We start from the raw sequence: 44,283 nt of genomic DNA on the forward strand, positions 1-44,283 counted from the left end.
AGCCATGGCTGACATCTTAAGCGGCGTTAAACAGCGGGTTAATTTAAGCGACACTGCTGAAATCACTATGGAAGCCAATCCAGGTACCGTTGAGGCAGGTAAGTTTGCGGGCTTTTATCAGGCAGGCGTAAACCGAATATCGGTGGGCATTCAGAGTTTCCAGCCTAAGCATTTAAAAGTGCTAGGCCGTATCCACGATGAGAGCCAAGCTGAAAATGCGGTAAAACAAGCACACAGCGCAGGGCTACCTACGTTTAATTTAGATCTCATGCATGGTCTACCTGAACAAAGCGTAGAGAATGCTATGGCAGATTTGAAGCAAGGCATTGAGCTCACGCCTTACCACTTGTCGTGGTACCAGCTTACCATCGAGCCAAACACGCCTTTCTATTCAAAGCCGCCAGAACTGCCAGACGACGACATCCTGTGGGAAATACAGGAAAAAGGCCACAGCCTCTTAGAGCGTGCAGGCTATCACCAGTACGAAATTTCAGGCTACGCCAAAGCTGGGCACCAATGCCGCCATAACCTGAATTACTGGCGTTTTGGCGATTACTTAGGTATTGGATGCGGTGCGCACGGGAAGATTACCGATGCCGCTAACGGCACAATTCATCGTACCGTTAAAGTGAAGCATCCAAGAGGCTATATGGAAATGAGCCGCCCGTATTTAGATACGCAAACGCTGGTTAGTGCAGACGACCTACCGTTTGAGTTTTTTATGAATAGGTTTCGTTTAGTTGAGCCTTGCCCGATGAGTGATTTTAGTGACTTCACAGGTACTGAGTTAACGGATGACGTTAAACGCGCACTGTCTGATGCTCATCACCAAGGGCTGCTTTCTATTTCAGGTAGTCACTGGCAGGTAACTGCTAAAGGACGTAGATATCTCAATTCTCTACTGTCGTGTTTCGTGTAATCTTGCCCTTTTGAGTCAACCAAAAAGTTAGATCAAAAAAGCCTGCTCACGCAGGCTTTTCTGTCTTAATCTGTCTTTAACCAAAATTAGTACACGTATTACTTATTTCAACTAGTTCTCACTCTTATCATGTCGCGTAATGATATTGTAAGGCTTGAAAGCAGGCACACTTGCTCGAAGGTTTTCTTCCGCTATATCTAAGCGTTTGAGCTTTTCACAAAACCACTCTGCCTTTTTACGCAATGTCGTAGCTTTATCACCTACATCAAGGTGCTCACCCACATTATTAAGCTGACGAGTAATTTCCGCTACTTTCTCTTGATTTACTTCGCCACTTCCAGTGTTGATACCACTGATCGCCGATAATATACCGCCTACTGAGGTAGAAATTGCTTCCTCAAGCTGTGCTTCAATTTCACTATCCACGAATTCATCAACGCTTTCCAGTGATCCAGGGCCGATAAAATAATGATTACTGGCATGCCTGAATTTATCTTTCACGCGGTTTTGAACACGCTTCATAGCAGCATTCAAACGCTCATAGCTGTCGTGATCACTGCCTACTAAGCCTAGGTAAACATGCTCAATGGTATCAATAGCTAAATCTACACCTTCGGTGGCCAAAATAATCATTTTTGGTACTACATAGTGTAACCCTGAAGAATACTCTTCTAGCCACTGCCGTTCTTGCTCATTCAAGGTTTGCCAACGTCCACCTACAAAAAGCTGGTTTTGGTCATTAATCTGGACTACGGTGCGGGTTTTATCCATTACGCGAAGCTGTTCGTTATTAACGGCAATACCGTAAGCAAAATCGATATTACAGGTATATTCAGCCTGCGCCGATGTGCTAAGTCCAGCGAATAAACAAATTGTAAAAAGGGCAGCCTTAAGGCTCGATATCATTTTCATACCAACATTGTGGCTAGCTTACTGGGAAATAAAAAGCCATCATGAGTCTAACGTGCTAAAAATCAGGTTGAACATGTCGATATTATCAATCTACTCAAAACGCTGGTTGATACTAGGGCCTGTAGACTTTTGTTATTCACCAAAGGTCAACGATGGAATGGTCTCCCCCCTCAAACGGCATCGCAATGTGCCAAACTTGGAATTGAACAATCAAGTTAACAAGGTGAGGAGACCCAAATGGATATTACAACGATTGGGCTGGATTTAGCAAAAAGTGTGAGTCATGTGGTGTGCTGTAATCAGGCAGGCAAGATTGTGCGAAAAAAAATGTTGAGACGAACTCAGATACTGCATTTTTTTAGTGAGCTACCACCCTGTTTGGTGGGGGTTGAGTCATGTGCCAGTGCGCATTATTGGGCAAGAGAAATAGCGAAGTATGGGCATCAGGTAAAACAAATCGCACCACAGCATGTAAAAGCGTATGTGCGAGGTAATAAGACGGACTTTAATGATGCGCTGGCGATAGCAGAAGCGGTAGTGCGCCCCGAGATGCGGTTTGTGCGAACGAAAACGCAAACCCAACAAGATATTCAGGCATTACACGTGATGCGTAAGAAATGTGAGCGGGATAGAACCGCCAACAGTAATGAAATACGGGGATTGCTCAATGAGTACGGAATAATTCTTCCGGTGGGCATAAGTCATGTCTATAAATCACTGCCTAAATTATTTGACCGGCAGGTGGAAAATGGTTTGAGTGAATTGTTCAAAGAACTGTTAGAGCGACACTATCAAAAGCTTGTAGAGCTGGATGAGCACCTGGACTGGTATACAAAGAAAATTAAACAACTAAGCCAACACGAAGCTTGTAGACGGCTACAAAGTATTCCCGGAGTTGGTCCAATTATAGCCAGTGCGCTTTATCAACATATCGGCAATGGCAGTGAGTTTAAGAATGGTCGGGCAGTTTCAGCATCACTGGGGCTGGTACCCAAACAACATAGCTCAGGGGGCAAGCATAATTTACAAGGGATTAGTAAGCGTGGAGATAGCTATCTAAGAACCTTACTCATTCATGGTGCCAGGGCTGTCATGCGAGTGAGTAAACATAAAGAGACGCCATTGTCTCAATGGATAAAGCGAATAGAGCAAACGCGGGGGAGAAACAAAGCCGCGGTTGCACTGGCTAACAAGTTGGCCCGAATAGCTTGGGCACTATTAGCACAAGGTGGCGATTATCAGCCTGAGTTGACAACCGCTTAAGTTGATAATGAACCAGTTCACTCCCAAGGATTGCTGAATAAACATAACGTGATGACAATACGGTTAAACCGACATATCGAAAACCTGATAGGGCCTGTGGATTTTAATCCGTGTCAACGATAAGGACGATATGGGCGAAGTTCATCGAGGCTCGAAGTGAAAATACTTCAACGAGAAGCCGGATATACGGACGCAAACCATTTTAGTCAAAACAGCATGTTTACTCTTGCAATAATGGGGGAGACCATATACAGGCTCTAAGCAAGAGTGTCGATTTTCTTTAAAATTGACGTTCAAACCAAAAAAACAAAGCACGCATTATAGAGCGTGCTTTGTTGATAAAAAGTCTAAGGGTCAGATACTAGACGAAAGACTAATACGAAGCGGTGTAGATCTTTATCTACACCTATTCGTTGGTGTAGGTGCGCACCAGTCGAACGTAAATGAAACGGTCTTTCTCTTTAATCGAATGGCTCGCATTAAAGAACGCAACAACCCAGGCTCTGTCTGGATCATCTGCCGAAGGGGTAGAAGTCCAAAAATCATCCGGAGGCGTAGCTGGGAAAAGGGAGCTATTAATCGCCGGGCGTACGCAGTCGCGTTCCGTTAAGGTGGCCAACTCTTTAACGTTGGGCAAGCGCCATCCTAGCAGGTCTTCGTTACTCGCCTGCTGCGCAAGTTGTAGCGCCTGCTGCCACGTATACTTCACCGCTTCACCACTGCATGTTGAGCCGTCCCAAGTTTGCCCTTCGGAACATCGTCTCCATACTAAATCTGTGGTGGTATCCAACAAAGTACTGGTAGTCACTGCTTCAAAATTATCGTTGGGCGTGGTTTCTAGTCCGTCAGACAGACACTCTTGGGCGAAAGCTGAAAGCGATGCACTAGCAAGCAACGTCGAGGTTGCAACCATTTTGAGTGTAGTTAGCACTGCGCTTTTTAGTACGCGTTGAGCGGATTTATTAACTTTATTGCTCATGACTATCTCCCTGCTCTTACAAGACGAACACGCGCCGCTGATGACTTATTAAGAAAGTTATCGACACCTGAATCAAAATCCAATGCCCATGCATTTTGTGCATCATCACTGTTTACCCCATCAGCACTTGGCACTGAGGTCCAATACCATAGGGGCTCGGTAGAGACTGCACCGGTGTTAGGGAAGTAATCTTCATCAATGGCCACGTCGTCGGCAATGCCTAAATGCATTAACGAAAAGAGTTCATGGTGAGTAGGTAGCCGCCAGTCGTAAAAACCACACAGCCCCTGTGCGTTAACCGCCTGTACATATGCAGAGGTATTACAGCTGGTTAATAAGCACGTTGCATTCGCGCCTGTCTGGTCGCCCTCAAAACCGCCATTTACCTCTTCGCTGTACCAAGAATAGGTGTAGTCTTTATCTTGAAATGCCCCATCGTCAGTTTTAACTTCCCACACCAATCCGGTGACATTGTCACGAACACACGACCACGTATCTGCGCTGGCGTCTTGTTCGTCGCCATTGGCATTTAAACGGGTAAAGTCGAAGCCAGCTTTACCACGCCCAGCTTTTTCAATTAAGCCATTCTGTTCAATAATATCAGCTCCGCGTTGTCCGTCTTGGCCAGGAAAATCATTTTGCTGCGCCTCTGTTAACGCATTATTAGTGGCTTGCTGCAAAAATCCCGTGTCGTTCAATAGCGGCGTCGGCATGGGGCGTATTCTAACGTTAATGGTGTCTTCAACACTGTTGTTGTTAGCGTCTGTTACAGTAAGTGTATAGGCCACCACAGTCGCGGTGGATACGGAAGGGGCAATAGCAAACGTAGATAGTGCATCGTTGTCATCTACTGGGCGAGCTGCCACTCCGGTGTTTGTCCCATTGTTAGATGTAACGTTGTTACTGCGCTCCCAAGAATAAGTAAGCGGTAAAGCACTGGGAATACTGGTGCTTGCTTCACCATCCAAAATAACCACCTCACCACTGAAAACGCCTTGCGAGAAGCCTGCATCAACCACAGGCAGTGTCTCGGTTTCAGACTGCACTGAGATTGTCACTGTGTCTACGTCGGTTGCACCTTCGCTATCAGTTACTTCAAGTTGAAAAGTGAGTTCCTGAGACTCGTTAGCGATAGGCGTAGTAATTGTTAAGGTAGAAAGGTTCGTTTCCACCCCCGTAATAACGTTAGTGCCGCTGGTTTGAGACCAAACATAATCGGCAATTTCGCCATCGGACGTAGATGAGTCAGTATCGCTGCTTCCCGTGCCATCAAAAATAATTTCAACACCGCCTGGGAAAGTATTTGCTGGAAGGCCTTCCCACGCAGGCACATCAATACTTGCTTCCGGCGCTATGTTTACCGGCGCAACAGTAATTACCGTGAAGTCACTAGCCGTATTACCGCTTTGATCGTTTACCGAGACGGTAAGCGTGTATTCAGTGGCGCTATTAACTAACGGCGCGACGAAACTCGCTGCAGAAGCGCTGGTGTCTTCATGTGTAATGGTCAGCGATGGAGAAGCGCTCCAGTTGTACGTGTACGTGCCATCACCACCACTCACTTGTGCACTTAGTGAATAGATCACGCCTTCCGTTACGGTAGCGTTAGCGCCTGCATTAACAACTAAGTTGCCATTGCCAGATCCCCCACCACTAGAGTCACCATCTCCGCCTCCGCCACCACCGCAGGCTGCTAGAATGAAAGCACCACCAATAACTGCAAGCCCGCGTATTACGGTGCGAGGAAGGTAGCTTGAAAATGAAGACGAACTTGATTGCATACGTACTCCCATCGCACTCTGTGCCGCTGTTCTATGCTCAGTGCGAGTAAAAACTTGATGTAGATAGAACCGCAAGATAAACAATATACTCTCACGGGTTACACGTAGCGGTTATAAGAAGGTTTTCTTTGCTCTATCTGATTGTGAGCTTGCTTCTTGCGCTTCAGACACTGTTACTTGTAGCGCTTCTAGCTGCTTTTTACCTACCGCTACATCAGTCATGTCGTAAATCATCATACTGATAAAATCCACCTTACCCGTCGCAGAAGTAAGAGGAGAAAGTGTAATGTTTTGGTACATGAATGACTCACTACCTGTAATCGGCCGGTAGTTTGGAAACTTGAACAAATAAGGGCGTTGTTCCCATGTCATAAAGGCACGGGTTTTTAGGTCGAAAACGGGCTTAGCTTTCTTAATAAACCAGTCTTTTTTGATTGCGGGAAATAACGAAAATAACGTTTTGTCTCTTACTTCACTCGGCAAAAGCCCACTGTGACTTTCCATAAAACCGTTCCACACTTGCACGGTGAAGTTGCGGTCTAGTACGACAATGCCAACGTCTACCGTTTGAAGCATGTCCATCATCCAGTGAAATTCTTGTAACTCATCTAAATGCTGGCTCATTAAAAATCCTCCAACAAGTGGGCGAGTTTAGAATTCATCATTTTCATAGACTCTTCCGTGAACAACAAAATCAAATCACACTGAACATTGTAGCCTTCCAAGCCATAGCTAAGCTCAATCGCCAAGGTTCGCTTCCACTTTATTTGGTTCATGCTGATAATTTCAGTGATGGCACGATGTTGACCAAGTACAATGGGATGACCTTGGCTGAAGTTAATGTCCATTTGATGGGCCAGTCCTGTTAAACAGGTGCCAATCAAAATACTCGCAGCATCCATAAGCAGCTCTAACTGAAGCTGGTCGTCAACTTCGCCTTCTACATTGAGTATTTTAGCCACGTCGTCAAAGCTTGAGTCGCTCAAAATACACAACGCCTCACCACTAACACCTGGCCCTAAGAAGCCTTGGCATACCGCAGTAACTTGCTCATGGCTCTCAATATCAGAAAGCATCATGTGAAGTTCAGACACTTCAATTAAATTAACGTTGGGAATAGGCAGTTCAACAAACACGTTCATGGTGCGGGCTAAATGATCCCCCGCTTGCCCCATGGCTATGTTAGTGATTTCTTGGTAACAATCGCGAATTTCAGGGTCTAGCGGTGAAACTTCTTCCGGCTCTTCCTCTTCAACATGAAGAATGTTGAATTTATCTAGTACCTCGGCCAGCTTCTTAGGATCCACCGGCTTTCGAATAAAGTCCAAAGCGCCAAGCGATGTCACTCTTTCATGAGCTTCAGGCTGAATATCACCAGACACAACAATAACTTTGGTTTTAAGACCTTGTTTCTGAATTGCTTCTAATGTGCCGTACCCATCTAAAACGGGCATATTGAGGTCGAGCAATAGAAGATCGCCCTTTCCTTCAGCGAGAGCCGATAGAGCATCTTGACCATTCTTCGCAAAATGTACGGCCACTTCCCAATCTTGAGGAAGGCATTTAGCCACTTGCTTGCGCGCAACTAACGAGTCGTCACATACGAGTACAGAAAACATTAAGTTCTTTTACCACCTAGCTTTTGAAACCAGCTACCGCCGGTATTTTCTAGCAATTTCAATTGTATCGGCACAACTACTGTGAACTGAAGTAACGATTTGAGTTAACTTACACTTCGCAGTAACCCGGTTACTTTTTGTTTGAATAGATACCATATATATAGTGATACGAAACACCTCACTAAGAAATAGCACTTTTGGGGAATATTGCCAGCACGTTTTTACTCACAAACATCACGGCGCGTTGATTCTTTGCTACGCGTTTTTACAGCAGCTTGTGCACCTTTTAGTCAAGGCGGGTGATTGCAGGCTTGGTCAGACTAAATCACAGCGAATAGATAGAACGCCAAGATACGAGAAAAGCTATCAAATAAAGAAACCAAAAATGACAGGGAGTGCCAACGCAGTAAATATACCATTTACACAAAGACCTAGAGTCGCCATCGCCGCCACGTCTTCCCCCATTTGAATAGCTTTGGCTGTACCAATTGCGTGGGCCACCGTGCCCATAGCAATACCTTGCGCCTGTCGATTTTGTACATTGAGGATCGCAAACACACCAGTAGCCACAATGGCTCCAACTACACCCGTCACAATGACAAAAACGGCAGCCAATGCGGGAATGCCGCCAACCTGTGCACTCGACTCCATAGCAAGGGGCGTGGTGATTGATTTAGCTAACATGGTAATTTGTATTGCACGCGGTGCATCTAGTGCAAACAAAGTAAGCCACGCGGTGAAAGGCGCGAGTATGCCACCAAAAGCAATACTCGCCATTAACCGCCAGCCGTAGTGCTTTAGCTTTTGCCATTGTCTGTAAATGGGTAGTGCTAATGCCACAGTGATAGGCCCTAGCAACCAATGCAACAAAGAAGCCGCCTGTTGATACTCAGTAACCCCTGTTTCAGTTAAATAAAGGCCAGCTGACACAATCAGCGCGGTAACGACAATGGGATGCGCTAGCGGGTGACCTTTGCATTTTTTGTTTACCCAAAGAGCAATAATGTAGCCAATTATTGAAACGCTAAGCCACAATAACCCCGTTAAGCTAAATGCTTGATGTAGAGCCTCCTTCATTCTTGCTTTCCACCCTTGCTTGCCACATCTGAGCCGCTGCCGCTTTTGCTGTTAAACAATTGCTGCGAAAACCAAGCGGTTATCCCTAAACTTATCGAGGTCGTTACAATAATCGCGATAGCAATGGCAAGTGCATTGGACTGAATGTCAGCCCAATAAATAGATACGCCAAGTACGGCTGGAATAAACAGTAAGGACATATGCTTCAAGGGAAAAGTAACAAAGCGCGCCGTGTGAACCTCAAGCTGAGGAAAAAGAAAAAGCATCGCGAGTAAAAGAAACAAGCCCATTAATGGCCCTGGAATAGGAAGGGTACTCACACTAACGACAACTAGCCCAAGATAATAAGCAGCAAATACTAAAACTGCGCCCACTATCATGTTTCTTACATCTCGCACTATCGCTCCTTATTAGGCCTTGCAGGTCCTAGTACTTATTCCCAAAATTCAGTGAGTAAGTGTAACGATAAGCGAGTTAGACCACCAGCAGTACCATGGTCGTATAGTAGAATGTTGCACTGAAATGCGCTTTGACGTTCAGTCTGTCAGCCAAAACTGATAGTAATACTTGTGAGTAATCTTGAACGCTTCGCCACCTTGCATGACAACTCGCTGCTGATTGAGTTTTTGCTCCAGGTGCGCGATATGTTTTGCGTTGACCGCCACAGAGCGGTTACAGCGTTTAAAATTCTGCTCTCCCAAACGCTTAAGTAATTCACACAAGGTTGTGCGGACAACGTAGCTTTCTGATAGCGTTTGAACACACATGTAGTCACCTGCAGCTTCAATCCATTTAATCTCTGCTGGATTTAAACAACACCACCCGTTTTCAGCGCGTATCCCTACAACATTTGGCTGAACACTTTTGTTCAATTGCTGGCGCAATGTAGCTAAAAGCGCAGGTTCAGACACCCCATATTGTTCACAAAGTCCCTTCACCAGCATATTGAATTGAAAGTCCCGTTCATAAAAATGGTACTTGGTTTTGACATGCTCTATAGCGTTTAATACTTGGGGTTCTTCAAGTGGTGATTTAACAAATCCTGACGCGTTATGAGAAAAGGCTAACAGCGCTTCTTCGTCTTTGTTTCCTACTGCAAGCCAATACCGTGATGCAAGGTTTCGACTTGACTGAGAGACTGAATAGAAACCGATGGACTGAGGATATTTCTCTGCTAAGGCAAGACAATGGCCTACCGATTGCGCGCCATAAACGTGACTGAATACGTCTAGCTTTTCTAGCATTTCGCAAAGTGAGTTTTGCATAGAAACAGAGTGTAAAAAAACCAGTGCGATCATCTGCGATCCCTTGCAAGTGCAAGCAGTAATAGCTGTCAGCGTTATTTATCCCAGTCTTAATAAGTGATGGGATGTAGACAGCGAAAAGTAAAAATAAGCGAAAAAGGGGCTAAAAGCTGCATAGCCCAATCGCCAGGGTAGAAAACTCTTCATTAGCGTTTTGCTGTTAGTACACTAGGGCTAGCATTAATGCGACGAGCAATCAGCTGTGCGTTTTTAGATGCATTATGAGTAAGTGCAAAAGTAAGCATGTCTTGCCCGTTGCACACTAATCCTTCATGGATATATCGCATTTTAAAACCCGTCGCTTTCACGGCGCGATGCAATCGCAAACGGCTATCGCTTTTTACCGCTTCACACACTGCAATTAAGTTTTTTTCTACATACTTGGGATACGGGGCGGCATTCGCTACTGTTGCAGTAAGCGACAAGGTTATTCCTAGTAAAGCAAGTTGGGTAACACGGCGTGACATAAACATAACAAGTTCCTCTGATAATATTCGGCAACGCGGTGACTACCTCTTTTGTCCCCGCACCATTAAATTAGTGAAACTTTGTAAAATTCACGCTATAAAAACGTTAAAGCACCGCTATTTGAGACGTTGCGACAAGTACACAAAAGCTAAGGTTTAATAATCGGTCTAAACTGTTATTAGTCGTACTTAACACACACTTTGCAACATTCTTATAAATGCATACATTGCAAAGTGGAAAATCATAAGCAAATACTCTTGCCCGCCTAGCGGTGCAGACAATAATCTAATTTCTTAACACGTATTCAAGGAAGAGCCATGTTAGAGCAGCAACAGTACCACCTTATTAGAGAGCATATGCAGCCTGGTGACATCATCGCATTTGGTGGCAATAGCCTATTTTCTCGTTGGACCAAACTCACTACACGCTCTGCGGTAACGCATGTGGCAATAGTTATGCAAACGAAGATGCGCGATGAAGATTCTAATCGATATTTTAATCAAGTCATGGAAGCTACATCGTATAAAGGAAAGCGAGGGGTAATGACCAATAGACTAAGCGAGCGTGTAGCATCTTATGACGGTGATATTTGGTGGCTGCCCTTGTCTAGCGCGTCAAGAAGTATCTTTGAGCAAAATAAGCGAGACTTCTTTAACTTCATGTTTGAACAAGACGGGAAACCTTACGACGTGCTACAGCTATTCGGCTCAGCAGTGGACGCGATTGATGAACATCCCCTGTTCGGCAGCATAAGCTACAATCAAGAAGACTTTAATAGCTGGTTCTGTTCAGAGTTAATTGCTGAGGGGTTGGAGACTGCAGGTGTTGTAAGTGGCGTAAATGCATCGGAAGTCACGCCAGTGGATATCTGCCGGTTTAACATTTTCAAAAAGCGTTACGTACAGCTTAAAGGAAAAGGAAGGGTAATTGGAGGGTTCAATTCACTTAAGGCAGATAACTGGGGCCAGATTGCCTAACCCCATCAATTAAAAACACATCTCCCCCAATATGGGGTAAAGTGTGTTTTAGAAAATGCTGTCTTGGTGAATCTTAATAAACATGCTCGTCCCAATTTTAGAGTAATCAACTTTATACTCTTTCCCATTTAGGGTTTGTACAAACAATAATATTTTTTCGTCGCCAAACACATCGCTAGTAGTTACATCTACTAGTTCCATGTCCATCATCTTAGCATCGCGCTTGTTTTCAGGCACTTTGCCTTCGTACTGCTTAATACCTTTGTAAGTAACAAGAATTGGCGGATGTTCATCACCATTGATCACCAATAGATCTAATTTTCTTATTTTATGAATGATGGTATTTCGACCACTTGTAATGAAGGGTTTTTCAGTCATTCTCATCTCCGCGACCGCTCACCTGCTTTATAGTTATTAACAAAGAATGTAAGTGATTGAGTTTATCACGATGTTAACAATCAGCACATAAGCATTTGGTTGATATATGTGTGCAAAGTATAAACATAAATTACACAAAATGAGCAATAAATCGCTAATTTTTGCGTGTAGTGTGTGTTTTTACAAATTGCTCGTCGGTTAAACTGCGCAAAAATGCAACCAACGCCGCCTTTTCATCTTCAGAAATCGCAAAGCCTTTTATGAACGGACTGCGGTAAGGGTTAGGGCTTTCAGCCAGATTTCCCCCACGAGCATAAAACTCAATGACTTCATCAAGGGTGGCAATGCTGCCATCATGCATGTAAGGCGCAGTAAGGGCAATATTGCGCAAAGTAGGTGCTCTAAACTTCCCCATGTCTTGTTTATTGTGGGTAACGCTGTAAAGTCCCATGTCCGATTCCGGATAACTGCCCTTACCATCTTCGTTATACAGGCCAGTGTTGTGGAAAGGCTGAGCCGCAAAAGGTTGAAAACTATGCTTCGACGATTGAGTGAAGTTCAGACCTCCGTGGCAGTGAAAGCACTCAGTGCGTTCTGAAAAAAACAGATTCAAACCTTCAAGCTGCTGGGCGGTTAGTGCATCGTCATCTTGAGCGTAAGCATAGTTATCAAAAGCACTATTAAACGACACTAAACTTCTTACGTAGCTAGCAAGCGCCTTTACGATATTATTTAAATTGGGTGTATTATCACCATAAGCCGCTTTAGAAAGCGCTCGATATTCGCTGCCCTCAAAGCGCTTTAATATACGCTTTTCATTTCCCGTAACGCCCATTTCCACAGGATGTTCATTAAAAAGCGGGATCATCAGCTGCTTTTCTATACTTTCTAAATTGTTATGCGCCCAAGTGAAGGATGCATTATAAGCCACGTTTACTAGCGCTAATGCGTTACGGTTTAGCGCGTCTCCGTTCGCGCCTACTGAAACCGCCTTAGGTTCAGAGAAAGCATGCTCTGGTTCATGGCAGCTGCTGCATGAAACCGTGTTGTTAGCACTTAAGCCCTTATCAAAGAAAAGCTTCTCTCCCAAAATTACGCTTTCTTCGGTCACAGGATTGTCTGCGGGAACGGGAGGCGGTGGAATATTGTGAGGCAAATTCCAAGTGTAAGGCGTGGGCGATTTACTGCACGCTCCTAAAATCATTACAACAAGAGCGATAATTGCCGCCTTGAAAGCGAGCAGAGCTCGCCTTCTAGTGCAAATTAAAAGTGCCGCTACTGCCACTTAATCCAAGGCCTGTGCACTAAATTCTGAATAAGCTTTTTACAGGGCTCAGTTTCAGGAGACTCGAACATACAACTTGGCGCTTCGTTTATATCAACTTGCGCGACAATGTTAGACACCGATACTTCCAAATCTAAATCAGTATCAAGCTGGGTCATCGGCAGAATAAACTCCACCCGGTTTGTGAAAGCACACGATTTTTCAGGTGGCCTGACTGCTGATTCAGAATCGCAACCCACGCTACCTAAATGATAAGACCATTTGCGTGTTTCCTCTGAGCCTTTAGACACATCCAGTCGCAAAAACTTATGACCGTTTTGCCAGCTCCAAAACATTGTACTGTCATTCAATGGCGAAGGCTGTGTAAGCGGGTTAGCGTGATTATCGTCGAAGGGAAGACCCATAGTGAAGCGCAAGTTTGTGGACAGCTTTAAAAGCTCTTCCGATACATCTAATACAATTTTGCTATTGGCATCATCAGGGTTGTTGCACTTATTGTGAAACTTTAGCAATGCTATATTCGGCGTCTGCCATTGGGTTTGTTTAAACTTAACCCGCTGCCACTTACCATCAATGCGCACTTCTGGCTTACTAAGGTAAAAACCGAAGTAATCTATATTCCATCGCTGTTGTCCAATACTCATGATCATTGGACATGCCCCCGTATCGACTCCCACCAACTTAAACGGGATTTCACCAGGCTCTCTTCCTTTGAGGTTAATGACATCACAGCCGGTTAACGACACTAGCGCCGCAAAGAGTAACGAAGGCATGACACTCATGCGAAAAGGCATTTTCATTTACGTATGTACTTCCTTTGGATATCTGGTAGTTTTTTTATACAAACTACCTTTTTCTAATTACACACTTGTGCGGACGACAAGATGAATGCATTCCCATTAACACTAATAGTGCTGCTTTTAGCATTTGTGAGTCAAGGTGCACAAGCACACACAGACCATGACAAAGCGCGTTTTGTTGCCGAAGACGGCGTGGACGCGGGCAAGTGTGACAACCGTTTCAGGCCCTGTAAAACGTTGAGCTATGCCGCGCGACAGGCCAATAAAGGCGACAAAATTCTCGTTGCTGAAGGCCAATATTATTTCGACAACGCTCAGCATGCACAAGTTCTAAACGACAGTCTTTTACCAGTATTAGGAGGCTTTTCTCGTGAAGATCATTACCAGGCACAGAAGCCTGCTTTGCACAAAACTACACTAGTTAATGTGCCTATCTATTTATCAGAAGCCCTTTATGAAAAAGGGTTCGACAGTATAACTGACGGAAAAGCCGCGTCTTCCCTTCAAACACAGGCATCATCGCACATGGTTCTTAGTTCCGAAGTCAGTGCAAATGAAGCTTGCACAGATGGAACGGCTGCCGACTTCCCATGCAGCAATATCGAACTACTCTCTAACGTACCTGTTAACGTGTTGTCGTCGGTATCAAATAGTACCAACGATATTTGGGGGCACGTCGATTTAAACAACCGTAGAGAATATGCCATTGTTGGCATGCAGGCCAGCATTGCCGTTGTAGATGTAACCGAGCCAACAGCGCCGGTAGTAGTGGGTGAAATTACCGGTCAAAGTACGACATGGCGCGACATTAAGGTCTATCAGTATTTCGATAGCGCTGCGGGGCGTTTTAAAGCGTACGCCTATGCCAGCGCCGACAGCGTAACAGAAGGTTTTACCATCATTGACCTTAACGACCTCCCTAATGGTATTAGCTTAACGAAGCGGATTAACGACGATAACCGTGCACACAATATCTACATCTCAAACGTAGATTACACGCTAAACACACCGTTAAATGACGCTGCGCCTCAGCTACATTTGGTTGGTCAGGATAGTAACGGCGGAGCCTTTCGTTCATATACGCTAACCTCACCTCAAACACCAACCGCGTCTTACATACCTAGCGGTCTTACACGTGCCGACTATACGCATGATGCGTCATCTATGCGCGTTACCGACGCAAGAGCGCAAACTGACTGTGTGAATGCTACGGCTGATGGATGTACGGTTATGCTTGACTTCAATGAAGATGCAATGCGCCTTTGGGATCACACGAACACAAATAGTACCTCTGAACTAAGTAGTATTAGTTATAACGAGGTTGCCTACACCCATAGCGGTTGGTTTAGTGAAGACAAGCAATATGCCTTTGTTCACGATGAGTTGGACGAGCGAAACTTCAGCTTAAATACCCGGGTTATGATTTTTGATATTTCATCACTCACAACACCTGTGCTTGCCAGCATTTGGACCAGTGACAACGGCACTATCGATCACAACGGCTACGTAAGAGGTAACCGCTACTATATGTCTAACTATGAGCGTGGCTTAACGGTACTAGACATTTCAGATCCTACCGCGCCTGTAGAAGCTGGCTTTTTCGACACCTACCCTGCTTTTAACAGCACCAACTTTAATGGTGCGTGGGGCGTATACCCGTTTCTACCTAGCGGTAATATTTTGGTTAGTGATATTCAGCGCGGTTTGTTTGTATTAAAAGACAATACGTTAAGCGCAACAACAGTTGCGGCCTTCTCTCAGGCTAATTATGAAACGGATGCTGATACAACCTTAAGCCTTCCTGTTAATAAGACAGGTACCGAGGCTATGACAGTTGCGTATGAAGTAATAGCGGGTTCAGCCACCAGCAGCGATGTAATGTTAGCGTCTGGAGAACTCAGTTGGGGTGCGGATGAATCACAAGCTAAAAATATCACGTTAAGCATCGGTGCTAATGAAAATACTGAAAGCAATGAAGTATTTTTCGTCAGATTATTTAACCCACAAGGAGGAGGCATCACCTCTGGTAGCGGCTATGCTCAAGTCACTATTAACGGTACTGCACAGCAAGGAAAAATTGAATTAAGCACTGGCGAACGCACTATTTTAGAGACTGACTCTGAACTTGCGTTAAACATTGTTCGCCAAGGCGGAAGTGAAGGCGAAGTAAGTGTGAACTATTCACTGGAAAGCGGCACAGCAGTGAGCGATGAAGACTTTGTCAGCCAAAGCGGCACGCTAACTTGGAGCGACGGCGATACCAGTTCGAAGACTATAAATATAGCGCTTATTAACGATACTACCGAAGAAGACAACGAACGATTTCGTTTAGTACTTGCTGCACAAGACACAAATCTTCTAGGTGGTGTGGTAGAAACGCTGATTACGATAAAAGACGATGAGAGCAATCAAGCCCCTGTGGTAAACGCAGGAACAGATGTTGAAACCGATGTAAGAGCCAGCGTTGAATTAACGGGAAGCGCCCAAGACCCCGAAGGCGCGTTAACAAGCGTAGAATGGACGCAAACCGCCGGCGACACGGTTACCATCAGAAATGCAGATACATTAACCATGTCTTTTACCGCCCCATCATCTCAAAGCAATTTAACTTTTTCGTTAACTGCAACCGATGAGTTTGGAGTTAGCGCCAGCGACACCGTTACTGTTACCGTAAACGAAAGTGTAGTGAGCTTGCCAACGGATACTAATTCAAATAGCTCTGGTGGAGGCGGTTCTACGACTCTGTTTAGCATATTAGGCTTGGCATTAGCTCTTGGGTGGCGACGTGTAAAATTACCAAACAAGGCACATAAACTACAGCTTAGTGAACAAAAATAAAGCAAACAAATCACAAAGCCACCAGCGAGGCGTGACAAGGCAAATAAAACTGCTTATACTTGCGCTCGCTTGTGGTTGTTATGCATAGCAAATTGCATTGAAAACTGCACAGCACATCTCAAAATGGCCCCATAGCTCAGTTGGTTAGAGCATCCGACTCATAATCGGCAGGTCCCCTGTTCAAGTCAGGGTGGGGCCACCATTTTTTCATTCCAAAATATTCTATTACGTTCACAATCCCTTTAAAAACAAAGCATAACGCACAAATTCCGTTTCGTGCAGTGTCGAGGACATTCGATAAAACTCGGTAGCTAATGTAACATCGTCTGTAACATCACCTATTTTCTTATTTTACGGTGTTACATTGAATGGCTAAAACAACGAAACAACTTACAGACACAGAAGTCAAAACTGCCAAGCCTAAAGCCAAAGAATATAACCTCGCTGATGGGAGGGGATTAGCGCTTCGTGTAAAGCCCACCGGCACTAAAACGTGGATATTTAACTACCAGCACCCTATTACCAAGAAACGTAATAACCTAGGCTTTGGTAGTTATCCAGATGTAACACTGGCAAGAGCAAGAGAAAAGCGCTCTGATGCTAGACGTTTGCTTGATCAGCACATTGACCCCAAAACTCACTTTCAAGAGCAGCTTAAGATTAAGCAGGCTGAATTAGCCTGTACTTTTGAAGTAATTACAAACGAATGGTTTCAATTAAAGCTTTCAAAGGTGAAGAAAGCGACCGCAGACAAGCATATGGAGATGTTGAGAAATCATGTGCTGCCCAAGTTGGGGCCTGTGTCAGTAAAAAACATTAAACCAGTGGAGGTGATAAACATTCTTCGCCCCATTGAAGCAAAGGGCAGCTTAGAAACAGTAAAGCGCTTGTGTAGAGTCATTAACGAAATAATGATACTTGCCCTTAACAGCGGCAAAATTGAAAACAACCCCATCGCGCATATATCGAAAAACTTCATTACACCAACGCCCAAGAAAATGGCAACGATAAGCCCTACTCGCTTGCCAGAGTTAATGCAAAATTTAACCAGCCACAACCTAATGATTGTCACTCGCTTGCTTGTTGAGTGGCAACTACACACCATGACGCGCCCTAGTGAAACCGCAAAAGCTAGATGGGAAGAAATCGATTTTGCAAATAAGGTTTGGATAATTCCAGCAGAACGCATGAAGCGAAACCGTGAGCACATTGTTCCGTTAACACCTCAAACACTGGCGTTATTAGATAGACTCAAAGCTATGCGAGGCAGTAGCGAATATTTGTTTCCAAGTCATAGGGGGCGAAATAAACATGCTAATGTACAAACTGCAAACATGGCATTGAAAAGAATAGGGTTTAAAGGTGAGCTAGTATCACATGGACTTAGAGCGCTAGCTAGCACAGCACTGAATGAGCAGAGGTTTGATTCTGAGTTAATAGAGGTGTGTTTAGCGCATGTTGACAAAGATAGCGTGAGAAACGCTTACAACCGTTCTGATTACCTAGAGCGCAGACGAGTAATTATGGAGTGGTGGTCAACACACATTGAGCAGGCCGCTACCGGAAATATGAGCCTAGCAAATAGAAACAAATCATTGAGAGTAGTGTAAGAACTTTCACTTAGCCTAGGGTAGCTCCCGAACTGTCAGAACCCTACTGGCTTGGCTAGGTGGATTATTTAGGGAATATATCGAGGGATATATGGATATTAGCTTTATTCGTCCAATGCTAACTAATATCACTTTTCCAAAAATGGATTTGTTTGATGGGTTTGATCTTGAGCCCTCTGAGATTAAAAGCTGGCTTGAAAATCCAGAAAATAGATATCGAGTGTTTACTGAAGAATTTTTGGACTCAATATCGGAAATACCAAAGATACATAATGAAGACGATTCCGGGGAAAATTTCGATGCTCATAAAGCATTTGAGACTAATTCGGATGCTCTAAACCTTATTGGGCTGTGCCGCAAATTAGAAAAGCATATTGAGTTAGTTTATAAAAACCAAGTGTTCAATACCTACAGTCACCAACAACAAGAAAACGCGAGATTTCTCCTTGATCTAAATGGTCAACAAGCAATGCAACTGGGGCTTGATTTTGGAAGAGTCGAGGGCTGTCTTCTTGCTTACAAATCTATTTTTGCAAGCCACACGGTTTTAACTCAAAAGTTCTCTGAGAAAGAGTTACTGGCTATGTCATCGTCTGCAGTTGGATCGCGCAAGAATTTGAAGCGCAGAACGAAAGCTATTAAATGGATTGAGCAAAACTTAAATGCGAACCCTGAACTTTCAATTAATGCTCTTGCTAAAGAACTTCATAATAAAAGTACAAAAAAGCTAGATGGTTTTGAACGAACCATTCCGTTAAGTACCGCAAAAGATTGGGTAAGAAAAGTAAAGAACGAGCGACAAACGGGATAGAAGCGCATCCAACCATGTCGAGAGCGCTTTCGACCATTATGCTGAAAGTAAATAGCTGTAATTATTTGTTCGTCAAACACACATAGGCGAACAATGATGAACACAGATGTTAATTCGATAACTCAGCTAAACCAACCAACCGAACACATGAACACCACTGTTTTACGCAGAAAAGAAGTTCGAGACAAAACCGGACTTAGCAACACTAGTCTACATGAACGCATCCATGACAAAACAATGCCGCCACCTTTCAGCCTTGGTGGTCGCTCGGTAGGTTTCTTTGAACATGAAATATCGGCGGTTTTGATGGCACGCGCTGCAGGCCAAGATGATGAACAGGTTAAAGCGCTTGTTTGCTTGCTGGTGGATAAGCGCAAAGAGCTTGCAAGCTCATTCATGCAACGCCTTTCAGCTTAGTGGGGGCTTAAGTATGAAAAACGCCACTCCCGACCAAGAAAGCAGCGTTCTAAATGCTACAGATACAAGTGCTCATACACAGCGCGCCCAAATTATAGCATTGATAAAGCAATATCAAAGCAGGAGCACACCAGAATTTCGAGAGCATGGAATCATGTCACCTGCACCGCGCATATTGGAGCTTCGCGCACAGGGCCACAAGATAGAGAAAGTGCTAGAAACCTTTGTCGACAAAACAGGTAAAAAACACACTGGCGTGGCTCGATACTACTTTGCCAATAACCCACCAGCTAATAATTCGGCTTCGGGAGTTGACGCAGCATGATAAACCGCATCCCTGAGCTTTTAGCAAGGGGGTGTGATATTTCAGTTAACAGAGGTGTTCTTGTTGTGAGTCACCCAACTGATCCGCACTACTCTAGCAAATGGCTAAGAAAATACAGTAACCATCTTATTTACGAGTTATCTGAGATATTGAAAATACCCATCTATCAATACATAGGTTACTCAGCGCGAGACTTTGGTAAGAAAGATGCTAACGGTGGTTTTCCCAACGGCAGGCAGTCTGGAGTCTGTTTGCAATTCGTAGATGTAGTTACAGGCGAAACTTATAATGCAATATTCAATGTCAGTTTAGAACGAACGCGCACGACAAAAAGCGGTAAGGCTGGCGAGAGGTTACCCAAGAACCGATTTATTGTTCAAAAGCGCAGTAGCTTCGTGGCATTTTGGCGTGAAACTGGCCTAGCTTTCTCTTGCTACAGCGAATTTTATAAACGTATGGGGAGGCTATCAAACTTATGTTTTACAGCAGATACACACCCAACAAAGGCAAAATTGGTTAACAAAACAATACGCCCTTTGAACTTGGTTTCTGAGGAGTTACAAGCGCATTTAAGTGGTAAGCAAGAGGTAAGCTTGCGACAAGAAAGTGATAAACTGGTGGTAAGCACCAGCGATAACACTATGCGACAAGCAGAAGCGATAAGCGCTTGCGATAAGGAAAACTCTACAACCCTTTCTAGTAAAGAGATTGAGCGATACTCTAGATGCGTAGAAACATTAGTACGTAGTAACAACTCTACGTGTGAAAAAGCCGCGTTGTCGAAAGACTACGAATTAAGTAATCAAGAAAGAACGTATAAAGATGACTATTCTAGCTCCCTAAATAGGAAGCTACCTCAGGAGCAAACGACTGATGAATGGTTGGCGGATTATGATAGAGCTAGTTGAAAAAGGGGGTTAAATTCTTCGATTATTTTTTTGCCTACTTCCTAGCGCTTTTGTTCATTAAAATATAAGTCGAAGACCCAAAATGGTTGACTGTTTAAAAAAACGGTACTAACTACGGAATTGGGCGGTACAGTTTTATTTGCAGTTCAAGCGAGAGCCGGATTATAAAAGGTGCTGTTGCTTCACGGCAATCGGATGGTAACTATGTGAACAGAAATAAAGGATTTACGCTATGGGGAATGGGCAAGCTGAGCGGTACGTTGCAACTAAAATACTCAAAGCAACGTTTCGAACTGATGGTAAAGGTAGAGCAAGTAAACACTCGTTTATGTATGGCAAGAAAGGTGCTCCAAGCTTGCAGTTTATTTCTGGTACAACGGTTTACTACGATGAAGACACTATGCTGGAGGCGGCATTCTCTGCGAAGGAATTTGGACATAAGTATCTAAAACAGATTCCTATTAGCGCCATCATCAGTATATGCAAAAAGTCGATCTCGGATAACTACAGTATCTGGGCAGACGAAACATTCATGAAAGAATTTGATTCCAGTTACTATGACTTTGTATCTGAAAAAGCATTACTTTTGTTTTCAAAAGCAGTTGCAGACTCAGAGATTTTTAATCCTGAGCAAAAGTTCTTCACGTTTCCCATACAAACAATACGAGCAGAGAACGAATATATTGGCAAAAATTTCAGCCTACTAAAGCCTAATTCTTTAAGTGACGTCAAGAAACCATTCGAGTTAAAAAGCTTTAACGTTAATGGGCAACGCTTCCCTCCCTTGAATGAAACAAATAATCATTATTACCCCTTAAAGACCTGGCTGTGTACAACTTCACCGCATTTGAGGGAGGCTCAGAAGAATAAGGCTGCCATATTAGCGGTATTATCTATCAAATATGACAATTTCATCAGATATCAATTTAACTTATCAAGACATGTAGGCGGTTACTGTTCATTTGGCAACCAGATGTCTTTTTCAATAGGTGCACCGCATACACCTTCTGTTAGTGAAGATTTAATACTCAAAGAAATGGACATACCTGTTCTGGAAACACTCGATTCACTTCTTGATTCTCCAGAACAAGAAGCTTCAAGAAAAGTTAAGGCACTAGAATATTTCTATCGCGCTTGGTTTCTTGATGAGTCTGAGAGATATCCTTTTTTATTCATGTGCTTAGAAAGTCTCTATGGGGATAGCATGAACGCAACCCAATCTATTATTGATGGAGTAAAAAATGTTCTCAATATAGACATATCTGAAAGCCGAATCAGACTTTTGATCCAACTACGGGGTTCAGTTATTCATGGGCGATCGCCGGAGATTTATGATTCAAGGAAGTATGCGAAATATTATAAGCGTTACAGAATATGCCCTTCGAAAGACCTGGCCTTACTTGTTGCCGCCTGTCTAAATTCTACATTGTTTGATAATCGAATAGCGAAACAGAATAGTAAGCATAGAGATATGCTCAAAAACGCTAGAACTGAAGGTAAGATAAACAGTTACATTGATAATAGTATTTTGGTAGCGGGGCAGCCTTAATCAAAAAAATAGAGATAGCAGGTTGAGTTGCCGTTTTGCTCCCGCAAAATGTGCTATAGTCAACTGTTTTTTGCTTAACAAATTCTGTTTGTTACAGTATTTTTGCAGTGAAAGGATGAATTTCGTAGGTGAAACATGGATGAACAGACTAATACAATTTTAGGGTTGGTGCTCGGCGTAATTATGATGATAATTACATGGGCAACGATTTCAAAAAGGGAGCGTCAACTGGATGACCCAAATGACGATAGCGTTGTTTACCTCGACCAGATAACTGACACATCAAAACTGCAAAGTGGAGGCGAATATCTTTTACGAGTACTTCGCCAAAGCGGAAATTTGCAAAAAGACGACCAAATTTTCAGTTCTAAAGAATCGGCAATAAAGACTGCGGCTTCTACTTTTAGACGGGCAAAAATAGATTATGTTTTCATTACAAAAAACACAAATGTAGAGCTATTTTTCCGTCGACCTTACCATCATCACGGAGGTAGCTCTGAAGGTAAAAAAGTTGGAAGCGTAGAAATTCACAAAATTAAATAACCGATTCGTAGTATTTTAATCGCTACGACTACTGCTCTGCAAGACATCGAAGGATCATTAATGCGCAACACTATTCTATTCGGAAATGGAATTAATCAAGTCTCAGATAACGCGGTTAGCTGGACAAACTTGCTTGATAGAATAAAAGGCTCTGTTATTTTTAAGAATGGTGATTTGCCAAATACCATGGTCTACGAACGAATATTCATGCAGAGACATGACTCGTTTAACAAACGAAAGTCAGATGAGCTTGAAATCAAAAATCAAATAGCGAATGAAATGCAAGCCCAAAGCTCAAATGAAATATTCGAGCTGCTGGCCTCTCTAGATGTAGAGCACTATTTAACAACAAATTATGACTATGCTTTTGAGAAAGCTCTAAAAATATCACCTGAAAAATTGAGCACAGAAGAAATCTATAGCCTAAGAAGAAAACGCAAGTTTGCTACTGAAAATGGCACCAAATATTTATGGAATATTCATGGTGAAATAGAACACCCAAAATCAATTATGTTAGGCCTAGATCATTACTGTGGCTCAATAAGCAAATTGGACGCATATGTAAAGGGGAGATACGACTTTAAGGAAAGAGGAAAAAAGATCGATATTCTGCGAATGAAAGACAAGCTAACCACTCAAGCTTTTTGTTTAACTTCATGGGTTGACCTATTTTTTTCTACCAACGTACATATTATTGGGCTGTCGTTAGACTATAGTGAAATCGATCTTTGGTGGGTTCTTAATAAGCGAGCTCGTTTTGTGGCAGAGGGGCTTGTCAAAAACAAGGTAACCTTCTACACCACCGATATCAAAGATGAGAAGCGAGGTCTATTAGAATCATTTAACATTGATGTAGTGCATAAAGACGTAACACGCAATGACTATGCTGGGCGCTATAAATCTTTCATTAAAAACTTCGTTAATTGAGAATGTTGAAGCAGTAATACGCGGTAAGACTACGGTAAGGGTTATTAAAGAGCGAAGCTAGGAGTCTGGGGGCGCGGTCCAATTCGGTCTTGAGAACCCAAATTCAACGCCTAATTATTAGAAAATAACTTGTTTTGGCTTTACTCAAACAATCAACGATATATTCAACGCTCCGGTATTACAGTTGGAAATATTTTAAAAATGTCTCAAAAGGACTAATCTCCAACCTAATAAAACCTAACATTCCATTACCTGACAAAACCCGATATCGCAATTTAGCTACCAGTCAAAACTTGTTAGTCCAAGCGAATTTCAGTTAGAACGGCAAGATTGCGGCAACACCGGAGGAGTTAAAATAAAACACCAAATTATTGGATCAGCGACTACGCTCCAGTTGCGCCTCGGCCTCACTTCTCAATTATTCAACACACATAAAACTGTCAGGCTATGTTATTGCGATTAACTCTCTTCAAATTTCATCTGAGCTATCTTGAACCGCAAGATTACCCCATTGTTCTCATAATGTTAACTAAATGGAGTGTTACATAATTAACATGGTGCGTACTAAAAAAGGTACTCCCAAAGGCTTTCATGACAACGGGTAATACGCACCTCAAATACGTGCTATGCACGAGATATTTTGGAGAACAGTTGTTGTTTAGTTATTCGATATGGTAACCAATGCGCAGCTTGTCTTGTTCACTACATTTAATCCTTAAAAATATATGACAGCCAGTAAGGCAAATGAAAAAAGATACAGTAATGTTAGAGCTTGCCAAACTCATTCTATTTCAGTTAGCTGTAGGACGTTCAATGAATAGATGACAACTCTATAGGATCGCTTGATCATGTCATAATCTTACACTTTAATTGATACTCAACCAGCATATTGAACAAGGATCGTTAGAATGACACCAATACAAAACTTCTGGACAACATTTTTCTTATTTGCGCCACCTATTTATTTAGGAATAGATATGGATTGGTTAACAGGATTACTGGCATTTTTTGTGTCCATGCTTCTTTCGTGGGGTTTAGGATTTTTAACGCTCATGTACGCTAGCGAAAAAATGTCGCTAGGCGCTATGACCATATGGGCGTGGATAAAGCCGCCGATTATAGCGCTTGGAGTATTACAATTGTTTACCGTATTTTGAACTTTACAAACTTTTAGCAGAACTTTTTAAGCTAATGGTTCATCAAGGTAGCCAACACGTTTGAGTTGAGTTTCAGTAGCGTTCGTCAGGGAACGAAAACGAGTCTAGCGCCAAAACAATGTAACACTGAAAGTAACACTATCAAGCAAACCATAAAATAAAAACATAAATTTCAGTACTTTACCCACCTTATTCAGGTGAGGGTGGGCCACCATTTTTCCTAGAATTACTAGTCACCACTGGCTTATATCATCACGATATCAGTTTTCTCAAACTCAAAAAAAGCGTCTTTATTAAAACTGTAACACCAAATCTGTAGCCTAACTGCACTGTTTCTTTACCCATAGTTTGGTTCCCCTTAGATGAAGCACACCATGTCACGCCATACGTTTTATTCGCTGACGGTAACCTTCACCATTTTGTCTATTCTTGGCCAACTCTCTACCAGCATTTATAGCCCCTTCTTTTTTGATTTGGCTGCTATATACCACAGCTATGTGGGAATAATTGAAAAAAGCGTGGCCGTGTTTCTTATCGCGTTCTCAGTTTCGCAGTTAGTGTCTGGTGTCGCCTGCGACTACCTAAACAAACAAAAGTTTCTACTGTACGGAGTCTTAGTATTCATCGCCGGTACGCTTACGGTGGCACTTGCCACCGAAGAAAATACCTTTCTTTTAGGAAGAGTCATTCAAGGCTTAGGCGGTGGGGTTGGCGTTTCAGTATCGCGCGGACTGTCACGTCAGATATTTAGCGAAAAGCAGCTGAATGTTTCACTTTCATTTATCAACATTGCATTCGCTATCGCGCCAGCAATAGCGCCACTAGTAGGTACACTAATAGGCGAGCCCTTCGGAGTTTCATCTATCTTTTATTTTGTACTAGTAATGGGAGTATTCGCCTTACTTTTACTGCTTTCAGTTTCCACCACCCTCAAACAGTATATGCCGACAACCTCAGAGAACGTCTTTAGCGATACTTTAGCGCTTATTAAAAGCACAATGATGAAAATCGTCTCAGTGGGGATGGCCAGCGGACTACTTTATGGCATTGTGTTTAGCTTCATTACCATCTCGCCGTCTATGATAATGCAGCAATTCGGACTCACCAAAACTGTGTTCTCGATATATTCGCTTCTAGCCACGCTGTCTTTTGTGATGGGAAGCATAATCAATATTCGACTAGCCTCTGTTTCACCATTGTTTAAATTCAAGTATTCAAGCTTGTTTATCGCTGTGCTTTCAGTGCTTTTTTGGTTACTTATTTCCCCCTTCGCAATAAAAGGGTTAATGGGTATTTTGACTTATTGCTATATCACCTTCTTTTTTATTGGCATCGCAATGCCCTGCAGCGTAACTATCATGCTTGGCTACTCTGATAAATCCGCAGGTTTTTTAGCGGCACTAACCGGCTTTTTTCACCTAACAGGAGCAGCAATAGGCGCTTACGCGGTGACCTTAATTACCCTAGAACCTATCATTTCTTTTTGTTTGTCCTCTTGCGGCTTAAGCGTTGCAAGTATCCTCATCTGTACAACACTGAAGAGGAATTAACTCAGCTTTTGTGCGGCAATGCCGTTGTAATGATAAAACGTACACCATTTAAGGTGTTTAATAGTGAAAATCGAGTCGTGTTGCCCATTTGATTTCTAAAATCCATCCCCATAATGATGAGGCTCCCGAAGTGGTTGGGAGTAATTATTGTTAAAAGGATATTAGAGCGTGTTGACCTTTGCTGTACATATTCGAGTCAATTCACATTGGTAGCCACATAATCGCAAAAGCCAGTGCCACCAAACTATGGTAGTTTCTGGCTATCTTATCATATCGAGTCGCTACGGCTCGAAACCTCTTAATTTTCAAAAAGGCATTTTCGACTAAATGGCGATAGCGATACATCGCCAATCAATATCATCATTACCCGTTTTACTGTTGGTTTTTCTTGGGATGACATGGTTAGCGTTACGACTGCTCACTAAGTCTCGAAAAGCTTGACTGCCGTAGCCTTTGTCTGCAACAACTACTTCAGAATCAGGTGAAGACTCAACCAGAGATTACAAATGATAGAATGATCTACATATTGGGTACCGCGAGTTCAACCCCGAAATATATACTAGAACTCAAGTCATGCTGCCGACGGTGCTTTTAAACCTTTTAAGCGCTATAAGATAAAACGCACAGCCAATAGCTAAAAGCGCTAACAACTGAGGATAAACAACACTAATGCCTGCTCCTCTATACAACACGCCCTGGGAAGCCTCCACGAAATGGGTATTGGGCATTAACAGCATTGCGCTTTGAATGAACCCAGGCATGCTTTCTCTTGGTGTTACCCCACCAGATAGCAACTGTAGGGGCAGTAAAACTAAGATAAGCAACAATCCGAACTGTGGCATAGATCGCGCAATGGTAGCCATAAAAATTCCCATACTCGAAACGGCAAATAATTGTAGAGCAACAGCCACCATGAAAAGCCATATTTCGCCATTAATGGGGACGGAGAGTACCCACTGAATAATAAAATAAACAGAAAACAAAGTAGTAACCCAAACCACTACTCCCGAGGCTAGTATTTTAGACAGCATAATTTCACTGTCTGAAACTGGCATAGCCAGCAGATGCTCTATAGTGCCACGCTCTTTTTCTCTAATAAGCGCAGCCCCAGACAAAATTATGGCGATCATTGTTACCGCATTAATGAGCTCCATCACAGAACCAAACCAAAAACCTTCAAGCGCTGGATTAAATCGGGCTCGCATGATCAACTCGACAGGGTAATCGATGTCGGATTTATAACCCTGGAAATAGGTGTTCACTTCACTGGTGATTATTTCTGTGATGTAACCATTACCAGTAAACGCCTGGCTAATACGTGTTGCATCAACGTTTACCTGAACATCGGGCTGCAGCCCGGCCATAATATCTTTTTCAAATTCAGGGGGAATGGTCACAACAAAGGTATACTTACCCGTGTCTAAATACGTGTCGGCCTCATTACTTTCAATAAGATCTGGCGTTAAAAAATAAGGGGGGTAAAAGGCATCTATTATACGCTTAGACATCTGCGAATTGTCATGATCGACAAAGGCAATGGGCGCGTTGTGCAAAGATTCAGGTACCGCAGTGGCCGCCGTGTAGATGTTTACCGTAAACACATAGACAATAAGAATAAGCATGGCCGGGTCGCGCCACAAGCTCCAAAGTTCTTTTACACCTAGCTGGCCTACATTTTTAATATCCACGGTTCAGCGCTCCTGCTTGCGTAACAAAACAGTGGCAAGCCACAGTGTAATTGGTATAGAAATAGCTATGGCAAACACAGCAAAATCAAGGGTTTCAAAACCTAAACCTTTGCTAAATATTCCCCTGCTAGCAGTTAAAAAATAACTAATAGGGTGAAGCTCGCCTATTACGCGCCCCGCCCCTTCTAACGCAGAAACCGGTGTTATCATGCCCGCAAACTGTACGGCAGGTACCATAGTGCCAATAGTAGTAAGCAAAATAGCGGCAATTTGACTATTAGTAAAAACCGATGCCAACAAACCAAAGCTAGTGGAAAAAGTAACGAATAACAACGTTATAAGGCATAGCACTATCACATCCCCTTTCAGTGGGATATTGAATAGCCACACCGCCATAGCAACCAACAGCAAGAAGCTAACAAACGAGGTAGCGATATAAGGAAGTTGCTTACCCAACAAAAACTCTATGCGTGTAACTGGCGTAACATATAAGTTGATTATCGAACCCAGCTCTTTTTCGCGCACCACCGCCAACGACGTTAAAAGCGCAGGTATCATCAACAGCAACATGGGCATTACCGCAGGTACAATGGCCACCAAGCTGCGAACATCTGGGTTATACAAATAGCGTGACTCAACATTAATACTACTGGTCGACTGCACTTGGCTAGCTTGTGAGGCTTGCTGCAAAAGCCATTTCAGGTGAATACCTGTTACATAGCCCTGTATAGTTTCGGCTCTTGAAGGCATAGCCCCATCAATCCATGCCCCTATTTCCACTTGTTCGCCTTTATGCAGTTTTTGGCTAAATTCGGGAGGAATTTCCACAGCCAATGAAAGTTCTCCGCTTTTCATTCGCCTGTCCATATCGGCATAACTGGTAATAACTGGCTGTTCATTGAAATAGCGCGAACCCGATAACGCATTGCGATAGTTAAGACTAGTGGAAGTTTGATCGCGGTCGAATACCGCATAGCTTAAGTCATCGACATCCATAGTGATGCCATAGCCAATAACTACCATTAACACCATGCTGCCTAAGAACGACATGGTTAAGCGAATGGGATCGCGGATAAGCTCAAGGGTTTCACGCGAGGCGTAGCTTAACAATCGCCGTAAGCCTTTTGCTCGTTTATTCGGTGGCGTGGCTTTATCTGCGCTAACACCTTCTGGTGCGCTTTGCTCTGTGTTTTGTGTTTGGTTCTCAGGCGTTTGCGCCTCAACTAAATAATCGATAAACGCTTGCTCTAACGTATCTGCAGATTTAGACGCTTTTATGGCCTGCGGTGTATCGGTTACCAGCACTTCGCCTGCATGCATTAGGGAAATTCTATCGCAGCGTACTGCCTCGTTCATAAAGTGCGTAGAGATAAAAATGGTTACGCCGTCTTTTCGCGCCAGAGAAATAAGTAACTGCCAAAAGTTATCTCGGGCAACTGGATCGACGCCAGAAGTGGGTTCATCGAGTATTAACACTTCAGGTCTATGCACCATGGCCACAGCCAAAGACAGACGCTGGCGAATACCCAAAGGAAGGTCGTTGGGCAAGCTGTGTTGGTGATGACTTAATGCAAAGCGGTTAAGCATTTCGTCAACGCGGGAATTTAATACGCTGCTTGCTACTTTGAAGAGTTTGGCATGAAGCGTAAGGTTTTGCCGAACGGTTAATTCGGTATACAAAGAAAAGCTTTGCGACATATAACCTACGCGGTAGCGGGTGTTAATATCGTTAGCAACAAGAGGGCTGCCCAGCAACCATGCCTCGCCAGAGGTTTGCGGCAGCAGGCCAGTAAGCATTTTCATGGTGGTAGACTTACCACAGCCGTTCGACCCTAAAAACCCGAAAATCTCTCCTTTACCAATCGTGAAGCTAACGTTATTTACTGCCGTAAAATCGCCGAACTTCATAGTAAGGTTTTTAGCTTCAATCGCGGTTTGCATATGCTCACTAGCCTTATAAGGCTGCACAACTACGCTGCGATGTTCATGCTTTGCGTCTGCCGGCAAAAGCGCAATAAATGCCGCTTCTAAATTACTGGTTTGTGTTTCACTAAGCAGTGACCTCGGTGAGCCGCTCGCCAGTATCTCACCTGCATTTAACGCTATTAGATGATCGAACTGTTGGGCTTCATCCATATAGGCAGTCGCTACCAATACGGTAATATTTGGCTGTGTTTTCCGTATATCTTTAATAAGTGACCAAAATTGACTTCGGGCAAGGGGGTCTACCCCTGTAGTGGGTTCATCTAAAATAAGCAAGCGGGGATCGTGTATTAGGGCACAGCATAACCCCAGTTTTTGCTTCATACCACCCGACAACTTGCCAGCTGGGCGCGATAAAAATGGATAAAGTCCGGTTCGTTTGGTAAGGATATCTATTCGTGCACGACGCTGAGCACGATTGTGCCCAAAAAGTTTGGCAAAAAACTGTAAGTTTTCTTCTACAGACAGCGTGGGATATAAGTTTTTGCCTAAGCCTTGTGGCATGTATGCAATATCAGAACATATCGCGGCGCGGTGTTTTTCATCACGCATATCGCCACCAAGAACCTGCAACTGCCCCTTTTGCATAACTCGCTCACCAGCTATAAGCGACAGCAACGTAGATTTGCCCACTCCATCAGGGCCAATTACGCCTACCGTTAGGCCCGCTGGAATAGAAAGCGCAAGATTGTGAATAGCTGTGGTGCTTTTGTAGCGAACCGTTAGCGAATTGCATTCAATAATGTTGCCCATTAGTCGACAAGCTCAGGTAGGTCGCTAGGCCATTCAGCGGTATCGTTTAGCTTAACCCATACTTCACCCGGCAACCCTGTTTTCACTTTTTCAATGTGCTGCTTTAATAAGTTTTCAGGAATTTGCGCTTTAACCCTGAACATAAGTTTTTCTCGCTCACTTTGGGTTTCAACCGACTTAGGAGTAAATTGCGCTACGTCGGCAACGTAAGAAATGGTGGCCGGAATAGCGATGTCGGGCGCGGCATCTAGCACAATAAGGGCTTCGCCGCCCATAGTAAGCTTGCCCACCTGCGAGGCAGGCAAAAAGAATGTCATGTATACGTTTGTTAGGTCGACCAAACTAAGTACACGCCCACCTGCACCAACAACTTCGCCAGGCTCTACTACGCGGTATTGAATACGCCCATTACGAGGTGCTTTTAACACCATATCGTTAATTTCAGATTGGATTTGCGCAATAGTGGCATTAGCAGCGCTGACCGCTGCTTGTGCCGAGTAGTATTGCGCGCGTGAAGCTTCAATGGTGGCGTCAGCCGCTGTCAAACGAGCCTTAGCTGCATTTACCGCCGCCTTTGCGCTTTCAACATTGGTAAGGTTATCTTCTGCTAATTGTTTAGACACTGCGCCCGTTTTTGCCAATTCATTAGTACGGGCAGCATGAGCTTCAGCTGCTTTTAGCTCGGCTTTAGTTTGCAGCAGCGCGGCTTCAAGCGCTGACTTTTCACTTTGGCGCTGTGCAACAGCCATATTTGCAGCTTCTACCGCACTTTTGGCTTGCTGGTGCTGTGCCTTGGCCTGCTGAAGCTGGCTATTAATGGTGGTGGTATCAAGTTTGGCGACCACATCGCCCGCCGTTACTCTGTCACCTTCGCTGACATAAATCTCTTCTACACGCCCTGCTACTTTTGCAGAAATGCCAATTTCAGTAGCTTCAATGCGGCCATTCCCTGACACCACATCGACATTTTCAGGGCCACTGAAAACAGTACTAAAAACCACAATTAAAAACACAACGAACATAATGGATAGAATAAACGGCGTTTTTTTCACAGTGACGCTCCCTGTGGTTTATCAATAAAGGTGAAAAGTGGCGAAAGCGCCAAGGTTAATAGCTAATGTATACTGGGTGGTGTACTTTAAGCTTTGCGCTGGATCAAAGTTCTGGTAGGTTGACTATTTTGCCTATTGGCGTGTATGTCAATACTACCAGCGAACATGCGTTTACTGCCTTTGTGACCAGATTGCGCACCGCGCTTTCGACCCGAAGCCTTTGCAGCCGGTTAAAAGGAGGACATACCTGTACCATTAGAAAAGGAGGGACGTGAGGAATTACGACTGGTCTTATTCAGTCGGGTTTCGAGGTCGTTAGCTGGCCCGCCTACGCCCCGATTGGCTCGTTAGCCTCAGCTAGGGTCGTTACGACGGGTAGCTTTGATGTTTATTTCTAGCTTGAGATAAAGTCACTTTGGCAGGCTGCCGGGAGCAATTAATAGGAACCGCTAGATCATTGAAAAAATATAATTAACTGTTATTAGGGCCCTAGCTAACGGTTGCCTTTCAGGTAGTGCTATCAAATATCGCTAACATTTTTCATCTTATAATGCAAACCATTCTCATTAGCGTTGACATGATCTTTACAAAAGTTATTATGTACGCCGATTTAAAACACTAATATAAAACACACTCACACAGGGACATCTCAATGAGAATGCGCCATTCAACTCTAGCCATCGTCGTTAATATAGGCATGGTATCTATGGTTTCTGCCAATGCAATTCCAGACTCCGATAACATCGAACACGTAGTTGTGACAGCCACTGGATACGAACAAAAATTGACTCAGGCTCCTGCCAGTATTTCAGTGATTACAGCAGAAGACCTCAAAGCGCGTTCGTTTACTTCTCTTTTGGACGCGGTGCAATTTCAGGAAGGGATTGATATAGGTACAACGCGAGATAAAACAGGGCAAGGCAGCGTCAGTATGCGTGGCCTAACGGGTGAATATACCCTGCTACTCATAGATGGTCGTCGCCAAAATAACCATGGTGACATTTACCCCAACAACTTCGGTGGTAACGCCTTTAATCACATGCCGCCACTGGATACCATTGAGCGAATCGAAGTCATTCGCGGGCCAGCTTCTACTTTGTATGGCGCTGACGCTCTCGGCGGTGTTATCAATGTCATTACCAAAAAACATCGCAGCGAATGGGGCGGTAATATTACCTTCGGGCGCAGCCTGCAAACTAACAACGACTTCGGCAACGACATCACCACTGACTTTTCGGTAACAGGCCCGCTGATTGATAACGTATTGAGCTTGGGCATTCGTGGAAGTTTATACGAACAACAAGCGTCAACACCACAGTTGGCACCAGCGATTGATCCCAATGGTGTAGAGCACATACGATCGCTGGGCTTTGGCGGTGGCGGCCGCACCGTTGACAATAACAGCGAACACTATGGATTCAGCTTAAACTATACCGCAGCAGAAGGTCATGAATTTGGCTTCGACTACGACAACTCACACCAAGAGTATGACAATACGCCAGAATTCAACCTTGAAACTGGCGAAATCATTTACCCACTGGGTACTCGCGATAGCATTGAAAGTATCTGGCAGAGTCGTCGAGGCCAAGTGAATCCACGTGCTGGCTATGCGGCTGAACAAGAGTTTGACCGTGAATGGTGGGCCTTAACTTATGATGGAAAATGGGACTTTGGTACCCTTGCCGCCTCACTGTCTTTTGTCGACACCCAAAACAATGGACGTACTTTGCCGCTTAGCGTGTCAGAACGTCAATTGCTGCAACAAATGTACGATGGTACAGGCGATTATGAGGGCATAACTGAAGAGGCGCGTCGCGACCTCGCTGAAGATACTTTCTTACCTCGCCCAGCTCGCCCACTCGAAAGTCAACAATACACGTTTGATTTGCGTTTAGATATCCCGATCCAGGACGTTGTGGGCGATCACAACTTGGTATTGGGTACACAAGTTATTGACGGTGAGTTAAAAGACGGTGTGTTTGGTCTGGAGTCTGGCTCGCCCGGCGCAGTGCAGGAACAAAAGATGTACTCATTGTTCCTTGAAGATAACTGGAGTTTCATCGACGATATGACAGTGACCGCTGGTTTCCGTTATGACAATCACGATGTATTCGGTAGCCAGACTTCCCCTCGTATCTACGCGGTTTACAATATTTCAGATTATTGGACAGTGAAAGGCGGTGTTAGTACGGGTTATAAAACACCAGAAACTACCGATTTATACGATGGCATTACCGGTTTCGGTGGTCAAGGTACCAGCCCATTTGCAGGTAACCCTGAGCTCACGCCTGAAACGAGTGTTAACTCAGAGATCGCGCTGTATTGGAGTCGCGATGCCCACAGTTTCAATATTACCTACTTCAAAACTGATTTTGACGACAAGATCGCACGTGGTGATACGGTACAAAGTTGTGCGACAACCGGTGGCGTTCGCCCTTGCGTAAACTTAGGGGAATATGATGAGTTGGGTTATGACACCTATAGCCAAAACATCAATATCGACAAAGTAGAACTGCAAGGTGTGGAAATTGCGGGCCGGTATGGCATTACTGAAGATTGGTCGCTGTATGCCAACTATACGTGGACTGACAGCGAGCAAAAGAGCGGCTCTCAAATTGGCCTACCACTTACCAATACCGCAGAGCACATGGCCAATGCCAACCTTACTTGGGATATTAACGCCGACTTGAATGTTTATCTGCAAGCAGAGGTTCGTTCAGATAGATACCGTGGCTACGACTCTACGTTAGATCGCGAGCTCTATTTTAAAAGTTACACCATGCTGCATTTAGGTGCTCGCTGGCAACTCAATGAATACGTAGTCGTAAATTTACGAGTAAACAACTTACTCGATAGAGACTTTACCACTTACTCTGTGACCTATGACGATCTCAATGGCGATGGCCAATTTGAATATCTCACAGGCCGAGGCGTGACCAGTGAAGTGAACTTTACTGACGACTATAACGTTAAGGACAAGGCCAGAAACTTTTGGGCTGGTGTGACGGTGAGTTTTTAATTCATTGAATTAACAAAGCTTGCCAAAAGCGGTCGTGGAAAACACGGCCGCTTTTTCATTTTACGCCGGCTATTCAACAGCCTCTTGAGCAGCGTTTAATGGTGCTTTACGACGACGAGATTGCCCCAGCACCACACCAGACAAAATTAAACCACACGCCATCAACTGACTACTTGTCAGGCTCTCATCCAGCAACCAAAAAGCAAATCCAATGGTATAAACAGGAATGAGATTGCTAAAAATAGTCGCCTTGGTCAGGTCCATTTTGGTAATCGCGATGTTGTATAGCAATGCCGTTGTAATGATAAAACTTACAACACTTAAGGTGTCGAATAGTGAAAATCGAGTCGTGTTGCCCATTTGATTTCTAAAATCCATCCCCATAATGATGAGGCTCCCGAAGTGGTTGGGAGTAATTATTGTTAAAAGGATATTAGAAACAATGAAACGTACTATTCTCGCCAGTATCTTTGGCGCGCTTTCTTTAAATACTTTCGCAGCTTCGCCTTCATATGACTTTGTTAAAGCTGGATACGTACAAGCAGACATTGAAGACGCAGGCGACTTCGAGCCTAGCGGTTTTCAAATTCAAGGCTTCAAATCACTTAACGAAAATGTATACCTGACAGGTCGTTATGGTCAGTTAGGTGAAGATGTATCTGGTGTTGATATTGATTTGGACTACGCGTCTGCAGGTTTCGGCTATAGATATGGTCTAACTCAGAATACTGACTTCTTTGGTGAAGTTACTTACGAATATGTAAATATCGATGTCGAACTAGACTCTATTTCGGGTGAAGACGACAATGGCTATGGCATTACTGCCGGTATTCGTTCAATGCTGTCAGAGCAATTTGAGCTTCGCGGTGCTATCCGCTATATCGACATTGAAGACGACGAAACAGCTTTTGAAATTGGCGCAGACTATTTCTTTACACCACAATTCTCTTTCGGTGCGACTTACGTTATCGCTGATGATGTTGACCTTCTAGGCGTATCTGCACGTTACACCTTCTAACACCTTTGATGGGTTAACGTACTCGCAACAAAGCCACGTTACACAACGTGGCTTTTTTATTGAGCTACGCAAACCAGTCTCTTTAGCCTTTTGGCTTAATGTGTTCGGGCGCTGTCGGCAGGTTAGCTGCTCCTTCCTGCTCAAGATTGAGCGCAGTAATTGGAAATGGAATGACAATCCCTTCTTCATCAAAACGCTTTTTAAGCATTTTTATGAAGGCGCTCTTTATGAAGAAGCGATTGAAGTACTCACGGGTTCTCAGCATTACTGTTAAGTTGATACTAGAATTGTCGAAAGTGTGAAACAGAACAAAAGGTTGATAAGTTTCAACACCAAACTCGTGCTGCTCTAGAATTGTATTGGCAACCTCTAAACATACGTTTTCAACATGCTCTAAATCAGAGCTATAATGCACGCCAACTTCAACAGGCACCGACAGTTCGCGTTCAGGGTAGTAGTAGTTAATCAACTTTGAATTAGACAACTTACTGTTAGGCATGATCACGATGTTGTTAGGTAGCATTCTAACCCACGTTGAGCGCCATCCTATTTTCTCAACAAAACCTTGTTCTCCAGAATCCAGCTCGATGAAATCGCCTATACGAATGGGTTTATCCATTACCAACTGAATACCCGAGAAGAAGTTTTCAAGCGTTGGCTGTAGCGCTAGTGCTACTGCGAGCGAAGTAATGCCTAACGATGCAACAATGGGTGTTACCGACACCCCCATGGTGCTTAATATAATCAAAATTGCTAATACAGCAAAAAGCGCTCTAACTGCTCCACCAGCAATTGCGCTAGTATTTTTAACTATGGTTGACTGGTCGCGATAACGGCTCAACGAGTAAGTGACAAAACGCTCGAAGAAGAGAAATAAAGTAATGATGAGGCCAGCTTCGATAACAATGGTTAGCGCTTTAATCGCCCCTTCATCTTCTATCTGAAATACTGAAACAATACTTTTAACCAACAGCAGGAAAATAACCCAGATAAGCAAATTAAGTGGGGCATTTAACGACAGCACAAGCACGCGATAGATATCAGACATACTGCTGTTTTCTGAACGCGCTTTAGCTTTCAAACGCACCAAAATAAGTCGTTTAACAATGAAGAGCACAATAACAACGCCTACTAATCCGGCTATTGCTATTGCCTGCTGGTTTTCAAGAAGTTGAGTGCTGTCCACGGCTGACGGGGCTCCTGCATATATAAGTAGGCACTTTTTATTTTAAGCTACACCTTAGTACGAGAAAGAAGAGGCAAAAGGTGCACCAATTGTTTGCTCGTATTACAAAGTCCATTGTACAAACCAGGCCTCAGGAGTTGCACCTTCAACTTGGCTAATATCTGCCACAAGGGAAAAGGGTCGTTGATTCAGTCCTATGACTAGTTTAAAAAGACGATCGCTGTAGTCTTCCGCACTTTTTTCATTAAACGCGTCACAGAGTCGAGCGGTGACTACTCCGTTTACGTAAATGCGAATACTCTTAAAGTTGAGGTTTATTTTTCAGCCAATGTTAACAGCGCTTCGTTATCGGGAAAGCGTTCAAGCCCCTGTTTTAGAATTATATTTGCCTTCTCGGGCATGTTGTTTTCGCGTAAAGCTAATACGTAGTTGTGAACATAAACATGTTGGTTCTGCCCTACTTCATAGCCTTTCTTAAACCAAGCCACTGCTTGGTTGTCGTTTTGCTCTAAGTAATAATTGGCAATCAGGAAATAACTTAACCAGTACGTTGGCCATGTATGCGACGCGGTTTCCAAAAACGCCAATGAACGCGCTTTATCTCCCACTTTAAGCATGTCGTAAGCCGCACTTACATAAGTGAACGGTGTCATCTCAGGCGAGGTTACATTAGGAGGAACGGGTGCCAAATACCAGTAATTTCCTCTTCCCCACGTTCTTTCAAAAAGCTCAAGCGACATTTCGTGATTAGGCGTAAGGCCGGTATGTAAAGTAACCGTCCCCTTATCACTATCGAACCCAATAACAACAGCGTAGTGCCATTGGGGTAATAACTGGATGGACAAATTTTGAAAAACAATCACTGGGATATCGTCTTTAACTAACGACATAATTGACGTTAACGTGCCTCGCTCAGTATATGGCAAGAAACCAAATTGTCGGGTAGCGCTCACCATTTCGAGTTGTAAACTCCCTTCTTTATTGGGAATGAACAACTTAGGCGCAATATCATTTGGAGAGGTGCTTTCACCATAGTAACCAAACACTTCAGATAGTGTGGTAGGCCCGCAATAAAACTGTTCTTGGGGGAAAAACGGAACAGATTGAATAGTGTGAGATTCAGGTAAAGAGGCTAGTCCCTCTTGCCGCAGCTTGTCAGCCTGAGGTGTGGACTGACAGCCTGAAAGCAAAAATAGAAGCGAAAGGCCTGCTAACGCGCAGGCCTTTTTAACTGAATTGATCATTCAATTAACTGTTCACTGGACGAATAAATGGGTAAACGTCAGTTACTCCAATTAGGTCCAAAATTGCGATAATAGCAAGTACAGTAAGTACTGCGCCTACAACGCCACCCGCTGGCGCTTTATTAATTTCATCATTTAATTGCGCAATTTCGCTGTCGGTCATGCCGTTGATTCTGGCGATAGCCTGGTTGCTATCTACACCTAAGCTAACCAATTTACTCTGCACGTCTGCACGATTAACCATGTCAATTAGCTGCTGCTTATTGTAGTAAGCGGCTTGAGTTTGCATTACGGAATCTGAGCTAATTGCTTCTGCATGCACGCTGCCTGACATTAAAACCGTTGCCGAAAAGCAACCAATCGCAATTTTTTTCAAAAATTTCATGATGTTTCCCTCTTTAAAATGCCCAGTTTTATTCTTCTTTTGCGTTACCTAACTCACGATAAACTAGAGTGAAATAAAACTTCGCACTGATTCAGCAGACGCATTTGCGCTCTGCGGTTTATTTTCAGTAGATAAGCACAGCAAGATTAAGACCAACTAAAAAGGCGTTTTTTGATAATAGACAGGGTTCCATTTTTTCTCTTTAAAGTAACGATTTATATGACCTTTATGCGAAAAATATTGGTCAAAGCTTTATTCGTTAATTTTGCATTGATGCATCACCGCGCGCTGACTTTTATGTAATATTTTCTTTATGCTGGAATTATTTGCTTGCCGCTAATTTAAAAAGAGCAACAATCAATAAGAGTCACTCTGTGGAATGAGCGAGTGTTTCGAAACGCCTATTTCACGTCTCATACCATACGGAGTTAAGTTTCAGGTGCAATTTTTGACAAAAACACGCTATAAAAGACAGCATCGGGGTTAATACTTTCTTTAGCGTTTGGATAAAAAGCACATCAGCGCAAAAACTGTTCAAAATTCCCTCGACATGTAGCCCTCAATTCCTTATAGTGCGCGCGCTTTTATATATTAGTGAAGTGACAACCGCTTTCACTACTATCTCTTCTCATCGTTTTACCCCTGGATACCTGTTTTGATTACCACCGCAAATATCACAATGCAGTTTGGCTCTAAGCCATTATTTGAAAATATTTCCGCAAAATTCGGCAACAGCAACCGATACGGCCTAATTGGTGCAAACGGTTGTGGCAAGTCTACCTTTATGAAAATTCTAAGCGGTAAACTTACTCCATCGTCGGGCAACGTTTCTATGGCGCCAGGCACAAAGCTAGGTATCTTGAGTCAGGACCAGTTTGCGTTTGAAGAGTTTAGCGTAGTCGATACCGTTATCATGGGTGACCGTGAACTATGGGAAGTTAAACAAGAGCGCGACGCCATTTACAGCAAGGCTGAAATGAGCGAAGAAGATGGCATGCGCGTGGCGGACTTGGAAACCCAATTTGCCGAGATGGATGGTTACACTGCTGAAGCACGCGCTGGCGATATCTTAAACTCTGCAGGCATCGACGAAAGCTATCATTTTGGTCTTATGAAAGAAGTCGCGCCCGGTAAAAAAGTACGTGTGCTTTTGGCGCAGGCGTTATTTGCCGAGCCTGACATTCTGCTTCTAGACGAACCAACCAACAACTTGGATATCTACACCATCAGTTGGCTAGCTGAAGAGCTGAACAAACGTAAATCGACCATGCTTATTATTTCGCACGACAGACACTTTCTAAACTCTGTATGCACGCACATGGCCGATATCGACTATGGTGAGCTGCGCGTTTATCCGGGTAACTACGACGACTACATTCAAGCTGCCATGCTCGTTCAAGAACAGCTTCATGCAGAGAATGCTAAGAAGTCAGCGGAAATTGAAGAGCTACAGAGCTTCGTAGCGCGATTCTCTGCCAACGCATCGAAAGCGAAACAAGCCACCTCGCGTGCCCGCCGTCTTGAGAAAATTGAATTAGCTGAGGTAAAAGCGTCTAGCCGTCGTAAGCCTTATATTGTGTTTAACCAACATAAGAAACTTCACCGACTTGCTATTACTCTTGAAGAGCTAGGCCATAGCTACCCAGATCTTCCGCTATTCGACAATGCTAACTTGCTATTAGAAGCAGGTCAGCGCTTGGCGATTATTGGTGAGAACGGGGCCGGCAAAACCACGCTTTTGAAGTGTTTGGTTAATGACATTGAACCTACCGCAGGTAGCTATAAGTGGGCTGAAAACGCTGCGATTGGTTACATTCCGCAGGATAACGCTAAATACTTTGCCGAAGATATCACTATGTTTGAGTGGATGAGCCAATGGCGTAGCCCCAAACACGATGACCTGCAAATAAAAGGTATGTTAGGACGTTTGCTATTTACGTCTGACGACTTCAACAAACGCGTGCAGGTATGTTCTGGTGGTGAGAAAAACCGTTTGCTGTTTGGAAAGCTAATGCTTCAAGACATCAACGTATTGGTAATGGATGAACCCACTAACCACATGGACATGGAGTCGATTGAAGCCTTGAACAATGCGCTATACAAGTTTGATGGCACTGTTATTTTTGTTAGTCACGACCGTGAATTCGTTTCGTCACTGGCGACGCAAATCATCGAAATTAAAGACAAGAAACTGAATCACTTCGATGGAAACTACGAAGAGTTTTTGGCGCATAAAGAAAACGCGTAATTATATATCGATGCCTTCATCAATAGATGAAGTGAGCCACATAACAAAACGGGCACTTATTTAAGTGCCCGTTTTTTGTTTCAGTATATTAAAAGCTTACTGACCAGATAAATACTTGCCAACCGCTGTCGCTAAGCGGTCAAAGTAGTTAACAATCGTATTTTTAATTGGCGCTAACTCTTGTTCCGTTATTTCATCAAAGTTATCTGGCGGTGTGAAATCTTCAACACGCTCATTTTTTAGCGCATCATCTTGAAATTCGGTAAACACTGGCAGCGTTAAGATATCAACTGGCTTGTCTAAACGCTCAATACTAACGTTAAAGCTTGCCGAAGCAATATAGTGATCGGTACCCAAAAAACTACGCGTAAACAGTCCGAACCCTTTGCTTTGATGCTCTGAACATCCATAAGTACCGCACTCGGTAATAGCCACCGTCGGCGCTTCTTCAACAATAATCACAGTGGCAATGCCTTTGTCTAACAATGATTTTCTTAACGTGTTTTGCTTTTCATTAAAAGACCCGTTCCCGCCTTCACCCATCACAAAATCGAGAGCGCCTGCGTCGCCTACCATCGACGAAATATCTACAGTAGTGAAACGACTGTTTTGCTCAATGGCTTTTTTGAATGTGCTATACAGCGTGTTGTTCAATTGCCAGTCGTAGCTATATTCTTTCGTAAAATTGTTAAATTTAGTGGTACCGATATGCGTGTGAGTGGGAAACTTTTTAGCGCTAACCCATACGCCAACTTTTGGTTTTGGTGGAGCAACTGGCTTGCTAACTGGCTCTTTAGTCGATTCGCCTTTCGTGGTTCCATCATTTACGCTGTCGCCATCTTGCACCACATCTTCTTGCTCTGTGCTTTCAGTTGGCGTGGCTTCCTCGCTCTTAGGTTGAGAAGGAACGCTTTCGCCAGAATCCATACCTCGTTGCGTAACACACCCTGCAGCCAACATTAATACGGCTAACAGAACAGTAAACTTTGTCACAAACTTCATAACACTTCCTTATTTCAAAGCCATTTAAGTTAATACTAAATTTCTACCTAAAAGACCATTCTCATATTACTGAAAACGTGGGTCAGTGCATTGGCGGAATTAAGCAGTAAAAAGTCTGCGCGCTGACCTTCTGTAATGCTGCCTATGTCACTCTCTAGCCCCATAAATTGAGCCGGCGTGGCACTCGCCATTTTGCTCGCATCTTCTAACGTTACACCGCAATCATTGTGCGTATTCAAAACTGCACTATGCATATCCAAGCACGAGCCAGCCAGTGTTTTGCCGTCTGGCGTAGTCAGTTTATCGCCATGCCTAACGATCTCGGTATTAAAAAAGTGAAGACGCTCAATATCACTGCCCACATGCGCCATAGCATCGGTAACCAACATGGCGCGGTTGGCAGTTTTCACGTTTAATGCCAACTCAGCACTTTTGCGGTGTAAGTGGTGATGATCGATAATAAAACCACAATATACTCTGTCATTAAGCAACGCGGCACCAACGGCCCCAGGCTCCCGGGAGGTTAATGCAGACATAGCGTTGTACAAATGCGTAAAGCCTGTAGCTCCCGCGTCGATAGCCGCCTGAACTTGCTCATAGCTGGCATTGGTGTGCCCAATTGCAACCACAACTCCTTCAGCAACCATTTCTTTTATGAAGCTAGTACTCACCGTTTCTGGTGCGACCGTAAGTAAGACTTTACCAATGTCTTTGCGACATAAGGTTGCAAGCTCTACGTCAGAAGGCGTTCTTATAAATTGTGCTTCGTGCACGCCCTTTTTTGCCTTGCTCAAAAAGGGCCCCTCAAAGTGAATTCCTTTTATTAACGCTTTAATGCACTCTGGGCCGCCCGCCATTACTTCCGCAATGGCATCCGCCGCCTGAGCCATTGTTGAAGCATTATCGGTAATGATAGTTGGCAACATGGACGTTGTGCCGAAACGAAGATGAGCCAGCGCCATGGTTTCTACTATAGCGGCAGAAGGGCTATGGTTAAAAAGCACACCACCACCGCCGTTCACTTGCGTGTCGAAATAACCGGGAATGAGCTTTCCGTTGTAAATACTACTGAGCTCTGCTGAGGTCGCATCGCTAATACTGACTATCTTGCCGCTATCAGCTGTGATTGTCTGGTTTTCAAGCCAACCTTTTGGCGTTAAAACCTGCTCGACAGTAATCGATTCTTTCATTCGCTTTTTACTCTTTTGGCAAAGCTGATAGCGCCATATTCAGCACTTTTTAGCGGCGCTGTTAAATTAGAAGAGATAGAAGGCGAAAGTAAAGGCGTGTAAACATCAGCAAGGCCACCAACTAAACATAGCGGCAATGTAGAAGCCTGATTAATCAATGCTTCACCCAACTGATTGAGGTAATTTGCTCCCTTTCGAATAAGAGAGGTCGCGGCGGCACACTGGTCTCGATAAGCCTGTATAACCACTGGGGCAATATCACCAAAATCTGCAGCGTTGTAATTTGCCACCAAGGTCACTAATTGCTGAGGTGACGCTAAATTAAGGTGTTCACAAACTCGGTTCTTTAGTTCACTAACGGGCTCTACGCCGTCATAAGAAAGCAGTACATGCTTTATAGCTGATAAGCCCAACCACGCACCACTTGCATCATCGCCAACTTGCAGGCCGTAACCACCTTTGTCAGTGAACACACCCTTGTCGTAATGGGTTGCCGCTGAACCTGTACCGCAAATAATAAGGGCTCCAGACTGATTATCGTGCGCGCCCAAACAAGCGGCGTGTAAATCACTTATTACCACGGTATCGGCAAATGGGTTGTCTAACTCCAAAAAAGACTGCTTTGCTTGAGGAATATTCGCCCCTGCCAATCCGGCAGCTAGCAACACTTCTTCGCATGTAATCGGCAACGCAGCACTTTCTATTGCGTCTAACGTTGCATCTATTACCGACCCCATTGCTTGTTCGGGGTTGGTCATTATATTTGCAGGGCCTGCCGCCCCTTCACCTAATGTATTGCCATCAATATCTTGCAACAATGCACGGCACCGGGTGCCACCACCGTCAATACCCACTACATATTTGTAACTCACGGGTTACCTGCTTCTCTAAACTATTCAATACAACTTGTTGTATGCACTTTACCACACCGATTTCACAGAATAACTTGCTTTCTTGCCAGTAATGCAGCTTTTCACGTTACCTGAAGGCCCTTATACCATATATGACCCTCTCCGATTGCAAGACACCGTGTTGATTTATTAACGTGATTCATTGCTGCCATATATTCGGCTTTTTCGTGAAGTCAATTGACTTCTAGCCTTGATGGTTGTTCGCAT

At 43.8% G+C, this 44,283-nt stretch carries 39 protein-coding genes, 1 tRNA gene and 2 pseudogenes (1 of these 42 cut by a window edge); 18 read left to right on the forward strand and 24 right to left on the reverse strand.

Features of this window, described 5'->3' with window-relative positions:
- A protein-coding gene (gene hemW / locus QME20_RS08815; RefSeq protein ID WP_281715802.1) for a radical SAM family heme chaperone HemW crosses the window boundary here: on the forward strand, positions 1–919 show its 3' portion. The gene continues 221 nt to the left of window position 1, outside the view; the window shows 919 of its 1,140 coding nt (coding positions 222–1,140); its start codon lies off the left edge, out of view; its stop codon occupies positions 917–919.
- 111 nt (positions 920–1,030) lie between these two features.
- On the opposite strand, the gene QME20_RS08820 is transcribed toward hemW, so the two are convergent.
- On the reverse strand, positions 1,031–1,825 hold the full coding sequence (locus QME20_RS08820) for a YggN family protein (protein ID WP_014978492.1): 795 nt from the start codon (positions 1,823–1,825) through the stop codon (positions 1,031–1,033).
- A 243-nt stretch (positions 1,826–2,068) separates the two neighbouring features.
- On the opposite strand from QME20_RS08820, the gene QME20_RS08825 reads away from it, so the two are divergent.
- Entirely contained in the window at positions 2,069–3,094 is a 1,026-nt protein-coding gene (locus QME20_RS08825) for an IS110 family transposase (RefSeq protein WP_014978185.1), read from the forward strand.
- A gap of 406 nt (positions 3,095–3,500) precedes the next feature.
- On the opposite strand, the gene QME20_RS08830 is transcribed toward QME20_RS08825, so the two are convergent.
- From QME20_RS08830 to QME20_RS08865, 8 genes are all read right to left on the reverse strand, one after another.
- On the reverse strand, positions 3,501–4,073 hold the full coding sequence (locus QME20_RS08830; RefSeq protein ID WP_080986373.1) for a DUF1566 domain-containing protein: 573 nt from the start codon (positions 4,071–4,073) through the stop codon (positions 3,501–3,503).
- 2 nt (positions 4,074–4,075) lie between these two features.
- A complete protein-coding gene (locus tag QME20_RS08835) occupies positions 4,076–5,854 on the reverse strand; it encodes a DUF1566 domain-containing protein (RefSeq protein WP_281715803.1) in 1,779 nt (592 codons plus the stop codon).
- Positions 5,855–5,965: 111 nt separating this feature from the next.
- Positions 5,966–6,478, reverse strand: a complete 513-nt coding sequence (locus tag QME20_RS08840; RefSeq protein ID WP_239300001.1) for a PAS domain-containing protein — start codon at positions 6,476–6,478, stop codon at positions 5,966–5,968.
- A complete protein-coding gene (locus tag QME20_RS08845; RefSeq protein ID WP_014975809.1) occupies positions 6,478–7,473 on the reverse strand; it encodes a response regulator in 996 nt (331 codons plus the stop codon). Before QME20_RS08845 ends, QME20_RS08840 begins: the two co-directional genes overlap by 1 nt.
- 366 nt (positions 7,474–7,839) lie before the next feature.
- The gene (locus QME20_RS08850; protein WP_049585942.1) at positions 7,840–8,550 is read right to left on the reverse strand and encodes an LrgB family protein; all 711 of its coding nucleotides are present in this window, start codon (positions 8,548–8,550) and stop codon (positions 7,840–7,842) included.
- Complete coding sequence (locus tag QME20_RS08855; protein ID WP_239220363.1) at positions 8,547–8,948, reverse strand: CidA/LrgA family protein; 402 nt, start codon at positions 8,946–8,948, stop codon at positions 8,547–8,549. Before QME20_RS08855 ends, QME20_RS08850 begins: the two co-directional genes overlap by 4 nt.
- A 138-nt stretch (positions 8,949–9,086) precedes the next feature.
- Entirely contained in the window at positions 9,087–9,848 is a 762-nt protein-coding gene (locus tag QME20_RS08860) for a LytTR family DNA-binding domain-containing protein (protein WP_014978485.1), read from the reverse strand.
- Positions 9,849–10,000: 152 nt separating this feature from the next.
- Entirely contained in the window at positions 10,001–10,327 is a 327-nt protein-coding gene (locus QME20_RS08865) for a DUF3718 domain-containing protein (RefSeq protein WP_281715804.1), read from the reverse strand.
- Positions 10,328–10,639: 312 nt separating this feature from the next.
- Between QME20_RS08865 and QME20_RS08870 the strand changes: the two genes are divergently transcribed.
- Entirely contained in the window at positions 10,640–11,299 is a 660-nt protein-coding gene (locus QME20_RS08870; protein ID WP_014975806.1) for a hypothetical protein, read from the forward strand.
- A gap of 48 nt (positions 11,300–11,347) precedes the next feature.
- On the opposite strand, the gene QME20_RS08875 is transcribed toward QME20_RS08870, so the two are convergent.
- The 3 genes from QME20_RS08875 to QME20_RS08885 all read right to left on the reverse strand — a co-directional run bounded on the left by QME20_RS08875 (position 11,348) and on the right by QME20_RS08885 (position 13,762).
- Entirely contained in the window at positions 11,348–11,677 is a 330-nt protein-coding gene (locus QME20_RS08875) for a hypothetical protein (protein ID WP_061094359.1), read from the reverse strand.
- A gap of 154 nt (positions 11,678–11,831) precedes the next feature.
- Positions 11,832–12,881 (reverse strand): MbnH family di-heme enzyme, encoded by a 1,050-nt coding sequence (locus QME20_RS08880; RefSeq protein ID WP_281715805.1) that lies wholly within the window; start codon positions 12,879–12,881, stop codon positions 11,832–11,834.
- Positions 12,882–12,952: 71 nt separating this feature from the next.
- Positions 12,953–13,762 carry an MbnP family copper-binding protein gene (locus tag QME20_RS08885; RefSeq protein WP_014948461.1) on the reverse strand — a complete coding sequence of 270 codons (810 nt, stop codon included), beginning with the start codon at positions 13,760–13,762 and terminating at the stop codon, positions 12,953–12,955.
- Between the two features lie 84 nt (positions 13,763–13,846).
- Between QME20_RS08885 and QME20_RS08890 the strand changes: the two genes are divergently transcribed.
- The 12 genes from QME20_RS08890 to QME20_RS08945 all read left to right on the forward strand — a co-directional run bounded on the left by QME20_RS08890 (position 13,847) and on the right by QME20_RS08945 (position 26,397).
- Positions 13,847–16,600, forward strand: a complete 2,754-nt coding sequence (locus QME20_RS08890) for a choice-of-anchor B family protein (RefSeq protein ID WP_278345998.1) — start codon at positions 13,847–13,849, stop codon at positions 16,598–16,600.
- Positions 16,601–16,725: 125 nt separating this feature from the next.
- A tRNA-Ile gene (locus QME20_RS08895) sits at positions 16,726–16,802 on the forward strand.
- A 166-nt stretch (positions 16,803–16,968) separates the two neighbouring features.
- A complete protein-coding gene (locus QME20_RS08900; protein ID WP_168462627.1) occupies positions 16,969–18,210 on the forward strand; it encodes an integrase domain-containing protein in 1,242 nt (413 codons plus the stop codon).
- A 91-nt stretch (positions 18,211–18,301) separates the two neighbouring features.
- On the forward strand, positions 18,302–19,021 hold the full coding sequence (locus QME20_RS08905; RefSeq protein WP_168462628.1) for a hypothetical protein: 720 nt from the start codon (positions 18,302–18,304) through the stop codon (positions 19,019–19,021).
- A 93-nt stretch (positions 19,022–19,114) separates the two neighbouring features.
- The gene (locus QME20_RS08910; RefSeq protein ID WP_168462629.1) at positions 19,115–19,438 is read left to right on the forward strand and encodes an AlpA family phage regulatory protein; all 324 of its coding nucleotides are present in this window, start codon (positions 19,115–19,117) and stop codon (positions 19,436–19,438) included.
- Positions 19,439–19,451: 13 nt separating this feature from the next.
- Positions 19,452–19,763: a helix-turn-helix domain-containing protein gene (locus QME20_RS08915; RefSeq protein WP_168462630.1), complete on the forward strand. Its 312-nt coding sequence runs from the start codon at positions 19,452–19,454 to the stop codon at positions 19,761–19,763.
- Positions 19,760–20,671 (forward strand): hypothetical protein, encoded by a 912-nt coding sequence (locus QME20_RS08920; RefSeq protein WP_168462631.1) that lies wholly within the window; start codon positions 19,760–19,762, stop codon positions 20,669–20,671. The genes QME20_RS08915 and QME20_RS08920 overlap by 4 nt, the downstream gene beginning before the upstream one ends.
- Before the next feature lie 232 nt (positions 20,672–20,903).
- Positions 20,904–22,220 carry a hypothetical protein gene (locus tag QME20_RS08925; protein ID WP_168462632.1) on the forward strand — a complete coding sequence of 439 codons (1,317 nt, stop codon included), beginning with the start codon at positions 20,904–20,906 and terminating at the stop codon, positions 22,218–22,220.
- Between the two features lie 135 nt (positions 22,221–22,355).
- Entirely contained in the window at positions 22,356–22,763 is a 408-nt protein-coding gene (locus tag QME20_RS08930; RefSeq protein WP_168462633.1) for a hypothetical protein, read from the forward strand.
- Between the two features lie 60 nt (positions 22,764–22,823).
- Positions 22,824–23,690, forward strand: coding sequence for an SIR2 family protein (locus tag QME20_RS08935; RefSeq protein WP_168462634.1), 867 nt, complete (start codon positions 22,824–22,826; stop codon positions 23,688–23,690).
- 908 nt (positions 23,691–24,598) lie between these two features.
- A complete protein-coding gene (locus QME20_RS08940; protein ID WP_168462635.1) occupies positions 24,599–24,847 on the forward strand; it encodes a hypothetical protein in 249 nt (82 codons plus the stop codon).
- A 374-nt stretch (positions 24,848–25,221) separates the two neighbouring features.
- Positions 25,222–26,397, forward strand: coding sequence for an MFS transporter (locus QME20_RS08945; RefSeq protein ID WP_281715806.1), 1,176 nt, complete (start codon positions 25,222–25,224; stop codon positions 26,395–26,397).
- Positions 26,398–26,598: 201 nt separating this feature from the next.
- Here QME20_RS08945 and QME20_RS08950 read toward each other — a convergent pair.
- The 5 genes and pseudogenes from QME20_RS08950 to QME20_RS08970 form a co-directional block, all read right to left on the reverse strand.
- Positions 26,599–26,879, reverse strand: a pseudogene (locus QME20_RS08950) (transposase); the annotation flags it as partial.
- 84 nt (positions 26,880–26,963) lie between these two features.
- A complete protein-coding gene (locus tag QME20_RS08955; protein WP_168462637.1) occupies positions 26,964–28,085 on the reverse strand; it encodes an ABC transporter permease in 1,122 nt (373 codons plus the stop codon).
- A gap of 3 nt (positions 28,086–28,088) precedes the next feature.
- Entirely contained in the window at positions 28,089–30,821 is a 2,733-nt protein-coding gene (gene rbbA / locus QME20_RS08960; RefSeq protein WP_061484848.1) for a ribosome-associated ATPase/putative transporter RbbA, read from the reverse strand.
- On the reverse strand, positions 30,821–31,873 hold the full coding sequence (locus QME20_RS08965; protein ID WP_053103809.1) for an HlyD family efflux transporter periplasmic adaptor subunit: 1,053 nt from the start codon (positions 31,871–31,873) through the stop codon (positions 30,821–30,823). Before QME20_RS08965 ends, rbbA begins: the two co-directional genes overlap by 1 nt.
- Before the next feature lie 146 nt (positions 31,874–32,019).
- Positions 32,020–32,258: pseudogene (locus QME20_RS08970) on the reverse strand (DUF6444 domain-containing protein); the annotation flags it as partial.
- A 312-nt stretch (positions 32,259–32,570) separates the two neighbouring features.
- On the opposite strand from QME20_RS08970, the gene QME20_RS08975 reads away from it, so the two are divergent.
- Positions 32,571–34,892 (forward strand): TonB-dependent receptor, encoded by a 2,322-nt coding sequence (locus tag QME20_RS08975; protein WP_230962272.1) that lies wholly within the window; start codon positions 32,571–32,573, stop codon positions 34,890–34,892.
- 69 nt (positions 34,893–34,961) lie between these two features.
- Here QME20_RS08975 and QME20_RS08980 read toward each other — a convergent pair whose 3' ends face one another.
- Positions 34,962–35,441 (reverse strand): DMT family transporter, encoded by a 480-nt coding sequence (locus QME20_RS08980; RefSeq protein ID WP_081099426.1) that lies wholly within the window; start codon positions 35,439–35,441, stop codon positions 34,962–34,964.
- On the opposite strand from QME20_RS08980, the gene QME20_RS08985 reads away from it, so the two are divergent.
- Positions 35,335–35,910, forward strand: coding sequence for an outer membrane beta-barrel protein (locus QME20_RS08985; protein WP_281715807.1), 576 nt, complete (start codon positions 35,335–35,337; stop codon positions 35,908–35,910). The two genes, QME20_RS08980 and QME20_RS08985, sit on opposite strands and share 107 nt — an antisense overlap.
- An 82-nt stretch (positions 35,911–35,992) precedes the next feature.
- Here the strand turns inward: QME20_RS08985 and QME20_RS08990 are convergent, their stop codons facing one another.
- The 3 genes from QME20_RS08990 to QME20_RS09000 all read right to left on the reverse strand — a co-directional run bounded on the left by QME20_RS08990 (position 35,993) and on the right by QME20_RS09000 (position 38,725).
- A complete protein-coding gene (locus QME20_RS08990; RefSeq protein WP_061094348.1) occupies positions 35,993–37,096 on the reverse strand; it encodes a mechanosensitive ion channel family protein in 1,104 nt (367 codons plus the stop codon).
- Between the two features lie 314 nt (positions 37,097–37,410).
- Positions 37,411–38,340, reverse strand: coding sequence for a PA2778 family cysteine peptidase (locus tag QME20_RS08995; protein WP_061094347.1), 930 nt, complete (start codon positions 38,338–38,340; stop codon positions 37,411–37,413).
- Positions 38,341–38,344: 4 nt separating this feature from the next.
- Positions 38,345–38,725, reverse strand: coding sequence for a PA2779 family protein (locus QME20_RS09000; protein WP_061094346.1), 381 nt, complete (start codon positions 38,723–38,725; stop codon positions 38,345–38,347).
- A 655-nt stretch (positions 38,726–39,380) separates the two neighbouring features.
- On the opposite strand from QME20_RS09000, the gene QME20_RS09005 reads away from it, so the two are divergent.
- Positions 39,381–40,973, forward strand: coding sequence for an ABC-F family ATPase (locus QME20_RS09005; RefSeq protein WP_281715808.1), 1,593 nt, complete (start codon positions 39,381–39,383; stop codon positions 40,971–40,973).
- A gap of 96 nt (positions 40,974–41,069) precedes the next feature.
- On the opposite strand, the gene QME20_RS09010 is transcribed toward QME20_RS09005, so the two are convergent.
- From QME20_RS09010 to QME20_RS09020, 3 genes are read right to left on the reverse strand one after another with little or no spacing between them, the layout of a single operon-like run.
- Positions 41,070–41,975, reverse strand: coding sequence for a hypothetical protein (locus QME20_RS09010; protein ID WP_281715809.1), 906 nt, complete (start codon positions 41,973–41,975; stop codon positions 41,070–41,072).
- 47 nt (positions 41,976–42,022) lie between these two features.
- Positions 42,023–43,165, reverse strand: coding sequence for an N-acetylglucosamine-6-phosphate deacetylase (nagA, locus tag QME20_RS09015; protein WP_168462640.1), 1,143 nt, complete (start codon positions 43,163–43,165; stop codon positions 42,023–42,025).
- Complete coding sequence (locus QME20_RS09020) at positions 43,162–44,037, reverse strand: BadF/BadG/BcrA/BcrD ATPase family protein (RefSeq protein ID WP_168462641.1); 876 nt, start codon at positions 44,035–44,037, stop codon at positions 43,162–43,164. The genes nagA and QME20_RS09020 overlap by 4 nt, the downstream gene beginning before the upstream one ends.
- Between the last annotated feature and the right edge of the window lie 246 nt (positions 44,038–44,283).

Source organism: Alteromonas sp. CyTr2 (assembly GCF_947311905.1).
GTDB classification, from domain to species: Bacteria; Pseudomonadota; Gammaproteobacteria; order Enterobacterales; family Alteromonadaceae; genus Alteromonas; species Alteromonas macleodii.

Bases quoted from the DNA above. Each gene is read 5' to 3' on its own strand.
- QME20_RS08905 (WP_168462628.1), top strand. From the start codon at position 18,302: ATGGATATTAGCTTTATTCGTCCAATGCTAACTAATATCACTTTTCCA.
- QME20_RS08885 (WP_014948461.1), bottom strand. From the start codon at position 13,762: ATGAAAATGCCTTTTCGCATGAGTGTCATGCCTTCGTTACTCTTTGCG.
- QME20_RS08825 (WP_014978185.1), top strand. From the start codon at position 2,069: ATGGATATTACAACGATTGGGCTGGATTTAGCAAAAAGTGTGAGTCAT.
- QME20_RS08875 (WP_061094359.1), bottom strand. From the start codon at position 11,677: ATGACTGAAAAACCCTTCATTACAAGTGGTCGAAATACCATCATTCAT.
- rbbA (WP_061484848.1), bottom strand. From the start codon at position 30,821: ATGGGCAACATTATTGAATGCAATTCGCTAACGGTTCGCTACAAAAGC.
- QME20_RS08920 (WP_168462631.1), top strand. From the start codon at position 19,760: ATGATAAACCGCATCCCTGAGCTTTTAGCAAGGGGGTGTGATATTTCA.
- QME20_RS08845 (WP_014975809.1), bottom strand. From the start codon at position 7,473: ATGTTTTCTGTACTCGTATGTGACGACTCGTTAGTTGCGCGCAAGCAA.
- QME20_RS08840 (WP_239300001.1), bottom strand. From the start codon at position 6,478: ATGAGCCAGCATTTAGATGAGTTACAAGAATTTCACTGGATGATGGAC.
- QME20_RS08930 (WP_168462633.1), top strand. From the start codon at position 22,356: ATGGATGAACAGACTAATACAATTTTAGGGTTGGTGCTCGGCGTAATT.
- QME20_RS08995 (WP_061094347.1), bottom strand. From the start codon at position 38,340: ATGATCAATTCAGTTAAAAAGGCCTGCGCGTTAGCAGGCCTTTCGCTT.
- QME20_RS08935 (WP_168462634.1), top strand. From the start codon at position 22,824: ATGCGCAACACTATTCTATTCGGAAATGGAATTAATCAAGTCTCAGAT.
- QME20_RS08835 (WP_281715803.1), bottom strand. From the start codon at position 5,854: ATGCAATCAAGTTCGTCTTCATTTTCAAGCTACCTTCCTCGCACCGTA.
- QME20_RS08915 (WP_168462630.1), top strand. From the start codon at position 19,452: ATGAAAAACGCCACTCCCGACCAAGAAAGCAGCGTTCTAAATGCTACA.
- QME20_RS08910 (WP_168462629.1), top strand. From the start codon at position 19,115: ATGATGAACACAGATGTTAATTCGATAACTCAGCTAAACCAACCAACC.
- QME20_RS08945 (WP_281715806.1), top strand. From the start codon at position 25,222: ATGTCACGCCATACGTTTTATTCGCTGACGGTAACCTTCACCATTTTG.
- QME20_RS08940 (WP_168462635.1), top strand. From the start codon at position 24,599: ATGACACCAATACAAAACTTCTGGACAACATTTTTCTTATTTGCGCCA.
- QME20_RS08860 (WP_014978485.1), bottom strand. From the start codon at position 9,848: ATGATCGCACTGGTTTTTTTACACTCTGTTTCTATGCAAAACTCACTT.
- QME20_RS08900 (WP_168462627.1), top strand. From the start codon at position 16,969: ATGGCTAAAACAACGAAACAACTTACAGACACAGAAGTCAAAACTGCC.
- QME20_RS08890 (WP_278345998.1), top strand. From the start codon at position 13,847: ATGAATGCATTCCCATTAACACTAATAGTGCTGCTTTTAGCATTTGTG.
- QME20_RS08980 (WP_081099426.1), bottom strand. From the start codon at position 35,441: ATGTCTGCTTGTACGTATCCAGCTTTAACAAAGTCATATGAAGGCGAA.
- QME20_RS08850 (WP_049585942.1), bottom strand. From the start codon at position 8,550: ATGAAGGAGGCTCTACATCAAGCATTTAGCTTAACGGGGTTATTGTGG.
- QME20_RS08880 (WP_281715805.1), bottom strand. From the start codon at position 12,881: ATGATTTTAGGAGCGTGCAGTAAATCGCCCACGCCTTACACTTGGAAT.
- QME20_RS08865 (WP_281715804.1), bottom strand. From the start codon at position 10,327: ATGTTTATGTCACGCCGTGTTACCCAACTTGCTTTACTAGGAATAACC.
- QME20_RS09000 (WP_061094346.1), bottom strand. From the start codon at position 38,725: ATGAAATTTTTGAAAAAAATTGCGATTGGTTGCTTTTCGGCAACGGTT.
- QME20_RS08870 (WP_014975806.1), top strand. From the start codon at position 10,640: ATGTTAGAGCAGCAACAGTACCACCTTATTAGAGAGCATATGCAGCCT.
- nagA (WP_168462640.1), bottom strand. From the start codon at position 43,165: ATGAAAGAATCGATTACTGTCGAGCAGGTTTTAACGCCAAAAGGTTGG.
- QME20_RS08820 (WP_014978492.1), bottom strand. From the start codon at position 1,825: ATGATATCGAGCCTTAAGGCTGCCCTTTTTACAATTTGTTTATTCGCT.
- QME20_RS08975 (WP_230962272.1), top strand. From the start codon at position 32,571: ATGGTATCTATGGTTTCTGCCAATGCAATTCCAGACTCCGATAACATC.
- QME20_RS08925 (WP_168462632.1), top strand. From the start codon at position 20,904: ATGGGGAATGGGCAAGCTGAGCGGTACGTTGCAACTAAAATACTCAAA.
- QME20_RS08830 (WP_080986373.1), bottom strand. From the start codon at position 4,073: ATGAGCAATAAAGTTAATAAATCCGCTCAACGCGTACTAAAAAGCGCA.
- QME20_RS08985 (WP_281715807.1), top strand. From the start codon at position 35,335: ATGAAACGTACTATTCTCGCCAGTATCTTTGGCGCGCTTTCTTTAAAT.
- QME20_RS09010 (WP_281715809.1), bottom strand. From the start codon at position 41,975: ATGAAGTTTGTGACAAAGTTTACTGTTCTGTTAGCCGTATTAATGTTG.